Consider the following 50982-nt stretch of genomic DNA (forward strand, 5'->3'; position numbering starts at 1 on the left):
GGCTCCGTAGAGCCCTTTCGAATCCTTCTTTTTGTATGTGGAGAGTTTATTTGTAGAGACCAGATTGTCTTTCATCTCTGGCATCACGCCAACCACCTAACCAATACGACCGAGCATCAACTTGTTGATATGGGCAAGCCTCTTGAGACCTTCCATTCAACCCAGCTTTGTAGCCTTGAGATTGAGCTCGTTCTAGGCGATCACGCTTTTGTCTCTTCATAGTTAATTCCTCATACAGGTCCATTTACTAACGTACAGCTGTTATTGTGAAACTTTGATGGAGTTTTTATGACTCCACTTATAAGAATCGATCAAAGTAGGCAATTTCTCAAGGCATAAAAAAAGCAGAGACTCAAATGTGTGAGCCTCTGCTTGATTTAAAAATTACTGACGATTTTTAACTATTTTCTACGGAACCCAAACAATCCAAGCATGGTCAAAGCTAACCAACCAAGGCCTGCACCTTGACGCTCTGTCGTCGTTGAGTCAATGCTTCGAGATACGATGTCGTCCTTAGTTGCGTCAGCAATAGGTACTAGTTTGACTGCTACAATTTGCTCTTCAGAGCTACATGTCGCATTGTTTGCTGTTGTGCTATAACCACCTACACATTTCATAGCAGTACCAGAGATCACACCTGCATCATTGATATCAGTTGCGTCGATAATACGGAACTGATTGTTTTGTTCAGAGTAATCACCGCCATTAGTCAAACTGTCTAGGAACCAAGCTTTTCCATTGAATAATGTTGCAGCACGTTCACTAGTCTCGCCACCTACGCTATATGGATAGATAAAACCGCGCTTACGACGTGGCTTGCCATCGTCTTCACGAGTCGTTTCCGCATCAAGTTGCCCGACGATTTCATTGTAAGAGTTGATACCGCCCATCTTACCGCCCGCACCGCTAAAGAAAATGCCAGTAGTTGGGTAAAAAGCGCTAATAGAATCCTTACGAACATCATCTACGATAAAGAGACGATTCGGAGCAGAGCCCGTTGGCATTAAGTATCCGCCCGAACGTTTCGCTTCACCAATAGCAACAAAATTAGAGTTAACGTCGGTTAATCGTGAGTTTGTATGAACCGTATCATCACCTTCGCGCTGTCTAGCTCCTACAACAACTTTATTTTTCCAAGTTGCGTTTTCAACGCTACCTTCGGCTTCTAGAGTTCCGACAAAAACAGTCGCATTCAGGTAGTTATCATCACTGTAAGTGTTGTAACCTACGCCATAGACCGTAGTTCCATCAGTGACAAGGTCACGCATGCTCCCTTGAGCTAACCTTTCTCCATCTTTAGATGTGCCACTTGGCCAAGCCAATTCACTGACGGTTCCGCTTTGATCCCAAATCGCTGCTTTTGATGTATGGTGAGATCCATTGGTATTGCTTGCTGTTCGAGAAACACTGCCAACAGTAAAAATGCCGTCTGTGCTCCAAGCATGGCTTTGCACAACACTTGCGTCACTATCGCCAGTAAGAATATTTGGCTCTACTGGTGCAACTACGGTATTTCGTGTTTCTAATGTAGAAGCATTTTCTGTGCTAACTTTACTCTGATTACCGACAGCTGCACCATCCTCGGTAAGCTGGTTGATAACATTGTTATATTCATTTTTATAAGCAGCAGAATCTTCTTCTATGAACGCTAACGCATTAGAAGTAAAGTCTTTACTACGTTCTTTATTCCACGGCGTCCAGTTTACTGAGGCCCAAGAGTCACAGGTGGAATAGCGAAGCTGGTTGTAACAGTAACGCTCAAAGTCTTTGAGTTCTTGGATGTAATAAAAGCCAGCGTCTAATCCGAATGGGATTTCTTCACGATAGCTGTTCCCATCCACGGCTTGTGTCGCTGAAATCGGTGTAGTGCGAGTTTCCATTGCAAGTTTAAACTGCTCTGGCGTGCAGTTTGCTGCTGCATCAAAGCAGCCTAAAGCGAAAGGTGAACCTGTTGAAGGATCTGTACCTGCATCGCCCTGTTGAATTGCAACCCCGTAAGCCGTTTGGTAGTCACCGTTTGAACCATGATCCTGAGGTGAAACCTCAACAACTTGATACAATGCCGCCTGTGCGTTCATTGTGGTACCAACCATCATTGCAATGGCGGTCAATTTGAATTTATTACTACAATTCATTGAATTCTTAACTATCCTGTTGCATTGCTTCGAGTTCTTCCCATCTCTCGAATGCGATTTCCAACTCCTGCTCTAGTGCAGCAAGCTGTTCCAATACCGGCTGAGTTTGCTCTACAGGTTTAGCAAAGAACTCTGGATCGTTCACTTGCTCCTGAAGGCTCTCGATATCCGACTCTAATTGTTCAAGTTTAGCTGGTAGAGCCTCTAATTCTCTTTGCAGCTTATACGATAACTTCTTCGAATTGTTCTTAGGTTGCGTAGTTTTGGGAGTTTCCTCAACCACTTTCTCTTTCTTCGTTGGTTTTTCAACCTGACTGCGCGAAGCAAGAACTTGGTCACGCTGTTGTTTAGCATCATGATAACCACCAACGAACTCTTCGATTATACCGTTACCCTCAAAAATCCAGCTTGTTGTTACTGTGTTGTCTACGAACTCACGGTCGTGACTCACTAACAATAATGTACCCTGATAATTGGCAAGCATTTCTTCTAAAAGTTCCAACGTTTCGATATCCAAATCGTTAGTTGGTTCATCAAGAATAAGTAAGTTGTTTGGTTTCAACAAGATACGGGCTAGCAATAATCGGTTTTTCTCACCACCAGAAAGTGCCTTAACCGGGGTTCTGGCGCGCTTAGGTGCAAATAAGAAGTCTTGAAGATAACTCAGCGCATGACGCTGACGTCCCCCAACCATTACTTCTTGTTTCCCATCCGCTAAGTTATCGATCACTGTCTTTTCTGGATCCAAAATCTCTCGGTACTGATCAAAGTACGCGACTTCTAATTTTGTTCCGCAGTGTAAACGACCAGACTGCGCTTCCAATTGCCCCAATAGCAATTTAAGTACCGTACTCTTACCGCAGCCATTTGGTCCGATAAGTGCAATACGGTCACCACGCATGATGTTAAAGCTAAAGTCGTCGACAATTGTCTTGCCTTCGTAAGCAAAAGATACATTTTCTGCTTCAAATACAATCTTACCAGAACGAGAAGCATCATCGATGTTTAGGTTAACTTTACCTTGAACTTCACGACGGTCACGACGCTCTTCACGAAGTTTTTTAAGGGCTCGAACACGGCCTTCATTACGAGTACGACGTGCTTTAATGCCTTGACGAATCCACACTTCTTCCTGAGCTAGTTTCTTATCGAACTCAGCATTCTGCATTTCTTCGACGCGAAGCATTTCTTCTTTGTCATTCAAATACTGTTCGTAATTACCAGGGAAAGAAGCTAATTGACCGCGATCTAAGTCGACGATGCGTGTCGCCATCGACTTGATGAATGCACGGTCGTGAGAAATAAAGATGATCGAGCCTTTGAAGTCTTTTAAGAAGTTCTCTAACCATTCGATCGTTGTCACATCGAGATGGTTTGTTGGTTCATCAAGAAGCAATACATCAGGATCACAAACCAGCGCACGAGCTAAAGCAGCTTTACGTTGCCAGCCACCGGATAGATCGGTCAGTTTGGTTTCAGGGCTTAGTTTTAAAGCGCCAAGTACGTTCTTAACACGGTCATCAAAGCGCCAAGCATTAGAATGATCAAGCTGCTCTTGAACTTTCGCCAAACGGTTAATGTTCTTCTCACTTGGGTCTTGAGCAACAAGATCGAGAAGATCGTGATAAATCTTCAATTGTTCGCCGATTTCAGCCAAACCGCCAGATACGTATTCGTAAACCGTACCCTCTTGATTGCGCGGTGGATCTTGTTCAAGCCGAGAAACTACTACGTCTTGAGTTATTTGAATCTTGCCATCATCCAACAAAATGTCGCCGGCAAGCACTTTCATTAACGTGGACTTACCTGCTCCGTTACGACCAACTAAACAAACGCGTTCGTTTTCTTGAAGAGCGAACTCCGCTTTGTCTAGCAATGGGTGGTCACCAAATGCAAGTTGTGCGTTATGAATGGTAAGTAATGCCATTATTATCCAACCAATGTGTGAGTTGTTCTAAGTCAAACGGCCAGTTCAACTCAGAATCTTGATATTTTAAGACGGGTATTGTGACGCCGTAACGAGAAAATAGTACATCATCGAACGCAATATCAATGATATCTGTTTGCTCGGCCAAACCGACTTGGTCTACTAGAGCAAATGCCATCTCACAAAGATGGCATCCCTCCGTGCTATACAATATCAGCACGTATTAATCCTTTTGTTTATACTACGCGTGCGTTACTAGCCAACAGTTATGAATCTGTTTATTACGCGCAAAATCTAATGGTAACGTTTGAGAAGAAATATTCTGAGCCTTCAAACCCAATTCAGCGAGTGATTCTTCATCCATCTTGAAGTGACGTTTGTTATTTGAAAATACGATTGTGCCTTCACTTCTCAGTAAACGTTTGAGGTTCTTCATTAGCTTAATGTGGTCACGTTGTACATCGAATGATGTTTCCATACGCTTAGAGTTAGAGAACGTAGGTGGGTCAATAAAGATCAAGTCGTACTCACCTTTTGCGTTTTCTAGCCATTGCAAACAGTCCGCTTGTTCATATTTATGTTGGCGCCCTACACAGCCATTAAGCTGCATATTGTCTTTCGCCCAGTTCAAGTAGGTGTTTGACATATCGACAGTTGTAGTGGAACGCGCACCACCAACTGCAGCGTGCACTGTTGCACTACCAGTGTAAGCAAACAAGTTAAGGAAATCTTTACCCTGTGCCATTTCACCAAGACGACGACGAGTGATCTTATGATCCAAGAACAGGCCTGTGTCTAGGTAGTCATGAAGGTTCACGATCAGCTTCACACCGTACTCGTTTACTTCGAGCGTCTCTGATACCTGACCTAATTTTTGGTACTGGCTTCGACCTTTCTGCTTCTCACGAACTTTCAGTACAACTTTGTTCGCTTCGACACCGGTCACCTGAATCGTCGCACGGATAATGTCCGTTAGACGACGCTTGGCTTTTTCTTCAGGGATGTTCTTAGGTGCTGCGTACTCTTGAATCACAATTTGATCGCCGTACACGTCGATCGCTACGTTGTATTCTGGAAGGTCTGCATCGTAGATACGATAGCAGTCTAGTTTCTCTTTACGAGCCCACTTGCCAATCTTGCCAATGTTTTTCTTCAAACGGTTTGAGAAGTCTGGTGCGATTTGAACGTTAGTATCTGCACCTTTAACTTCATCAGCGCTGCGCTCGGCAATGCTATAGTTCTTTTGGTGACACGGTAACGCACCATTGTTCAATTTAAACTGTTTATCAGCGCGCATACGAAGGCAACTCAAGAGCTCGTCTGAGCTAGAGAAGATAGATGCTTTACATCCGCCAAACTCAGATTTTAGCTGTCCACCGAATGCGGTATAGAGCGCAATCAGCCCCGGCTCAGTTCCTAGACGCTCACCGTAAGGTGGGTTTGAAACGATAACACCGTGTTCAAATCCTGCGGGACGAGTAATAGTTGCAGCATCACCTTGCGCAAACTCAATCAACTCTTCAACACCTGCTCTGCGGGCGTTTTCTTGAGCGACTTTTAATACTTTGGGGTCGTTATCGAATCCAAAAAACTTAGCGTCAACTTTCTTGACACCCCGTCTAGCTTGAACATTAGCCTCTGATTTAATCTCAGCCCAGGTCTCCGGTTCAAAGTCTTCCAAAACTTCGAAGCCCCATTGTTTGCGCTTAACGCCAGGTGCCATGTTGGCTGCCATCATTGCCGCTTCAATAAGCAAAGTACCAGAACCACACATTGGATCGAGTAATGGTTGATGCCCATCCCAGCCACAACGCATGATAATCGCAGAAGCAAGCGTTTCACGTAATGGCGCACGACCCGATTCTGGTCGATAACCACGCTGATGAAGACCACTACCTACCATGTCTACCCCAAGCAACGCTTTATCTTTATGCAAACGAACGTGAATACGAATATCTGGGCGTTCTTTGCTGATATTAGGACGTGGCAAGCCTTTATTCTCAAAGCAATCTACGATGCCATCTTTGACCTTCATAGCTCCGTATTGGCTATTTCTAATCTCACGGTTTGTGCCGTTAAAGTCCACAACAAAGCGTTTAGAGCTATGAAATTGGTTAACCCAGTTAATAGTGGAAGTGGATAGATACAAGTCCATGTCGTTGTTACACGTGAACTCAGATAAAACACGTACAAATCGAGACGCTAAACGGCTCCACAAACAACAGCGATAAACCTGTTCGTTTGTCGCTTTAAATTTTACGCCTGCCTGTACTGGTTTCGCATTTTCAATGCCTAGTTTAGTCAGTTCTTCAACAAGCAAATTTTCCATGCCATTTGAAGTTACCGCGAGATATTGATTCATAGTGTTCTTTCGCTGATAAAAAATGGCTTCAATTATACCTGACTTTACGATCAATGCCTCGTTTTTAAAGGTATTTTCCCACCCGTTAGTTCAAATCATCACCACTCAAATGATCTAAAACTTTCAACATCTTTAGTTTGAATGTTTTTCATTCATGAACGTATTTTGTTTCCTTTAGAAGAAGTGAATACTTATTTACATGCATTTTGGTATATACCAGTCGGGATTGGTTGATGTAAATTACTTACAAATACCCTTTATAGGGGAATAAATAGGGTTGTTTTAGGCGCTAGGTTGCCTAATTAAAGGAGTAATCAAATTGAAATAAGTAAAATAAAAGTGACCAGCTTCATGTTTGCATGCATAGAAAACAAACAGTTTCATGGTCTTTCGGATTGGAGTGTCAGAGGAAAGGACAAAAAAAATCGACCCAATAAGGTCGATTAAGGCAAACAAAGGAACGAAATAAAGAAAAATTAAACAGCTTCAACCCACCATTGCCATAGGGGTCATTGCAAAGAGGTGGTTTGCACAAGCCATGCGATCATGCATTACTTTAATCGGCTGCCCAAATTGAAGCGCCTTATTGCCATCAAGAACAAAGGCTTCTTGGTTAACATAAGCACATAAGCTCGATGTTTCGCCTGGTTCTAGAACGATGAACATACCATCAGAATATTGATTTGTGAGAAAGACCATGTCCCCTTCTTGAGGTTCATAATCAGAGGACTGTGCATCGAAGAACCAGCTCTTAGGCTGTACAGGTTTATGAAAACGCTTTGCAGCAACACAATACAGTGTTAATTCAGCTTGGCGATATTCACTGATATCGAGACAGCGAATGCGCTCATTAAACGTTTGAAATGCGCTGGCGTCATCAACGGTAAATTCACTGTTTGAGAAGGCACAGTTAACCAACAATTTTCGGGATAGATTGGTTTGGAAAATCATTTCCTCCCCCAGATCCAGCATTAAGCAAGCTTTTTGCTCGTCAAAATACCAATTCCATTTGTCGCTGGGTTTAAGCATTATTCCGTTCTCTCTTGACTAGTTAAATCAGTGGTAAAGAGGTAAGACGCTTAATTACCTACTCGTGATTTTTAAATTCTACAAACGAACGGATAAAAAAAAAGAGGAAACAAAGTCCTCTTTTTTATGTAACAGGTACTGATTTTTCAGTAGTTTTTGATGTATGTGTTAAAGATTCTTAACAATATCACGTACGAGACCTGGGCCGTGGTAAATAAAGCCAGTGTAGACTTGAACAAGTTTAGCGCCTGCCATGATCTTTTCTTTGGCTGCAACATAGGAATCTACACCACCAACACCGATAATTGGAAGTTTGTCTCCAAGCTCTTCATGAAGCTTACGTACGACCTCCGTAGAGCGTGATTGCACAGGGCGACCACTCAAGCCACCTGCCTCATTGGCGTGTCTCATCCCTTCTACGATCGTGCGATCCAAAGTTGTGTTAGTCGCGATCACACCATCTATATTGTTTTTCAATAAAGAATCGCAGATTTGGCAGATTTCATCGTCACTTAAATCTGGCGCAATCTTTAATGCTAACGGGACATACTTGTTGTACTTCTCTGATAACTCCGCTTGTTTCGCTTTTAATTCGGAAAGCAGTTCATCAAGCGCTTCACCATATTGAAGTGAACGAAGACCTGGAGTGTTTGGCGATGAGATGTTTACTGCAATATAGCCAGCATACTCATACACTTTTTCCATACAAATCAGGTAGTCCTCTGCCCCTTTCTCAATTGGCGTATCTTTATTTTTACCGATATTAATTCCGAGAACACAATTGAATTTTGCTCGTTTAACATTCTCGATCAAATTATCAACGCCTAGGTTATTAAAGCCCATGCGGTTGATGATCCCTTCTGCTTCCACTAAACGGAATAAGCGTGGTTTATCATTACCTGGTTGTGGTCGTGGCGTTACAGTGCCGACTTCGACAAAGCCAAAGCCCATGGCATCAAATGCTTCAATACATTCGCCGTTTTTATCTAAACCAGCCGCAAGACCAACAGGGTTACGGAATGTTAGACCCATACACTCAACTGGACGAGTTGGTAACTGTTGGCGGTAAAAGAGATCAAGTGGTGTGCCGTTAAAGCGTTGGAAGTTCTTGATTGCAAGATCATGTGCCTTCTCGGCATCGAGTTGGAAAAAGCCAGTTCTGGCTAGACGGTAAAGCATTGTGCCTCCGAAAGAAAAAAGCCCCGTATAAACGGGACAATATTATTTACCGTTTTTCATCGTAATTCAATGAAAATGAACGTAATAAGTAAAAACCTATATCTTTATAAGATTTTCAAATATAAAACAAACAATTACAATCAAGTTTCTGCGATAAAAATCGTAACTAACCGCTTAAAAGCAATCGATTTCACTCTGTTTTAATTTCAACTCAATGTGACAATGTAACTATTTTCGTTCCAAATGTGAATAATAGATAATAAAAAGCCCCGTTAAATAACGAGGCTTTTACTTATGACTTGATTATTCCACTACTCTTTCGATGAGCAGTTGAGGTTTAAAAGTACTAGCTCTCGAAGTGCTACAGAGAACTTAGCAAATTCGTGTACTGAGCCAACTTTGAACTCGTTTAAGATACTCTCCCAGCGGTGCAACGATTGCTCGTTAGTTTCAATCCAATCTTCTAACGCAGCCATCACGTCAAGCTCTTCGGTTGAGCAGCCACAAGTCAGTACCTGAGCGGTAAGTTGACGTTGTTGCCAGTCCAGATCTTCACGGAATGCCGCTCTAGCAAGTGCTTGCCAGTTGTTATCAACGGCTTGGCTATTAATTTGCTTCAAGAACCAATGCAACGATAAACGGTCACCCAAGTTAAAGTAGAGTTTCGATGCTTGCTCAACCGTTTTACCTGTTTCACTTGCTACTGATGAAATATCCAGTGCAGATTGTAAGCTTGATAAGCGGGCAACTTGGTGAGCGAGTTTCTCTTCAACCCCTTTCTCTATCCAACCTTGAGCCAAGTCATTGTGTTCTTCAACTTCAGACTCAACTAACATAGTGTCTAGGGTTTCAGTGATAACATTGACATCTTGCTTGTAGATAGCAATCAACTCACCGACCGTGCATTTGCCGCTACGGTTACGAAGCAACCAGCGTGCAATTCGACGCAGTGCTCGGCGCACGTAAAACATAATTTCGTATTGAGCTTGCGCTGTCGCAACGTTATCAAGTTTGCGAGTTTGCATGAGGATTGCTTCTAAATCAAAGATTTCTCTAGCCGCACTGTAAGCGTTGGCAATATCGACAACACTTGCACCAGTTTCTTCTTGCAAACGAGTAACGAAGTTACAGCCCATTTCATTAACCATCTGGTTAGCCAATGCTGTAGCGATAATTTCAGCTCGCAGTGGGTGATTAACCATTTGATCTTTATAGTTACGTCGTAACGCACTTGGGAAATATTCAACAAGTTGTTTTGCATGGAATTCATCATTTGCGATTTCATCCGTAACAAGTTGCTGTTTAAGTACCATTTTACCGTAGGCAACTAACACTGATAGCTCAGGGCGAGTCAGACCTAGTCCCTGTTTTTCACGCTCGATTAGCGTTTCATCATCAGGAATGTATTCGAGAGCACGGTCCAAGTACCCTGCTTTCTCCATAGTGTGGATGAATCGAATTTGCTCCTTAACAATGCCAACACCTTGCTGTTCAGTAACAGAGATCGACTCCGACTGACGGTAAGCATCATCCAAGACAATTTCACCCACTTCGTCTTCCATAGACTCTAGAATTTGGTTACGTTGCTTAACCGTAAGATCGCCATTTGAAACCAGTCCATTGAGGAAGATCTTGATGTTGACTTCATTATCCGAACAGTCAACGCCACCTACGTTATCAACGAAGTCCGTGTTCACTCGACCGCCAGTTAGTGCGTATTCGATACGACCAAGCTGAGTCATACCCAAGTTACCACCTTCGCCAACCACTTTGGCTCTTAAGTCACGGCCGTCAATGCGCAGCATGTCGTTAGCACGGTCACCAACATCTGTATGAGTTTCTGTCGATGATTTAACGTAAGTGCCGATACCACCGTTCCAAAGAAGATCGACTTTCATTTTCAAGATCATCTTTATCAGATCGTTAGGCGCTAAAGATGCTTTCTTCGTACCTAACATTTTCTGAATTTCTGGCGTCAACTGGATCGATTTTGATCGACGAGAGAAGATGCCACCACCTTGAGAGATCAAGTCTTTGTTGTAATCTTCCCAGCTTGATCTTGGCAAATTAAACAAGCGGTTACGCTCTTCCCAGCTGCTGGCTGAATCTGGATTTGGATCAATAAAGATGTGCATGTGGTTAAACGCAGCTTGCAATCGAATATGCTTCGATAACAGCATACCGTTACCGAACACGTCACCTGCCATATCACCTACACCGATTGCAGTAAAATCAGTGGTCTGACAGTTGATGCCCATTTCACGGAAGTGACGTTTAACAGATTCCCAACCACCTTTTGCGGTGATTCCCATTGCTTTGTGATCGTAACCGTTTGAACCACCTGAAGCGAATGCGTCACCTAGCCAGAAGTTGTATTCTGCAGAAACAGAGTTTGCCAAATCTGAGAAGGTTGCTGTGCCTTTATCGGCAGCCACTACTAAATATGGGTCATCTTCATCGTGACGAACAACGTTTTGTGGTGGTACCACCTCTCCTTCAATGATGTTATCTGACACATCTAGCAGTGCACGGATAAAGCGTTTGTAACAACGCTGACCTTCCGCAAAAATTTCATCACGAGTGGTGAGAGATGGCTGGCGTTTACAAACGAAGCCGCCTTTTGCACCCACTGGTACAATTACAGTGTTCTTAACCTGTTGCGCTTTTACTAAGCCAAGAATCTCCGTACGGAAGTCTTCTTGACGATCTGACCAACGCAAACCACCACGAGCCACTTTTCCACCACGAAGGTGAACACCTTCAATATCTGGTGCGTAAACAAAGATCTCGAATGCAGGTACAGGCTGCGGAATCTCAGGAATATCGCTTGGCTTCATTTTCAAAGATAACCAAGGCTTAGGCTGCTTATTCTCGTCTACTTGGTAGTAGTTGGTACGAAGCGTCGCCATGATCATTTCAATATAACGACGAATAATACGATCATCATCCAAGCTCTCTACACGATCCAACTGCTCTGTTAGCTTTTTAATTAGATCGTTTTGGCCTTTCTCGCTGCCTTTGTGTTTCGGATCAAATCGCTTGGTGAACAGCTTGACTAGACCTGTCGCTAAGTCTGGGTAGTGGCTTAGCGTGTCTTCGATGTACTGCTGACTGAATGGGAAGCCTACTTGGCGCATGTATCGTGCGTAAGCACGAAGAATGGAAATCTCACGGCCAGATAACGACGCACCTAATAACAATCGGTTGAAACCATCACTTTCAAGATTACCCGCCCAAATGGCAGCAAATGCTTGTTGGAAACGATCACGAGCTTCACGAAGGTCAACGGTTTTCTCGCTCTTATGCAGCATAGAGAAGTCAAGGATCCAGAAAGTCTGCCCGTTGTTTTTCTCGATCTCATATGGCGATTCGCCAATCACACGCAAACCAAGGTTTTCCAACATCGGCATTACGTCAGAAAGGTGAATTGGTTCATCGCGATGATATAACTTTAAGCGGACAGCTTTGGAATCTGCTCCCTCTTCTTGAGGTCGGTAGAACAACATACCAAGTTTATTATCATCACTTAACGCTTCTAAGCGCTCGATATCTGCAACCGCAGAACCTGGCATCATGTCCTCTTTGTATGAGCGAGGGAACGCACTCATATATTCTTTTGAAAGAGGAAGGCCTTTACTTTCACCAAAGTTAGCAATGATGGATTCTTTTAGTCTGTCATCCCAAGAGGTAGAAACTTCCATTAGATTTTGCTCGATCTTTTTCACGTCTACGTCAATGTTGTTATTGTCTACACGAACAATGTAATGTGTTCTCGCTAGTGGGCTTTCTGAGAAGTACGTTGTAAATTCAACCTCTTGCTCGCAACCAAAGTACTGCTTAAGAATGCGTTGAGTTTGACGACGCAATTCTGTGTTGTAACGATCTTTAGTGACATAAACCATGCAACTGAAGAAACGACCAAATGGGTCTTTACGAACAAACAAACGCAGCAAGTCACGATCTTGCATTTGTACAACACCCATTCCCACCTCAAGCAGCTCTTCTTCATTAGCTTGAAGCAACTCGTCGCGTGGGTAGTTTTCTAAGATATTGTGCAATGCTTTGTATGAGTATGATCCGTGACGGTATCCACTTGCTTCAAGGATACGGTCAACTTTTTCACGGATCAAAGGAATACTTTGTACCGCTTGGTTGTAAACGGCGGAGGTATATAAACCAGTAAAGCGATGCTCACCTATTACTTTACCGTTTTCATCAAACTTCTTAATACCGATGTAATCAGTATAAGCTGGACGGTGGATACGAGATGCTTTGTTACCTTTGGTGATGATCAGAGCGTATGGTTTTTTCGCTTCTAATCGCGCTGAATCTGATAATTCAGAGAGCTTGACGCTACGCACGCGCTTGTCATCAGCAAACAGACCTAGTCCTTTTTCTTTAGCAGGAACAAGTTCGGTATCACCATTGACCTCTTTTAAGTCATAATCTTTATAACCCATAAAGGTAAAGTTATGATCTTCTAGCCAACGAAGAAATGCGATCGTTTCATCCATACGATCAGTTTGGATAGAAACACGATCTTTATTTTTCTCAAGTTCATCAGTAACAAACTTAAGCTTATCAACCATCTGCTTCCAGTCATCAACGACTAAGCGAGTATCAGATAGAATTCTTAACAGCTCTTCTTTAAGCGCTTGCATCTCGTCTTTACTAGTGAGGCGGTCTACCTCTATGTGGAAAAGTGATTGAAGAACACCACCCTCACCGTTTACGTCTGTAACTTGGCCTTTTTTATCACGCTGAATCTGTGTTGGGTTATTCAACATTAGGTGACAAACAAGATCCAAACGTGCTAAAGCCATTTTGACTGAGTCCACTAAGAATGGACTATCTGGAACAACAATTTCTACGATTGTGTGTGTGGATTGCCAGCCTTGACGACTTACGGTCGGGTTAAATACTCGAACCGAAATCTCTTCTGGTTTTTTTTCATTGATATGGTGCCAAAGGCTAACGACAGCACCATAAAGGTCGGATTCGTTTCGCTGAATTAGATCATCATCAGCAATGTTACTGAATAAGTGTTGAGCAAGTTTAGTTACAAGCGTTTGGTGAGAAAGCTCGAGTTTGTCTTGAATCAGTTGGTAAACCTTTTCAAGCAGAACCGGCACTACATTTTCACGCGCGGTCATATTCACACTCCACATTAGAATTGTTGTTTTGTAGGGGGACTTAGTAGCTAGGTTGTTACCTTAGAAACTAAGCATAGGTAATGCATGTGCCCATTGTAAAAGCATAATTACAAATGTTTAACAACTAATCGTAGTGGTAAGAGGTGAAATGTCCGATTCTGTGACTAAGATTCCTATTTAACTCTCTGCAAATACAATACATCACAGAGTTTCTAACTTAAGAAACTTATTATTTTGGTCAGTTGTTAGTCTAAACTGGCCTCTAACGCCCAATTGACTGAGAAATGGTCTAAATCTCGCGGCGGGTAACTGCAAACGCAAACCGTTGTGTGTGACAACTTGAACAACACTTGCCGCACCAGAATAATGAGATAAAAACGTTTGATATGAAATGTTGAGATTGAAGTAGTAATAGTTCATGAAGTGAAAACTAAGTGACATAAACAAATAAGGTGGTCTAAATGACCACCCTATTGTTTTGTTTACTATTCGTCTAGTGCTTTAGTCACTTTTTCGAATAGATCTTTAGCAAGATTATCCATTGCTTTGAGCTTTTCAAGTTCTGCACGAATCATTGCTTGGCGAGCTTCATCGTATTTACGGAACTTAAGCAAAGGATCAATCATTCGAGAAGCTACTTGTGGGTTCGAATCATTTAGTTGGCGAAGAATTTCACCGGCAAACTGGTAACCTACACCGGATTTATCATGGAAACGTACAGGGTTCGCACTTAAGAACGAGCCAATTAAGCTGCGCGTACGGTTAGGATTTTTCAAACTAAATGCTTCGTGGTTCATGGTTGCTTTTACTTTTTCAAGAGCATCCTCTGCAGGATTGCTACCTTGCAGTGCAAACCACTTATCCATAACCAAACCATCGTGCTTCCATTTATCGCTGTAATCTGCCATAAGTGCTTCACGACACTCGAGCTGAGCGTTATTTGCAGCACTCATCGCAGCAATCGTATCTGTCATGTTATTTGCAGATGCGTACTGCGCGTTGACTAAATCATTACCTTTTTCCGTATGTGCTAGGTACTGAAGGCAACGGTTACGTAAAGCACGCTTGCCAATAGCAGCATGGTCGATCGTATACTCTGCTTGCTTAAGCGTGTGATAAGTCGCACTTAGCTCATCTTCTAACTCTTTAGAAAGTGACACTGTAATGATGTTTAGTACTTTGTCTACGGAATCGATATCAATTTGTTGGTACCAACCAGTAATCTCATTGATTGAAGGCATAGAGAAAACTTGAGCAATGAAAGCTGGCTCAAGCGTTTCATCCAACAGCACACCGCGGAAAGCATCTATCACACCTTCAGAAAGCGATACTTCTTGTCCCGCTTGAACGTTTTTCACATTCTGACGAATATATTTAGCCAATAGCATTTGGCTAGCGTCCCATCGAGCAAAATCGTTCGTTGCGTGCTTCATCAAGAAGACTAACTCGTCATCGCTGTAATCGTATTCTAATTTGACTGGTGCCGAGAATTCACGCAACAAAGATGGCACTGGCTGTTCTTCGACATTTTCAAATACGAACGTTTGCTTATCTTGTTTAATATCCAGCACGTTATGAACAAATTCACCGTTACTCATCAGTGGGATAACTTGACCTTTCGAATCATACAACTCGATATCGAACGGGATATGCAGCGCTTGTTTTTCTGCTTGGTCTTGCGTCGGCTCCGTAAATTGCTCTACCGTTAGTGCGTAAGTTTTTGCATCAGCGTTGTATTCGCTATTTACGCGTAGCGTTGGTGTACCCGATTGGCTGTACCACAAACGGAACTGTTTTAAATCAACACCGGTGGCATCTTCCATTGCAGAAACAAAGTCTTCACACGTCGCGGCGGTACCATCGTGACGTTCAAAATAAAGTTTCATTCCTTTTTGGAAGCCCTCTTCGCCAAGGAGTGTATGGTACATGCGAATAACTTCGCTGCCCTTTTCATACACCGTTAGCGTGTAGAAGTTATTCATCTCAATGACTTTGTCAGGACGAATCGGGTGAGACATTGGGCTTGCATCTTCCGCAAATTGAGGACCACGAATAATACGTACGTTATCAATACGGTTATCAGCACGAGAGCCTAAGTCAGAGGAGAATTCTTGGTCACGGAATACGGTTAAGCCCTCTTTTAGACTTAGTTGGAACCAATCACGACAAGTGACACGGTTGCCAGTCCAGTTGTGGAAGTACTCATGACCTATCACAGCTTCGATGCCTAAATAATCACGATCTGTCGCAGTTTGATCGTTCGCCAGAACATATTTTGAGTTAAAAATGTTCAAGCCTTTGTTTTCCATTGCACCCATGTTGAAGAAATCAACAGCAACGATCATGTAAATATCCAGATCGTATTCCAGGCCAAAGCGTTCCTCATCCCACTTCATCGAGTTGATCAGCGATGTCATCGCATGACCTGCACGATCTAAGTTACCTTTATCAACAAAGATTTCTAAATCAACACTGCGACCTGACATCGTTGTATATTTGTCACGCAATACATCAAAGTCGCCTGCAACAAGGGCGAACAAGTAAGCTGGTTTTGGATGCGGATCCTGCCATTGAACCCAGTGACGACCGTTCTCTGCATCGCCTTCTGCAATTCGGTTACCATTGCTCAGCAAATATGGGTAAGCCGCTTTATCTGCGATCACTTTTGTTGTGTATTTTGCTAGAACATCCGGACGGTCTAGATAGTACGTGATACGGCGAAAGCCCTCAGCCTCACACTGAGTACAAAATGCGCCGCCTGATTTGTACAAACCTTCGAGTGCTGTATTCGCTTCAGGATCAATTTTGGTGACGATTTCAAGTTCAAACTCGGATGGAAGATCGGTCAGTACCAGCGATGACTCCTTCACCTCGTGATGAGCCCAATCCTCACCATTTACTTTTACAGCGCGTAGCTCAAGCCCTTCGCCATCGAGTTCTAGCGTTGTTGTATCGCCTTTTTGAGCAACTTTTGATACCGCCGTAACGATTGTGTCATTGTCATATAGATCAAAAGTAAGATCGATATCAGTAATCGCATGAGATGGCTCTTTATAATCTTTACGATATTTGGCCTGGGGAGCTTGAGACATGAGCATAAATCCTTGTATGTCGAACAACAAAAATACCAGACTGCATGATCAAAAATGCAGTTCTGGTATCACTATATAAGCTATTTGTAGGGGTTGTGGTATCAGAATACAAGTCTTTCTATCAAAAAACGGAGCTTTTAGTGCTCTAGCTCCGTTTTTTGATTAACATTTAAACAACATTAATGACTTACCGTACGCACGCGTAATTTGGCGCATGTTAAAGGCATCATGGCGTAACTCTATTGAGTACGGCGTACATATCACCATTGGAATCTTCGATCGTTAGCTCATTCTTGTTGAGCTTATACGTGGTTCCATGCTCGCCATTTTCATACAACAGAACCAAAAACTCATCTTCTGTGTAAAACACACCTTGTTTGATGGACTCATCCCCTTCTTCGTTCGAAACCCTAAACATGAACACGAAATCAGGTTGAAGTATCAAATCCATCTGATTAATGTTGTTGGCCACTAGACCGTCGCCAGATACGTGAGAGCTAGACCAAATACCTGCAAGTGAATTGGATAATCCCTTAGTGAATGTTACACCATTAAGATCAAGCGTATTATGGTTGTTGCGATAGGCATAAATTTGAGGCTCGTCGGTGTTTAAACCAAGAACGATGGTGTCTTCATTTGCGTTATACAGCCCTTCCCAATGGTCAACGGAATAGTCTTTCTTTTGAATATCAATAGAAAAGCTGTAGTCAGAACCTAATGAGAGTTTGATCGCACGAAAGTTTTCAGCTGACTCTTCGGGGTTTGGGTTCATTAAATACCAGTCTCCGATGAGAAACGGCGTGTCAAAGTGACTTAATTCATCTTCTCTGGTGTTTTCTCCACCAAACACACTAAAGCAGCAAAAGCTAAGTAAAATAAAGAACCACTTCATATCGGCATCCTTATTGTTTTCTTTTAGCTTAGCCAGTAGTCCTCACTTTCGCGAAATTTTAGATGTAGATCACGTAAATTATTGGGGGAAAATAAGCGAATATCTTGCTCGATATCGAGACAGCGGAAGACAAAAAGGCATAAAAAAAGAGTGAATCTGAAAGACTCACTCTTTTTATTCTAAATTGCCAGTTATTATGACTGATTTTCCTGCTTAAGTAGATCGACCATAATCGCGACAGACTCATCTAAATAAACATCAGGAGCCTCGTAGTCTTTTGGTATATCATCCAATGTTTTGAATGCTTTTTTACCCAAAGCAGCTTGACGTTCATTTATGCGTTGTAATCGAAGTGCTTCCGCTTTATCCGATTCAGCTTTACGAACTTTTTCGTTCAAAGACAAAGTATTATCGTCTTTTTCTTTACGATATTTCTCGATGTCTTCATTGATAAAGCGGAACTCCATCTCATCAGAAATACGCTTGTTATGAAGAGCAGTAAGTTTTTCAACTAAGGCGTCGTTACTTGGAAACGTTTGATATTGTGCTTTATCAATCTGATCCCAAGGTAAAGCATTGTCTTCAACACTTTCACCTGTTTCAGAAGCCTCGATTGGCGTTGGGTACGAAATATCTGGTGCAACACCACGATTTTGCGTACTTCCACCGTCAATACGATAAAACTTCTGAATCGTGTACTGAACATAACCTAGCTCTTTATCGAAAAGATCGTAAATATGATTCAGTGAACGATGTTGCTGAACTGTACCTTTACCGAAAGAGTTTTCACCTAAGATGATTGCACGATTATAATCTTGCATTGCCGCTGCAAAAATTTCAGATGCTGAAGCACTGTAGCGGTTAATCAATACCGTCAATGGGCCATCATAACTCACTTTTCCATCGGTATCGGCATTCACCTTGATGCGGCCATAGCTGTCACGAACTTGAACTACAGGACCTTCTTTAATGAATAAACCTGTCAATGCCGTCGCTTCTGTTAGCGCACCACCACCATTGTTACGTAGATCAACGATTACGCCGTCAACGTTTTTGGTTTTCAACTCAGCTAGTAATTTATCGGTGTCTTTCGATAAGCCGACGTAGAAACTTGGTACTTCTAAAATACCAATCTTCTTACCGTCTTTTTCGATGATTTCTGACTTAACCGCACGATCTTCTAAGCGAACTTTGTCACGAACAATTGTGACAATGTAACTCTTCGCATCGTTACCTTCTGGCAAGATCTGTAGATTAACCTTTGTGCCTTTCGGGCCTTTGATTAACTGAACAACATCATCCAGACGCCAACCGATCACGTCGACAATTTCTTCACCGTCTTGTCCAACACCAGTGATTCGGTCCCCTTCACCAAGTTGCTTACTCTTCGAAGCCGGACCGCCAACAACAAGTGAACGAATTACTGTGTAATCGTCTGTCATTTGCAAAACGGCACCGATGCCTTCTAGAGAAAGGTTCATTTCCGATTGGAATTGCTCGGCATTACGTGGAGAAAGGTAGCTTGTATGAGGGTCAACCTGTCGCGCGAAGGCATTCATATACAACTGAAATGCGTCTTCATTGTTGGTCTGTGTGATGCGCTTCATCGCGTTGTTATAACGCTTCTCTAAAACTTCTTTAATCTCTGGCCACTCTTTGCCAGTCAGTTTCAGATTTAACGCGTCATATTTCACACGCTTGCGCCACAACTCGTTGAGCTCTGCTTCGTCTTTTGGCCATGCGGCCTCAGAGCGGTCTAACTCTATCTCGTCATCGGTATCAAACTTGATCTCTTCATCGAGTAGAGTTAACGCATAAGCAAAACGATCGAAACGCTTCTGCATTGAGAGGTTGTAAACATCAAAAGCAATTTGGTTGTTGCCCGATTTAAGCTGATCATCAAGCTCGACTGACCAGTTTTTAAATGAGTCGATGTCTGCTTGAGTGAAAATATTTCTATTGTAATCAAGCAACTCTACATAGCGTTCAAAGATCGCTTTAGAGAAATCATCATTGAGGCTGAAGTGCTTATAATGAGAGCGGGTAAATCGCGAGGTGACTCGTTTGCTAGCTGTTTCATGCTGAACTTCAGGAGAAAGAACCGGCAGGTCATCTTTATGTAGTTTGGCTTCAAGAGCCTGAGCTGATGCTGCTAGCCATAAGCTAGCAGCAATCAGGGTCACTTTTGAACGGCAATTCATGCGTAGGAGTATCTCCTTTATGCGCGCAAGTGCTCCGCTTTCACAACCATTTGTAGGCCGTTAGCAAGTTGAACACGTACATCATCCTTATTGATTTCAACAATGGTCGCTGCCATGTTTCCTTTGCCCATGTTCACGTTAACTGCGTTACCTACTGTGATTTCATCAGCATTTAGAGCGCGCGTTTCTACAGGCTTAGTTGGTTTTTGTACTTTTGGTTTATTAGTACGACGAGGCTGTTGAGGCTTTTTAGCCGCAGGTTTCGCTTTCGCCTTACCCTCTTCACGAGCTTTTTGTGCTTGTTCTTTACGACGAGCCTGAACTTTCGCCTTGCTTTCTGCAAGTGTCGCTTTCGCGTGTTCAACGTGCTCTTCTTCTAGCTCACCACAAGGGTTGCCATCTAGGTCTACACGTACTGCACCTGGTTTTACACCGTGTAGGTAACGCCATGATGAAGTGTACTGTCTTAACGCTGCACGAAGCTGTGTTTTGCTTACTTTTTCGTCTTCATTTAGACGTTCCGCAAGATCTTGAAAAATACCAATTTTCAGAGGTTTTGCTTCACCTTCTAAAGTAAAGCACTTAGGGAAACATTCAGCAATATATGCAATAACTTCTTTGCTGTTTTTTAACTTTTCAGTCATGAGGGGTCCTGATTTGAGCGGATTTCCGCGAGCATTAAGAAAAAATATTCTCGTATTATAGTGACATGCCAAGGAAAAACCACACTCGAAGGCTAATTTATGCGTCGTTCGCGTGTGAATTAAGCAGCTTTTCTACTTCAACCATGAAATGAGTGAGACCTTCTTCGTCTGTTTCATTAAATCGGCCAATACTTGGACTATCAATATCAAGTACACCAACCACCTTTCCATTAATAGAAAATGGAATCACAATTTCTGAATTGCTCGCTGCATCGCACGCAATATGCCCCTCAAATTCGTGAACGTCGTATACTCTTTGTATAGTATTAGTTTGTGCAGCAGTACCGCAGACGCCTCGACCCATTGGGATACGAACACAAGCTGGTTTTCCTTGGAACGGACCAAGAACAAGCTCTTCACCTTTTGTTAGGTAAAAGCCTGCCCAGTTAAGATCGTCAAGTTCCATGAAAAGCAATGAGCTCAAGTTTGCTAGGTTCGCAATAAAGTCTGGTTCAGACTCAATTAGAGCAACAGCTTGTTTGGTTAGTCTTTGGTATTGTTCTAAGTTCATATTAACTTCCTACTTACTATAAAAGCTTCCATTCTCAATGTATGGCGCTAAAATGCAGCCCTACTTTATAATAGGACTTATTCTCAATTACAATGCTTCTGAAAAATGACACTATTAGCCGTTCTTGGTTGATAACACAAGTAAAAAAGCACAAGTCCAAGCTGATCATAGCGAACTTGATAGCGGTGCTTGCAACCTTGATTAGTGTTCCAATTCCCCTCCTCATGCCTTTGATGGTTGATGAGGTCTTATTGGACCAACCTGCAAAAGGCTTAGACGCCATGAATGCCATTCTCCCTGAAGCGTGGCACACTCCGACAGGCTATATTTTCTTCACCCTGTTCTTGGTTGTTCTTATGCGAGCTGCGAGCCAAGGATTAAATATCCTTCAAAGCCGACAATTTACGCTTGTTTCAAAAACCATCACGTTTGAGATGCGCAGTAAAATGATCGACAAACTCGGCCGTATCAGCATCCGACAATACGAAACCAAAGGTAGCGGAGGAATCAACGCACACCTTATCACTGACATTGAGACCATTGATAAATTTATTGGTTCTACGTTAGCAAAATTCGTTATCAGTTTTCTGACTGTTATTGGTACTGCTATCGTTCTACTTTGGCTCGATTGGCGACTTGGTCTGTTTATCCTGTTAGTTAACCCTATTGTCATTTACTTCTCACGTAAACTAGGCAGTATGGTTAAACATCTGAAACGGAAGGAAAATCATTCTTTTGAAATTTTCCAAAACCGTTTGGTTGAAACATTAGATGGAATCTACCAACTACGCGCAGCCAATAAAGAGCGAGAATTCCTCCAACAACTCAAAGACAGTGCGAACCAAGTTCGCGTTGATGCAGACAAGTATGCTTGGCAATCTGAAGCGGCTGGTCGCGTTTCTTTTCTTCTCTTTTTGATCGGCTTTGAATTATTCAGAGCTGTCGCAATGTTAATGGTCATGTTCAGTGACCTTACTATTGGCCAAATATTTGCCGTTTTTGGTTACCTATGGTTCATGCTTTCTCCTGTTCAAGAGTTGCTTGGGATTCAGTTTTCTTGGTACAGCGCTAAAGCCGCATTAAAACGCATCAACGACTTATTAGAGTTAGAAGAAGAGCAGAGACCGGTTCCTAAGGTAAATCCTTTCAAAGAAGGTAGAGAAGTTGACGTTAAAGTAGAAAACATTAATTTCTCTTACAATAATGAAAACAAAGTCCTAGATAATCTTTCTTTACATATGCCGGCAGGAAAGAAAGTGGCGTTAGTTGGCGCAAGCGGCGGTGGTAAGTCAACCTTGATACAATTACTTATTGGGGTTTACCGTCAAAACTCCGGTAGCATTCGCTTTAATGATGAATTAACAGAAGATATTGGTTTTGAAGTAATTCGCGACAAAATTGCCGTGGTATTACAGCAACCTATACTATTTAACGACACCTTGAGGCATAATCTAACGCTTGGTGGGGATTTTGACGAAATGTCACTTTGGCGTGCGCTTGAAGTGGCTCAGCTGCAAGATGTTATTTCTCAACTGAACCACGGCTTGGATACTCAAGTTGGTCGTAATGGCATTCGTTTGTCAGGAGGTCAACGACAACGGCTTGCCATTGCTAGAATGGTGCTGAGTAATCCTCAATTTGTTATTTTAGACGAAGCCACGTCTGCGTTAGATACCGCTACTGAAGCGGCTTTACACAAAGCACTGACCGAGTTCTTACGTGGTAGAACAACATTAATCGTTGCGCATCGACTATCCGCTGTTAAACAAGCCGATTTGATCTACGTGCTTGAAGATGGGAAAGTGACGCAAACAGGCACTCATGGTGAGTTAGTTGAGCAAGAAGGCTTATATCAAACCTTATATGGGGGCATACAGTCCCACGCTTAAATCGTTCAAGCTAGAGAGGTCGTTATGACCTCTCTGTCTAAGCACGCCATGCAACCCAATAACGTACGTTTGTGCCAAGGTTGTGAATTGCCTGTCGACATCGTCGACTTACCCCATGGCAAAAATGCACACTGCCCTCGTTGTGGTACACAATTATATCGCGGAGGTAGCCCTAGCCTCTCTGGTAATCTAGCCGTCGCGATAACCTGTATCCTACTATTTATTCCATCGCACTTTTTTAACTTTATTAGCATCCGACTCTTTGGTGTGATGATTCCGGCAACCCTACCTTCAGGGATGATCACATTGATGGAAGAAGGATTTGTTCTTCTTTCATTGCTCATTCTATTTTGTAGCTCTCTTGCGCCACTGACGGTTTGTGTTTCAGTGGTAACGGCGCATATTTCTTTACATCAACGATGGTTCCGTGGGCTTCGTATCTCACTGTGGCTAATTCAACATTTGAAGCATTGGGTTATGTTAGATGTGTTCTTAGTTAGCATCGCCATTTCCTGTTTTAAACTCCAAGATTATTCCGACATTTTCGTCGGTCCAGGGTTAATTGGTCTGGTTCTTTTGCAGATATTTACCGTTTTGTTAGTTTCAAGAATCAGCGTGCGTCGTTATTGGGAAGCTTGGAAACCAGAAAGTTTATATGCTTTTGAGCATAAAGATGTGCATTGCCATGAATGCCACTTGTCCCAACCTGAAGGTGACCATTGCCAGCGTTGTCATCACGAGTTATATCATCGCAAGCCAAACTCCATTCAGAAAACATGGGCTTACCTCATCGCAGCAACGGTCGCCATCTTCCCTGCTAACCTGATCCCTATTTCCATCTTGCTTACCAATGGTAAGCGTTTGGAGGACACTATTTTTTCAGGCGTGGCTGGTTTGGTAAAAAGCGGCATGTATGGAATCGCTGCGATCATTTTTGTTGCCAGTATCGTTGTCCCGGTTATTAAAATACTTGGGCTCGCCTACATCATGCTTTGCATCCAATTCAAACGTTCGGTGTTTAAGAGACAACGAATGATGGTTTACTTTGTTGTTAAATGGATCGGTAAATGGTCTGTGATGGATTTGTTTGTTATTTCTATCATGATGACGTTAGTCGATCGTGGTCAGATACTGGATTTCACACCAGGATATGGCGCGGTAGCATTTGGTGTTGTCGTTGTATTGACCATGCTTGCAGCAGAAAGTATTGATCCAAGGCTAATCTGGGACCAAACAAGCCCAAAACAATCAGAAAAAGAGTCAATGAATGAGTGATCAGAACAGTTCTCAAACGTCATACGTACCAGATGTAAAGCGGAGTAAAGGCATATCTCCTCTTTGGCTGTTGCCAATTTTGACCATGGTCTTAGCTGGCTGGCTTGTGGTGAAGTCGATACACGATGCAGGACAACGAGTGCAAATCTATTTTTCTGATGCCGCTGGTCTGGTCGCCGGCCGAACCACTATCCGTTACCAAGGATTAGAAGTCGGCATGGTAAGAGACATTAACCTCACCGAAGATCTCGGCAGTATTTATGTCGATGCTGATATCTATCCTGAAGCTGCAAAGTTACTGAACGATAAAACACGCTTTTGGTTAGTAAAACCAACAGCTAGCCTAACGGGAGTTTCCGGACTGGATGCGCTCGTCTCAGGTAACTACATCTCGATTCAACCCGGAGATGGTCAAGAGTTTGAGACAACATTCCATGCGTTAGACTCTGCCCCAACAGATTTACGCGTTTCTCAAGGTTTGAATATTAAGCTCAAAAGCCGTGATTTAGGTGGTGTATCGGTTGGCTCTCAAATTGTTTATAGGAAAATCCCAATCGGTGAAGTGTACAGTTACCAGCTAGATGAAGATGCAAAATCTATCACTATTCAAGCCAACATTCAGGATCAATACCGACATATCATTAACAACCGCAGTCGATTCTGGAACGTCAGTGGAATTGGTGCCAGCATCGGTTTTGAAGGTGTCGATGTAAGACTAGAAAGCATGAGTGCCTTACTAGGTGGCGCCATCGCCGTCGACTCTCCGGATGATGGTGAGCCTGTAGAAGAGAACACCGAGTTCCGTTTGTATAAAGATTTGAAAACTGCTGGTCGAGGCATCGCGGTTAAAATCGTCCTACCTGATGACAGCAAGATCAGCGGAGAAGGCGCTCCAATTATGTATCGCGGAATCGAAATTGGCCAAGTTACGGACTTGAGCCTTTCCGAAGGCCGAGAAGTGATATTGGCGTCAGCGGCAATTCAACCCGCTTTTAGTGACATGCTGACGACAGGTACTCGATTTGTCTTAGAAGAAGCAAAAGTGTCCCTTTCTGGTGTTGAAAACATTGCTAATTTAGTACGAGGAAACTTCTTAACGATCGTGCCGGGCGCGGGTGAACGCTCTCGCCGCTTTACTGCCATTCGTAAAAACGTGTTTAACCAACAGCAAGAAAAGTCCATCGCGATTCGGTTGGTATCCGACAATTCGTTTGGCCTAGATAGCGGTGCCAATGTACTTTATAAAGGCATCGTTGTTGGTTCAATCATCAAAGTGGGCCTAGTCAAGGAAGATAAAAAATCACAACACGAAGTATTTATGGATGTATTGATTGACCATGAATACAAGCATCTGATCAAATCAAACAATCGTTTTTATGTAACCGGCAGTGCGTCAGCAGAGTTAACTGAATCGGGGCTCAGCGTTACCGTTCCTCCAGCAAAGCAGTTGTTAACCGGGTCAATTAGTTTTGTGAGCGAAGGCAAGCAGGATATTCAAAAAGAGTATCAACTGTTCCAAAATGAATCATTGGCTGAATTGGCGCAGTACAATCAAAGTGGCTCTAGGGCGCTAACACTATTTGCTTCTGAATTGCCGCCGATTTCCAAAGGCAGCCCTCTACTCTATCGTAATCTTCCAGTTGGTAACGTCTCCGATTTCCAACTAGTTGATGGCGGAGTACTAATTAAGGCTACTATCGAAAACCGCTTCGCTTATCTTGTAACGCCACAAACCGTTTTTTGGAATCGTTCAGGGATTGAGATAGATGCATCATTAGCTGGCGTCAGTGTGAAAGCACACCCTTTGAAATCGTTAATAGAAGGTGGCATCGCTTTTGACTCCGTGCCAGGCGTTGAAAACAAAATCGGAGAAAACTGGAAGCTGTATTCTGATCAAAAAACCGCTCGCAAGTTTGGGCGCGTCATTGCTTTAGAAACCGACGGTTCGCAAGAGATTGCTAAAGGAATGCCGATTGAATATCAAGGTGTTAAAGTTGGTGAAATCACTCTGGTTGTACCGAATTTTCGTCGTAACATGGTTGAAGTCACTGCAAGGATCCTACCTGAATACGTAGAAAACATTGCGGTTGAAGGCTCACATTTTTGGCTAACTGAACCAGAAATTGGTTTAGGTGGCGTTAAAAACCTCGGGGCGTTGGTTTCGAAATCCATCAGTGTTGAACCAGGTAAAGGTAAAGCTAAATTTGATTTTCAATTAGAAAATAGTTCAGAACGCGTGCATGGAATCATGTTTACGTTACAAAGTGAACAAAGAGGCTCAGTACAAGTCGGTACCCCTATTCTTTACCGCCAGATGGAAGTTGGCCAAGTGACCGACGTAAGCCTAGGAGAATTTGCTGATCGCATCGTCACGACTATCAAAATACAGCCTGAATATGCTTACCTCGTTCGTCAAAACAGTGTGTTCTGGAATGTTTCAGGAGTAGATGTTTCCATCGGGCTTACTGGCGCTAACATCAAAGCGGGAACCTTTGATAGTTTAGTTCGCGGAGGAATTGCGTTTTCAACGCCAGAGCAATCGACTATTCCACCAGCGGCAAAGAGTGGGCAATCTTTCTTTTTGTATCCACAAGCTGAAGAAGGTTGGACTCAATGGCGTACAGCGATTCCTAAGCCGTAGAATAAAGCTCAATTCACGTACAATTGAAGTTTGATCACTTTAAAAGAGCAGCAATCGCTGCTCTTTTTTAATGCTCGGCCCTTGTCACTATTCGTTTCTGCTTCGCTTTCGTATATTATTTGCCACAAATTCTGCAAACGAGATCCCACATTGCATCCTAATGTTTACATCCCAGACGCGTTTCTGGAAAAAATCCAAACGATCCTTCCTGCTCACCTCAACATGGAAGACTTTATCGCGTCTTGCCAAAAGCCACTGCGCAAAAGTATTCGAGTTAATACGTTGAAGATCAGCGTTGAAGCGTTTTTAGAACGAGCAGAAACAAAAGGCTGGAAGCTTTCTCCTGTGCCTTGGTGTGACTCGGGGTTTTGGATTGAAGCGGATGAGTCAGTTGTACCATTAGGCAACACAGCAGAACACATGTCTGGCTTATTCTACATTCAAGAAGCCAGTTCCATGATGCCGGTATCTGCTCTGTTTATGAATGATGAATCTTACGATGCCGTGTTAGATACCGCAGCCGCTCCAGGCTCAAAAACCACTCAAATTGCAGCTTTAATGAACAACGAAGGTGTACTTGTGGCCAATGAATACGCCGCAAGTCGTGTAAAAGTACTGCACGCTAATGTGGAACGTTGTGGGGTACGTAACGCCGCACTAAGTAACTTCGATGGACGCGTTTTTGGCGGTTGGCTACCAGAACAATTTGATGCGGTTTTGCTCGACGCGCCTTGCTCTGGAGAAGGCACCGTTCGCAAAGACGAAGATGCGATGAAAAACTGGACGCAAGCTTCCGTACTCGACATCGCTGACACGCAGAAAGATCTTATTGAAAGCGCCTTCCATGCATTAAAGCCCGGTGGTGTGATGGTTTACTCAACATGTACGCTCAGTACAGAAGAAAACCAACAAGTTTGTCATCACTTGAAAGAAACCTTTGGGGATGCTGTAGAGTTTGAAAGCCTTGAGAACTTGTTTGAAAACGCAGAGGCAGCTCTAACTGAAGAAGGCTTTTTGCATATTTTCCCGCAGGTCTACGACTGTGAAGGGTTCTTTGTTGCAAGAATTCGCAAACTGGCTGCTGTTGAGGCGCCAGAAGTCAAAAAGCGCATGGGGAAATTCCCCTTTGCTAAAACTTCAAAAAAAGAATCGACAGAAATTGCTCAACAACTCCAAAGCGCGTTAGGTATTAAACTTCCAAATGACAGTTCTGTATGGCTTCGCGATAAAGATGTCTGGCTGTTCCCTAATGCTTTAGAAGCGATGATCGGCGAATTACGCTTCTCCCGTATGGGTATAAAGATCGCGGAAGCCCATAAAAATGGCTACCGTTGGCAACACCAAGTCGCGACTGCCCTGGCGACAGGTTCTGAAAGCAACGCCATTGAACTCAGTATTGAAGAAGCGCGCGAATGGTACATGGGGCGTGATGTTCGCCCACAAACCATTCCTGAGGGAATGAAAACAGGTAAAGGCGAAGTGCTTGTCACCTATCAAGGCGCAGTTATTGGCCTTGGCAAGTGGGTAAGCAACCGAATAAAGAATGGTCTCCCTCGCGAATTAGTACGAGATAAGAACTTATTTTAAAAGACGTAACGAACCATAAATAAATGAAAAGCCATCGTATTTGCGATGGCTTTTTAATTCGTAAGTATGAAAGCAAGTGGGCTCGCTAGCGATCCGGACACGCTGTACTAAACTAGTTGTATCAAAGTAATGCTTTGATGTGGCATTTCTCTCTATGTTCACCAACAAAATTATTGTTGGACAAGTTTAGCGCAGGCTCTGCGGAGCCGTTTCCCCTAGGCCCAAAAAAAGGAAAAGTTTGGGCCGTTTTTTTGGCTGCAGATCCGCTATACGTGAGTTTGGACTACGCTAGACGAATACCGTCTTTCTCAATGACAATTTTACCCTGCTTGTATAAGCCACCGATGGTCTTTTTATAAGTCCCTTTACTTGTGCGGAAAGCATCAAAAATCGCTTCAGGAAACGACTTGTCATTCAAAGGCAAAAATCCGCCTTTCTTCTCTAGCAGGTCAAGGATCTTACTAGAAAGATCGTCCATTTTCGCCACACCGACTTTTTGTAGAGCAAGGTCGATTTTGCCATCTTCACGAATGTGCTTAATAAAGCCTTTCAGCTTTTTACCGATGTAAAGCTTACCAAAAACATCCGATGGGAAAATCATGCCCCAATGCTTACCGTTAACGATAGCTTTATAACCAAGTTGACTACGCTCTGCGATGATCAAATCAACTTGCTCGTTAACTTCATAATTCGCTGGAGTTTTATCTAACCATTTATTGAACTTAGTCGTACCAACAATGCGACCTGACGCTTTGTCGGTATAAACATACACTAAAATGGTTTGTCCGGCAGAGAAGCGAGTGCGTTGCTCACTAAAAGGAATCAGTAAGTCCTTTTCTTTGATGCCCCAATTTACAAAAGCACCTGTCGCATTCACACCCTCAATCTTCATTAAACCCCACTCACCCACTTGGGCAATTGGTCTTTCAATGGTCGCAGCAAGTTGGCTTTCTGAATCGAAGTACAGAAATACGTCTACATACTCACCAATTTCAGTACCCTCTGGTACATACTTACTAGGTAGTAGAACAGAACCGTAATCATCGCCATCCAGAAATACGCCAAAATCAGCCTTTTTAATGACTTCTAAGCTGTTAATTTGACCAATTTTAATCATTGATTTTGTCTCTTTTTAAATTTACGTGGAATTATACCTAAACTAACAAGAAAATCAGAGAGAAAAGCATAGTGCTCTGTTATGCTGTTGTCGTTCAGCTATATGCCCCAGTCACTCTTTTAGCACTCTTATACTTACCTGCTCAACGGAACGCATAAGTTAAGAATGCTTTAGCAAAGTCAGGAGCTTTCTTTGGTCACCGTCGATAAACAAGACTCAATAACATTAAAAATCAGTCATGCACTCGCAAAGAGCAAAAGTGTCGACCTAGATATTTACTTTTTTATACCTGGTGAGCTTGGTTTAAACGCCGATATCATCAGTGAATCCGAATTTTATTACACCTCAATCACACAGCAACGATCTTATTACAGTACTGAAATCCTTCTTCCGCTAGTACACAGTCGACTTGCCAAACGTGGACGCCTGTCGAATCAGCAATACCGAGTAAGTTTGAGTTTGTTCGCTTACCAATACGTTATCGCGCTAGACAAAGCGGTAGCAAGTTTAAACAAGCATGAGAACAACTCCGTAACGGAAGATGAAGTGGACGAAGTTATCGAGCTCACGCTTGAGATCTTAAAGCGCTTGCGGCGTTCTATTCCTTATGAAGAGAACTTAAAACGCTACTACGTTAACATCGATAACTATCTGTCTTGGTATACCGAGCAAAAGTTCCTGTCACTGGTGGCCCATCTACCACGTGAAGGCGACTATGGCACGATCAAAAAGCGTCTGATCACGCTATGTGAGAAAGAGCAAGCCCATCGTAAACTCAACAAATACAACTCATCAAGAGTCGTTGAAGACGTTACTCGCCTATCTAACAAAATGCGCTTGCTAAGGCGATTGATTGAACACCCTATCGTGCTTCGTGAAGAAACCATATCGATGGGTAACAACATTAAGCGCGCTATCAAAGGTATTGCAACCGGTTTAGTGATGGTTGTCGTGACCTCGACCGTGATTCTCGCTCGCGATTATCTGGGGGAAATTTCTGCCTCATTCATTATCGCGATGTCTTTTATTTACGCTTTACGAGAAATCTTTAAAGATGATTTACGCGATGCCATGTGGCGATGGATCCGTAAAGGCAAACCAAAATGGCGTAAGAAGTACGTTGATCCAACGACGAAAAAAGTGGTTGGCAAAAAATTGGAGTGGCTCGATTATCGTACCTTAAGTAGCTTGCCGGATAAGATTCAAAGAATACGTAAAAAACGCGTCGTTCAACGTGAAGAGCAGATTCTTCATTATCACGAGAAAACCGAAATGGCGACCTCTCTTTTCTTGAGTGGTTACGAACAAACGAGAGAAACATTGAACATCAGTTTGCGCCCTATCATCCGCTTGATGGATAAAAGCTCAAACCGAGTTTACCGTTTAAATGAAGGTCAAGTAACCAAAGAGTCAGTAGAGAAACGTCATTTGCTCAATGTGATTGTCAAAGAGGACAACCACACCGATGAGCCTGTTTATTACCGCTGGAAAGTGGTCTTAAATCGCTCCAAAATCGTCTCTATCGAGAAGATTGAACTCAATTAAGCCAACGCCTTTAAACAAACGAGCCACAAACCACTAGGCAGCCTCTTTTCTTTGTTGGGCTGCTTTTTTTATCGAAAGAGTAAGCGAAAATTCAGCCATTGGCTCGTCACCATGTAAGTTAGGACACAGCGCGACAATTTTTACGTCACGATTTACTCGTTCACCCGTTGCCAAGGTGTGCTCGAGCATCTCATCAATGACATGACCATCGTTACAAACAAAGTGCACATCGGCTTCCGGGCGCTTTAAAAACTCGGCTTTCACACCTTTAAATGCTAGCGAGATCGCTTCTCCCTTTTCTTGCGCTTTACTCATAGCAAGAAAACCACCAGCAACATCAGCGCCAACGGCTAAAGCGCCGAAATACATGCTATTCAGGTGGTTCTTCGTTCTTCTGCGCAATGGGATACGAACCTCAACATGCTTGCTATCTATCGCAATGATTTTAGGGTGGCAAAGCCAAATCAGCGGCACTTTCGAAAAGCCAAACAGATTTAGATACAAATTCGCACGACGTAGAGCTGATAACATTTTGGTCTCCTTACCAATCTAGTCAGACCAGTTAATCAACGAAAGAAATAGATGTCAAAGAAATGTTAACAAAAGCTCGATCTCACGAGTTATTTAACCCTCATGAAGTGACGGCGTCACCCGTGAGGTATGAAGTTTATCGCAGTTACTTAGATTACCTTACAGCGAGATAGATAAAATGGTTATAAATTCAAATGTATATATATTGATTTAATGATCAAGTTTTGTCATTTATACATAAGTCATTTAAATGAATACCTACACCTTTGTATACAATTCGGTATTTCCTGGCGAAGATTCCCGTGAAACGGTTTATTCCTGCCTGTAATTCCGTTATCTTTACCCCTTCGCAATAGAGAATAAAGCTATAACATGCCTATAAAAACAGATGAATTGAGAACCCAGCCTTTGGGTCCAATGCCTACCCCAGCAGAGCTAGGTAGTGTACATCCTATTACGGATGACGTTGCAGACCGTATCGCTCAATCTCGTCGTCAGATTGAAAACATTTTATCGGGTGAAGACGATCGCCTTCTTGCGATTGTAGGTCCGTGTTCTGTTCACGACACTGAAGCTGCCATTGATTACGCCACTCGCCTGAGTGAAATCCAAGACAAGTACAAAGACGAACTGTTTATCGTGATGCGTACTTACTTTGAAAAGCCTCGTACAGTAGTTGGTTGGAAAGGTTTGATTACGGACCCTAACCTAGATGGTTCTTACGCACTTGAAGCTGGTCTTCATAAAGCTCGTAAACTACTACTGGATATCAACAAGCTTGGTCTTGCGACTGCTACTGAGTTTCTTGATATGATCACTGGCCAATACATCGCGGATTTGATCACTTGGGGCGCGATTGGTGCTCGCACAACGGAATCACAAATTCACCGTGAAATGGCGTCGGCACTATCTTGCCCAGTTGGTTTCAAAAATGGCACAAATGGCAACGTAAAAATTGCAATTGATGCAATTCGCGCATCGAAAGCATCGCATTACTTCTACTCGCCAGATAAGAACGGTCGAATGACGGTTTACCGCACAAGTGGCAACCCTTACGGTCATATTATTCTGCGCGGTGGAGAAAAAGGCCCTAACTTTGATGAAGCATCAGTCAAACAAGCATGTGATGCTTTAGCTGAGTTTGGATTGCCACAACGTTTGGTTGTGGATTTCAGCCATTCAAACTGTCAGAAGCAACACAGAAAACAAATCGACGTAGCTCAGGACATTTGTAACCAAATTAAGTCAGGCAGCACTCGTATTGCGGGTATCATGGCTGAAAGCTTTATTCTTGAAGGCAATCAGCCAATGACTGACATCAATAACCTAACGTATGGTCAGTCTATTACAGATCCATGCCTAGGTTGGGAAGACACTGCTACAATGCTAGATATGCTGGCAAGCGCTGTTAAGTCCCGAAAGTCCCTATAACAAAATAATCAAGGAATCTTCATGCCATCGTTTGATATTGTTTCTGAAATCGATACGGTTGAACTACGTAACGCCGTTGATAACGCTAACCGTGAATTGTCTACTCGTTTCGATTTCCGCAACGTAAATGCGAGCTTTGAGCTAGTAGAAGAAAACGTAAAAATGTCTGCGGAAGGTGACTTCCAACTTAAGCAAATGCGCGACATTTTACGCGGCCACTTAGCGAAGCGTAACATTGACGCGAACGCAATGGATGCACAAGACCCAGACGTTACTGGTAAAAACTGGCACCAAACTCTGCTTTTCCGCCAAGGTATTGATACTCCAACGGCGAAAAAAGTAGTGAAACTTATCAAAGACGCAAAGTTAAAAGTACAAGCTTCTATTCAAGGCGACAAAGTACGTGTTACTGGTAAGAAACGCGACGACCTGCAAGCGACAATGGCAGCGATTCGTGAAGCAGAGATGGGTATCCCATTCCAGTTTAACAACTTCCGTGATTAATCAATCTGAGAAGTAAGTAAAAACGCCAGCGCATAATCCGCTGGCGTTTTTTATTGGCTTTTGTGTAACGAACTACGTATCCACTTTTAGCATTTGGCATTGCTAGATAACCAAGTCCTGCCCTTGCAGCAATACGAATTCGCTCGTTCCTTGTGGTATGAACACGCAAATTCGAAGCTTTTCAGCTTTAGCCTTGGCCAGCATATCCGAAAGCTCAGCAGCGCTCGAGAAAGCTTCTCTTTCTGCATCTCTGCGTATTAGTTCTAACACATTCGCTTCACATCGAGTTGAGTACAGAGCCAGCTCCGCTTGTTGCATATAGCGTACGGCTTTTATTGGCAACATCTCAACATCTTTCCCAACATGAACCCAAGTACAACTTCCCTTTTCATCTAAAGGTGTTGCCATGGTCGCTTGGTAAATTGCTTCTAACTCACGATTATCTCGCGCGTTTTCCACCTCGGGATTCGAGAAGAATTGCTCCCAAAACTTGCGGCGTAAATCGACACTAGGCAGCGCCTCTTTAATTGAGTTTCGCTTTGAGTTAGCAAAATCCGCCATCAACCCCATGTTTTGTGGCAGTATCGATTCAAGTTTTTCACGGATGTTTCGAATTAAAACTGGCGAAGCTCCACCACTAGAGATAGCGATTTGGATGCGGCCACGATTAATCATAGACGGCGTGATGAAATCACAATAAGGCTTATCATCCACAACGTTAACCAAGATGCCTAGCTCTTTGGCATCTTTGTACACTTGGTGATTTAGCTCAGGATTGTCTGTCGTCGCCCACACTTGAACAAAGCTTTTAGTGACAATGTCACTCGAATAGAAACGTTGTACCCAGCGTAGTTGATGCTCAGAAGCAAGCTTAGACAGAAAATCAACCAACGTCGGAGAAACGATAGTTACATCCGCCCCAGCCTTTAGCAACGCTTCCACCTTTCGGCTTGCCACCTCACCGCCACCCACGACGAGAACGGGTTTATTAATTAAATCTAAGAACAGAGGAAAATATCGCATTTCAATCCATGATTACTCTAATTAGCTGTTGTAGACCATGCTACCAAAAATGGGGCAAGCTCATCACCCTGTTTCGGTATCACAAATAATTTTTGTTTGAATTTTTACTGAACTTCACCTTGCTCAGCTAATGACAGTTTTAATAACAACTTTTTATTCTTTTGTATTGTTCACTCTTCTATTGATTGTTCTGATGCACCAAATTGTCCATGAATTGCACTATTTACAAACAATTAACATTTCGTCATTCTAAATCTCAAGGCACTTTGTAAGTTCTCTCAAAACTTCATTTAAATTATATATTTGAGAATTAACAGATCCTTTCCTACGCTTATAACTGGTTGATCTATCGAATGCCGTTTCTTCGAAAATCAATCACGTAGGACGATAACTCTAACGAATTGGACACGTTATTTCAGGTCACTCCTGATTAAACATGGATCATACAGGAAGGATACAAATGGCAAATAAACTCACAGTTCTTGCTTCCGTCGTAGCGGCTTCTACTGCGATGATGGCAACATCAGCTCAAGCAGCAGACACTACTCTGGACAAAGTCACAAAACAAGGCTTTCTTACTTGTGGCGTAAGTACCGGTCTACCTGGTTTCTCTAACCCTAACTCAAAAGGCGAATGGGAAGGTATCGACGTAGAATATTGCCAAGCACTGGCTGCAGCCGTTCTTGGGGATAAAACGAAAGTTAAATATGTACCCCTAACCGCAAAAGAACGTTTCACTGCGCTTCAATCTGGTGAGATTGATGTGCTTTCCCGTAACACGACCTGGACTCTCCACCGTGACACTGCACTGGGCCTAAACTTCGTAGGTGTGAACTACTACGACGGTCAAGGCTTTATGGTGAAGAAGGAACTTGGTATATCAAGTGCTAAAGAGCTTGATGGTGCGTCGGTATGTGTCCAATCAGGTACAACAACCGAGCTAAACCTTGCAGATTATTTCCGCAACCAAGGCATGGCGTACAAACCAGTGGTATTCGACACAGCGGCGCAAACTTCGAAAGGTTTTGATGCGGGACGCTGTGACGTACTAACAACTGACCAATCTGGCCTTTATGCACTACGTTTGAATTTGAAAGATCCGTCCTCTGCGGCCGTTCTTCCAGAAATCATCTCTAAAGAGCCACTAGGTCCAGTCGTTCGTCAAGGCGATGATCAATGGTTTAACATCGCTAAGTGGACATTGTCTGCGATGATTAACGCTGAAGAATACGGTATTAGTTCGAAGAATGCGGATGAAATGCTGAAATCAACAGATCCAAACATCAAGCGTATCCTCGGTGTTGATGGCCCTAAAGGCAAAGGGTTGGGTATCCGCGACGATTGGGGCTACCAGGTTATCAAACAAGTTGGTAACTATGGTGAAAGCTTCGAACGTACAGTCGGTACTGGTTCGCCGTTAGAAATCTCTCGTGGCGTTAATGCGCTATGGAATGCAGGCGGCTTTATGTACGCGCCACCAATCCGATAGAAAGAGTTAATCAGGGCGGTTCATGCCGCCCTTTTTCTTGATTATATCTCACTGTATGAGTAAGGATCGCTCATTGGATGGCGAAAAGCGCTCGCTTGGTGGAACGGCTTTAAAGGTTCGTATGTCACCAGACATGAGAGCGTTATTCTTTAGCCAGCAAGGACGAAACTTCGTTATACAGGTCGATATCTATAACTAAGGTTTGAGGTTATCGCTGTATGAAACCGACACAAGATGCATCGCCAAGTACGATGTCCAAACCAAGCGGAAGCAAGAGCCTGATTTATAATCCTGCCTTTCGTTCTGCTATTTTCCAGATCATTGCCATTGCTGCACTGGTATTTTTCTTTTACACGATTGTAAACAACGCTCTCAATAACTTAGATGCTCGTGGTATTGCAACGGGCTTCGGTTTTCTGAATCAAGAAGCCGGGTTTGGTATTGGGTTAACATTAATTGAATACGATGAAACGTACTCTTACGGTAGAACATTTATCATCGGCCTTCTTAATACGGCGTTAGTCTCCGTATTAGGTATTATTCTGGCTACTGTGATTGGCTTTACCATGGGGGTTGCCCGCCTTTCTTCTAACTGGTTAGTTAGTCGTTTAGCGGCAGTTTATATCGAAACTTTCCGAAATATCCCCCTTCTTCTGCAAATATTCTTCTGGTATTTCGCTGTTCTTCAAGCATTACCCTCACCACGCCAAAGCTTAAGTCTTGGTGAAGCTATTTTCCTGAACGTTCGTGGCTTATATTTCCCTGCACCGACTATGGAACCTGGCAGTAGCTACGTTATTGCCGCGTTAATCTTCGGGGTAATCGCAAGCTTATTAATTAATGTATGGGCGAATAATAAGCAACGTCTCACCGGGCAACAAACCCCAATGGGAAGAATAGTTTTGGGTTTAGTTGTTGGCCTTCCATTGGTTGTGTACTTCCTTGCTGGTATGCCAATTTCACTGAATTATCCTGAACTAAAAGGGTTTAACTTCCGAGGTGGTATTAGCATTATTCCTGAATTGGCTGCGCTACTTTTGGCATTGAGTGTTTATACAGCTTCTTTCATTGCTGAGATTGTGCGCTCTGGTATTAATGCGGTTAGCCATGGTCAAACCGAAGCAGCGATGTCGTTAGGCTTACCACGCTCGAAAACTTTAAAGCTTGTTGTCATTCCTCAAGCGTTACGAATTATTATTCCACCTTTAACCAGTCAATATCTCAACCTCACCAAAAACTCATCGTTAGCGATGGCGATTGGTTACCCAGATCTTGTCTCTGTGTTTGCTGGTACTACCCTGAACCAAACGGGACAAGCGATTGAGATCATTGCGATGACGATGGGCGTGTACTTGACATTAAGTCTGATTACGTCTGCATTAATGAACTTGTATAACCGTAAAGTCGCGCTGGTGGAGAGATAATATGAGTACTCATCAATTTCAACCGGATCTCCCACCACCCGCCAATACTGTAGGCTTCGTTGGTTGGATGCGGAAAAATCTATTTAATGGCCCTATCAATTCCATTGTTACTGTCATTCTTGCGTATATTGTCGTAACTGCAATATGGTATATCGTGGATTGGGCGTTTATTAACGCAGACTGGATTGGCTCAACGCGTGACGACTGTAGCCGAGATGGTGCTTGCTGGGTATTTATCAGCGTGCGCTGGGAGCAGTTCATGTATGGTTTTTATCCAGAGTCCGAACTATGGCGCCCTCGCCTTTTCTATATCACATTGGCCATATTTACTGTTTTACTCGCGTATGAGAAGACACCGAAACGGATGTGGATTTGGCTTTTCTTCGTAAACATCTACCCATTCATCATCGCTGGGCTGTTATACGGTGGTGTCTTTGGACTAGAAGTGGTCGATACACACAAGTGGGGTGGACTACTCGTTACACTCATTATTGCGCTAGTTGGTATCGTAGTTTCATTGCCAATTGGTGTGGTGCTTGCGCTTGGTAGACGTTCAGAGATGCCGATCATTCGCAGCATTTGTACCGTCTACATTGAAGTTTGGCGTGGCGTTCCGCTGATTACGGTTTTGTTCATGGCTTCGGTTATGCTTCCATTGTTTATGTCTGAAGGTTCAGAGACAGATAAACTGATTCGCGCCCTTATAGGTGTGGTTATGTTTGCCTCCGCTTACATGGCAGAAGTGGTACGCGGTGGTCTACAAGCCATTCCGAAAGGTCAATATGAAGCCGCTGATGCGCTTGGGTTAAGTTACTGGAAAAAGACTGGGCTTATTATCTTGCCACAGGCGCTAAAGATTACTATTCCTTCTATCGTGAACACCTTCATCGGTTTGTTTAAAGACACCAGTTTGGTACTCATCATTGGTATGTTTGACGTACTCGGTATAGGGCAAGCAGCAAACACCGACCCTGAATGGTTAGGCTTTGCTACAGAAAGTTATGTATTTGTCGCGTTAGTGTTTTGGGTATTTTGTTTTGGCATGTCACGCTATTCGATATGGCTTGAAAACAAACTTCATACCGGTCACAAACGATAACTCATCAAGATCAAGGACGTATTATGACGCAACAACAAGATTACATGATCCAATTGAAGGACATGAATAAATGGTATGGTGAGTTTCACGTACTAAAAAATATTAACCTCGACGTTAAGCGCGGCGAGAAAATCGTTATCTGTGGCCCATCTGGGTCGGGAAAATCAACGATGATTCGCTGTATTAACCGCCTTGAAGAGCACCAAGCAGGCAGCATTTACGTCTCTGGTACGGAATTAACTGAAGACTTAAAGAACATTGAAGCAGTACGCCGAGAAGTGGGCATGTGCTTTCAACACTTTAATCTCTTCCCTCATTTAACCGTACTGGAAAACTGTACGCTCGCGCCTATCTGGGTGAAGAAGATGCCAAAAGATGAGGCAGAAGCGGTTGCGATGAAATATCTGGAACGTGTAAAAATTCCAGACCAAGCGGAGAAGTATCCCGGTCAGCTGTCTGGTGGCCAGCAACAACGTGTGGCGATTGCTCGCTCTTTGTGTATGAACCCTAAAGTCATGCTTTTTGATGAGCCAACATCTGCACTCGACCCGGAAATGGTTCGCGAAGTACTGGATGTAATGGTCGAACTCGCCGAGGAAGGCATGACTATGCTATGTGTGACACATGAAATGGGCTTTGCTAAAGAGGTTGCCGATCGCGTGATATTCATGGACGCAGGAGAGATCATCGAAGAAAACAACCCGGTCGACTTCTTTGAGAATCCTCAATCGGATAGGACCCAAAACTTCCTAGCGCAAATCTTACACCACTAAGATTTAGCCGAATCGACATAAAAAAGCACTGGTTTCTATGAAGCCAGTGCTTTTTGTTACTAAATTCAAAAATCTGTGTAAGAATCAACATAGCTATGCTAGGCAGTAATATTGTGTTACAAGTTGCCAAATACATAACATCTTATTTCTATTATTATTTTATCTAAGTTACGTATGGTTAGGGCTTGATTTTTTGAACTTTCAATCCCATAAATGTACTTAAAAGAAAGTCTCTTATCGAGGAAGATTATGAACAGTCCAATGTTTACCCGCACTTCAACTCAAGAAAGTGCTCTACAAACGAACAAAGTATTGCGTAATACTTACGCTCTACTTTCAATGACACTTTTATGGTCGGCAGTCGTTGCTGGCGTTGCAATGGCATTTAACCTTCCACATCCAGGTATCATCCTAATGCTGGTTGGTTTCTACGGCCTATTATTCTTAACAGAAAAAAACCGTAACAACAGTCTTGGCCTTGTGTTTACGTTCCTATTTACTGGCTTCTTAGGTTACACCGTTGGCCCTATTCTAAACATGTACATCGGTGCAGGCATGGGCGATATCGTATTAACCGCACTCGGTGGTACGGCACTATCTTTCATGGCAGCATCGGCATACGCACTAACAACGAAACGTGACCTATCGATGATGGGTGGCTTAATGCTATCACTATTTGTTGTGCTGGTTGTGGGCATGATTGCAAGCTTCTTTATTCAATCAACCCTTTTACACTTGGCGTTGAGCAGCTTGTTTATCATTTTCTCTACTATGGCGATCCTGATGACAACACAAAGCATTATTCGTGGCGGTGAAACAAACTATATCTCTGCGACAGTAACTTTGTATGTATCAATCTACAACATCTTCATCAGCCTACTAAGCATTCTAGGTATTATGAACGACGATTAATCGTTTCTCGTTAAGTAGAATCAAAAAGCCCGAAGGTAATTCCTTCGGGCTTTTTCTTTGTGTGCAATTCAGTGTATTACGCCTGCTCTACTGACAACTCGATAACTTCGTCAGCTTCTGGATTTTCTCTAAAGCGTCTCACTTTGATCGTTTCCTCTCCTAACATGATTTGCTTGGCGATTCGGTGCATACCGTCAAAAACACGATAGTCACTGGTTAAGATTACCGGATACGACAAATCAGCATTGTTGATTCGTTGGCAATGTTTTGCAATTTCACGGCAGGTTGGCTGTGGCCCTTCATGACTAAACCAAGTCACTTCATTTGGGCCTTTGATATCATCAATCGAAATTTCTTCTACAGGTAAGGATTCTGCAAGTTGCCAAATACGCTCGATGGACCAAGTGGATTTTACATTGTCATTAATCTCAATGTAACGTTGTTTCGACATGACTAACTCCTTGTCATCATTGTTGTTTCTAACCTGAATACAGGCTTTTCATCAATCAAAGAGAATATCGGTCTATGAAAACAAACACAACGTTGTCAGCTATTCATTCACCCATAAAATCCCATAATCAGACAAGTAGCCAAGAAAAAACCAAAACAAAAACGAATAAGCCTGGGTATCCATGCAATTTCGTTGGTATTCACCCCGTAAAATTTCTAACAAACTGAATAGTTTCCTATTTATTTGAATAAAAGATCATTTATATCAAAGTGCCTAGCTCAGTCAAAAACACTCACCATTTTGTACGCTTTTGATTCGCTCGATACGACTTCGAGATTCTTTTGTTGAGAACATTCTCGGCTGTCGCTAATCTATAAACATCCATGTTTACTTAACGGATAAAACGTTATGTTCGTTTACAACGGCAAAGAAATTGAAACGGATGCTCAAGGCTACTTATTGGATCATACTCAATGGGAAGAAGGTATGATTGAGCTTTTAGCAAAAGAAGAAGACATCGAGCTTACGGATGCTCATTTGGAAGTTGTGCATTTTGTGCGAGACTTTTATGAAGAGTTTAATACCTCCCCTGCAGTGCGTATGCTTGTGAAAGCGATGGAAAAAGCGCACGGCCCAGAAAAAGGTAACAGTAAGTATCTATTCAAGCTGTTTAAAAAGGGGCCAGCCAAACAAGCAACCAAATTAGCCGGCCTACCAAAGCCAGCTAAATGCTTGTAGATTCATAAAATTTTAAAACCGCGTAACGGCTTATACGACGCAGGTTCCTGCATCACATGCTCTACTGTTGCCGTTCGCGGTCCTTCTTGTAACCATTCCGAAAACGCAACTATTTGCGCGTCTGTTCCACACGCCATCACTTCAACATCACCATTGTTTAGGTTCTTCGCATAACCTGTTAACCCTAGCTTCAATCCTTGATGGGAAGTATGGTAACGAAAGCCCACGCCTTGAACATGACCTTTTACTATAAATCTCTCACACTTTACGTTCATCTTTGTACCGCTTCTTTTTACTGAGTGATATATTCTTTTCGTCTATTCACCCCACTAAGGATAGTGGGTTTTTGCACGGTTATTATAATTATGAAAGAAATTCCATTCCGCTGGATTGATAAGTATCTCATTCACTTAAAGATTCAAGAAAAGTTCTATTTGCTCTTCGTTCTCCCTCTTCTTGCTTTAGTCATTCTCACTCTCGTCCTTAATAGCGCGGCTAATACACTGATCTCAAGTATGTACCAAGAAGAGCTCATGCTTATGAAAGGTCTGATAGAGGCAGGCAACCTTTCTCAATCTCAAGTAGCAAGCCTCATAGCGGGTTCAGAAACCGTTTCTATTGGCTCAGGGCCGCAATCCGTGTCAGTTTTAAATGGTGCGTACAGCTTGGTTGCAAACCATGAACTTTCTTTATGGACTGCCCTATCAACGACTCAAGTGAGCATCATCTGTGTGAGCTTGTTTATTCTCGCTCTTGGCGTTTACTACATCATGACGTTTATTGGCGGCGCGATGTTCACGATGAACAAAGCATTAAACACTCTTGCTGGTGGCGACCTAACTGCGAGAATGAACTTCTTCCCTGTTCGCGACGAGTTTAGTGAAATTGCTATTACGATAGACAAAGTTGCAGAACGAGAGCAACAAATGGTGCTGTCGATTCAAGAGTCTGTGGCTTTAATGCAACAAATTAGCTCAGATCTGAATCAATCGATTCATCACAGTTCAGATATTTCAGCGACTCAGCAGGAACACCTCAACTCTCTTGCGAGTGCAACTGAACAGATGGCATCAACGATTCGAGAAGTCGCGACACTAGCTCACGATTCAAGCACGCAAACCGATGATGCACGTAACGTGGCTCAGTCTGGACAAGTGAAAGTTGAGAATACGCTTCACTCGATTTCGAACCTTTCTAATGAGATTCAATCTGCGTCTCAAGCCGTTGCCGAGTTAGATGCCAATGCAGCACAAATTGATGAAGTAGTGACAACAATCAATGGGATCTCCGAGCAAACCAACCTACTTGCTCTGAACGCGGCTATTGAAGCTGCACGTGCTGGAGAACAAGGTCGTGGATTTGCGGTCGTTGCGGATGAGGTTCGCGCTCTTGCGGGACGCACTCAGCAAGCGACAGTTGAAATCCAAACGATGATTGAATCATTACAGCGTAACAGCCAGTCGCTTACTAAGCTGATGGAAGTGACAGTTAATAATGCAAATGAGGGACAAAACCTCATGACGGAAGTGAATCACGAAATCGGCTCTTTGGCAGATAAAAATCAAACTATCTCCGACAGTAGCATTCAAATTGCAACAGCAGCTGAAGAGCAAGGTGTAGTCGCGGACAATATCGCCTCAAGCGTTGAAGAAATTCGAGTTCAAGCAGATAACGTGTGCAATATGATAAGCACGACTTCACAAAACGTTGATCAACTGCGTAAGCAAAGCGACACAATGGAAGCACTACTTACTGGACTTAAAGCATAGCAACGGAATCTGTTACAGCAAATTCAAATAAAAGGGTCACTTTAGTGACCTTTTTTGTATTTAAAAGTCACTACAATGTACTGGATTGCCGAGGGATATTGCTTTTACCATTCACATCCCGGACAATACGCCCCTTTCAAAATTCAACAAGAGCTAATGAAATGACAGCTGCTATCTATTTGGTTAAAGGTCGTGAGAAATCGGTCAAGCGCAAGCACCCTTGGATCTTCTCTCGAGGCATCAACAAAGTTGAGGGCGAACCTGCTCTTGGCGAAACGGTTGATGTATTCACTCACGACGGTAAATGGCTAGCTAAAGCGGCATATTCGCCAGCTTCACAAATTCGTGCTCGTATTTGGAGTTTTGATAAAGAAGAAATCGACACCGCGTTTTTCGTTAAACGACTTAAAGACGCACAACTTCTTCGTGAAGACATTATCGAACGTGATGGCCTTACGGGTTATCGCCTTATCGCAGCAGAGTCTGACGGCTTACCAGGCGTTACGATTGACCGTTACCAAAATTTCTTTGTGTGCCAACTTCTCAGTGCTGGCGCAGAACACAATAAGCAGGCTATTGTTGACGCTCTGGTTGAGTGCTTCCCTGATTGTAATGTGTACGAGCGCTCTGACGTGGCCGTTCGTAAAAAAGAGGGTTTAAAAGAGATCACGGGCGTCTTGCACGGCGAAGAGCCACCTCAATCGGTCGTCATCGAAGAAAATGGCGTAAAGATTAGTGTAGATATCGTTGGCGGACACAAAACAGGTTTCTACCTAGATCAACGTGATAGTCGCCAGCAAGCGATGAAATATATGAAAGGCAAAGAAGTTCTTAACTGCTTCTCTTACACAGGTGGCTTCGGACTTTACGCTCTAAAAGGTGATGCAAAGCGTGTGATTAACGCTGACGTGTCGCAACCTGCTTTAGATACCGCAAAATTCAACGCAGAGCTAAACGAGTTTGATATTTCGAAGAAGCGTGCCGTGTTCCTAAATGCAGACGTGTTTAAGCTACTTCGTGAGTATCGCGATCAAGGAACTCAGTTCGATGTGGTTATTATGGACCCACCGAAGTTCGCAGAGAGCAAAGCACAACTAAACGGTGCATGTCGTGGTTACAAAGACATCAACATGCTAGCAATGCAAATTCTTAAACCGGGCGGCACGCTACTGACCTACTCGTGCTCTGGCTTGATGGATCAAGTTCTGTTCCAGAAAATCATCGCTGATGCAGCCGTAGACGCTAACCGCCAAGTAAAGTTTGTGGAGCGTTTTGAGCAAGCCGCTGACCACCCAACCGATACAGCATATCCAGAAGGCTTCTACTTAAAAGGTTTTGCATGTAAAGTGCTTTAGGCTACGAATAAGTAAGACAAAGCAGAAGAAAAGGGCCTACTGGCCCTTTTCATTATGGCTCTAAGTTAACCTTAGTTAGTGCGGATAACACATCTCTCTCAAAGTCCGCATTTCCCACGATTAAATCACTAAACTCTGTCGCCCCGTTTTCTATTACGATAGTTTGAATTGAGTTTCCATCGTTATGGGTTATTTCTAGAGATAAGTCATCGCCATCAATGTTCAAGTCAATACTATTAAGAAGTTCTTCTATCGTATTGTGCCCTGCATCTTCAACGACTTCACTCAGATCTAAGGTGTCCAAATCTCTCTCAAAACCTCTAATTAGATCTGTTCCTGTATCCAAGGAGTCGTTGACCCATTTAAAGACATCTGCCTCGTTATCATTACCGATCAAGATGTCATGACTTACGTCTACTTCAGCTTCAATAATATTTGCAGAGCCATTACTTGAAGCATTTACTCCTCCGTTTTCATCAATAACGAATTGCAGGGTGTTCTCACTTTGATCACCATCGTTATCCGTCAATACATAATCGAAGTCTAACGTTTCAACTGTATCACCCACCGCACCATAAAATGCATACGCACCGTCGTTTAAGTCGATTTCCAGAGTATGTTTGCTGTCGATATAGATAGTAAGCTGCATCGTTGTGTCGTCAAATGCATGCGAAATACCATCGTTATTGTCAGTTACTATTAGGTCTGAACCATCAAACGAATAAGTGACACCGTCATGTTCTATTTCGCTAATATAACCACCATCTGCACCAATACCTGTATCTGGAGAAGTGGTATACATCAAGTTCCCCCCAACAGGTTGAATCACTGACTGCAACATAACCGGAGGTAATTGAGTTACGTCAGGAACCACAACACCATCAAGGTCTTGATTCAAAAAGCCATCATATGCTACGCGATCTAATTGCTCCGGCATAAGATTAACGCCCATACCATACGCTAGGGCTGTTATCTGATTATCAGGATCGGTTAGGTGATCAATCCAACTCTGCTCGCGAGCGTCGTTTATAAATGATGACGCAGGGTTTGGCTGACCATCTGACAAGAAGTAACTAACATTCGACGCACTGGTTAACTTACCTACATCATCCCATGACTGTTTTGCTTCATTTAGCGCGTTGTTATAGTTAGTCGCGCCACCCGCAGTTAGCGTCTCAATATACGCTTTGGCCTCCTCGACCGTCAGCCACGTCGCAGCACCTATAGCGTAAGTGGATGCTGTACTGCTATAAGTAATAATTTGAACTCGCGTTTGACCGATAGACTCATATTGATTCAATAACTGAGTTGCCGAATCTTTCATTATCTGCAAGCGATTATCCGTTCGCATAGAACCCGAGACATCCATTATGAGCTGAACGTTGGCACTTTCTTTAGTTTCTGCAACTACATCGTGAATAATAGATGCAGAATCTGGTGAGTCATCTTCCACAATAACGTTGACCGTTGTGGAGTTAGTAAGACCACGAGCATTCGAGACAAGCACAGGCACCTCAATATTTAAGGTGTCTTCTCCAGATGGGTTGGAGTGATCAATCGGACCAAGAAGCTCCGTAGATACCACTCCAGTATCATTGACTGATATTTTGATAACCTCTTCACCGTTCGCTGAACCGATAAGCATTTGGTCGTTATTTGATAACGTCCACGTTACAGAGATACCGTTACTAGTAAGAGCTGTAGATGGTTCACTGAGCGTAACAGAATCAACGGTTTGACCCAGCGTCAATTGTTCTACATCAGTACTCGAGTCAGTTGTGTCATCAAAGCCGTTTAGAGCAGAGTCATCAGCAATGGCGTTGCTTAAGCCTTCCTCAGAAACGTTTAGTGTTACACCTTCTACAATTGGTGGGGCGTAAGGGTTGACAGAAAAGTACCCCGTTTTACTGTCGCCATCATTATCAGTAATAGTGTAGTTAAAATCGATATCCCCATCGCCATAAGGTGAGGTCAAAGGCAAGTATTGGAAGAACTCCCATTTTCCAGTGCTAGGTGTAAGTTGAACTTCGAATGCAAGCTCTCCATCAGCCTCTGCAATCAGTCTATTAGAGTTTTGTGGATCGACGTATATCAACACGTCTTTACCATCTAGAGTCTCTAAACCAGCCTCACCTCCATTTAAGACTATAGAACCAGGGCCATCAGCTCCATATACAGCACCGAGGTTCCCATCCGCACTAGCAATTGGCACGCCAGAGTACGCACCTGTAAAGGTTATTGATTTAACGGTAAAGTCACTGTTGTCTTCAGTATCCGGGCCATTGCCATTACTGGTCGCCTCGAGGATGATTTTATCAAAGCCTCCCTGTTGAACATTGAAATTTGCCGCGTAATCACCACTGCTTGCGTCAGAGCTGAACGATTGCTGAGCAATTAATACACCATCTCTATAAAAAGATGCGATTCCTTTCTCAAGTTCACCACCAAACATTTTCTCAAATTCTATTTCTGCTCCGTAAGCAACTTTATTGCCTAAGTCTATGATTAACTGCTCTGATACACCCTCATTACCCGCGAATCGATAATCGACTTCGTTTTCTAATTGGAAGCCGTTGTTACCAGAACTTTTAACGCCAATCCCTTCTGATGATTGATTGATTTCAGCTGTTCCCAGCATCACAGATTCGTCAGACACAAAACCGTTTGCAGTCACAACAACGTCCCCAAATGTTCGACTGGTTGCATCTGCCTCACTTCCTGCAAAATCTATGCGCCCTGTCAGAACGTTAGGTGCACCAGTAAGCGACACATCGACGGGTTGAACAACAACAGGCACGTATGGGCAATCATCTTCAACGGCCACATTTAAGCTTTGAGATGTTGTTGTTTGTCCATCACTTACAGAAATCTGTAAATCAAAGTTGATGATGTCTTCCACATCATTAACAGGATGATCAAGTGGCTCAAACAGAGTAATAGTATAGTCCCAAGAGCCTTGACCTGAAGCTGAAGGCTCGCTCAGCACAACAGTAGCAACAACGCTCAGGTGAGCAGTTTTCGCAGTCAGCGTTTGAGTACTGTTGTCCCACGTCCACGATATAGGCTCCCCTCCTGATGTTAGGTTGTTAGGGCCTGCCAATACCACTGAAACATTCGCCGTGTCTGGATCGGCAACTGTGAATGTTCCTGAGAAACTTGCGGAGTTAGTGGTGTCTGAAGGTGCTCCTGTATTATCAGGGATACCATTAGCTAAACCTTCTTCCGAAACAACTGCATTCACAACATTTGAAATAGAAGGAGGAGCATCATTATCAATAATCGTTGCCGTACCGGTATCGCTGCCTTGCACTGCACCAATGCCGGTTACTGTCACGCTGAAATCTTCAGGGCCTTCATAAACAGCGTCATCAATGGAAGCAATACGCACATCAAACTCAGTTTGCCCTGCTGGCACCGTCACCACGCCATCGTTTGGCACTGTCACCCAACCACTTCCCGTGTTGTATTCTAGGGTGCCCAAATCTCCAACTTCGGTGTCACCCAAGTTGAGGCCTAGCTCGATTTGAACTGTAGACTCGGAGGCATTCGATAGCGTCACTTTGAAGTTGGCTGTCTCACCCTCATTAATGGTGCCAGCATCTGAAATAGTCACGCTTGGACGGTCATCATCCGGATCGGGACCCGGGCCACTGCCGTCATCCACTATCGTTGCCGTCCCCGTATCGCTGCCTTGCACTGCGCCAATGCCAGTCACCGTCACACTGAAATCTTCTGGACCTTCATAAACAGCATCATCAATGGAAGCAATACGCACATCAAACTCAGTTTGCCCTGCTGGCACCGTTACTACGCCATCGTTTGGCACTGCAACCCAACCGGAGCCTGTGTTGTATTCTAAGGTGCCTAAGTCTCCAACTTCGGTGTCACCTAAGTTCAGGCCTAGCTCGACTTGAACAGTGGACTCAGAGGCGTTCGACAACGTCACTTTGAAGTTGGCTGTATCCCCCTCATTGATGGTGCCAGCGTCTGAAATAGTCACATTCGGGCGGTCATCATCCGGATCAGGGCCTGGACCACTGCCATCATCCACTATCGTTGCCGTTCCCGTATCGCTGCCTTGCACCGCCCCAATGCCAGTTACCGTGACACTGAAATCTTCTGGGCCTTCGTACACCGCATCATCAATGGAAGCGATGCGCACATCAAACTCAGTTTGCCCTGCTGGCACCGTGACTACGCCATCGTTTGGCACTGTCACCCAACCGCTTCCCGTGTTGTATTCTAAGGTACCTAAGTCACCGACTTCGGTATCGCCAAGATTAAGACCCAGTTCCACCTGCGTTTCCGCTTCAGACGCGTTCGATAAGGTGACTTTGAAGTTGGCTGTCTCACCCTCATTGATGGTGCCAGCGTCTGAAATAATCACATTCGGGCGGTCATCATCCGGGTCAGGGCCTGGACCACTGCCATCATCCACTATCGTTGCCGTACCCGTATCGCTGCCTTGCACTGCCCCAATGCCGGTTACTGTCACGCTGAAATCTTCAGGGCCTTCATAAACGGCGTCATCAGTGGAAGCGATGCGCACATCAAACTCAGTTTGCCCCGCTGGCACCGTCACCACGCCATCGTTTGGCACTGCAACCCAACCACTTCCCGTGTTGTATTCCAAGGTACCTAAGTCACCGGCTTCGGTATCGCCGAGATTAAGACCCAACTCCACTTGCGTTTCCGCTTCAGAGGCGTTCGATAAGGTGACTTTGAAGTTCGCCGTATCCCCCTCATTGATGGTGCCAGCATCGGTAATAGTCACGCTTGGACGGTCATCATCCGGATCAGGGCCCGGGCCACTGCCGTCATCCACTATCGTTGCCGTACCGGTATCGCTACCTTGCACTGCGCCAATGCCGGTTACTGTCACGCTGAAATCTTCAGGGCCTTCATAAACAGCGTCATCAATAGAAGCGATACGCACATCAAACTCAGTTTGCCCTGCTGGCACCGTTACTACGCCATCGTTTGGCACTGCAACCCAACCGGAGCCTGTGTTGTATTCTAAGGTACCTAAGTCTCCAACTTCGGTATCGCCAAGATTAAGACCCAATTCCACTTGCGTTTCCGCTTCAGACGCGTTCGACAGCGTCACTTTGAAGTTCGCTGTGTCACCCTCATTGATGGTGCCAGCGTCTGAAATACTCACATTCGGGCGGTCATCATCCGGATCGGGGCCCGGACCACTGCCATCATCCACTATCGTTGCCGTTCCCGTATCGCTGCCTTGCACCGCCCCAATGCCAGTCACCGTGACACTGAAATCTTCTGGGCCTTCATAAACGGCGTCATCAGTGGAAGCAATGCGCACATCAAACTCAGTTTGCCCCGCCGGCACCGTCACCACGCCATCGTTTGGCACTGTCACCCAGCCACTTCCGGTGTTGTATTCTAAGGTACCTAAGTCTCCAACTTCGGTATCACCCAAGTTGAGGCCTAGCTCGACTTGTACTGTAGACTCGGCGGCATTCGACAGCGTCACTTTGAAGTTCGCAGTCTCACCCTCATTAATGGTGCCAGCGTCTGAAATAGTCACGCTTGGACGGTCATCATCCGGATCAGGTCCTGGCCCCGTACCGTCATCCACTATCGTTGCCGTCCCCGTATCGCTGCCTTGCACTGCGCCAATGCCAGTCACCGTCACACTGAAATCTTCTGGACCTTCATAAACAGCATCATCAATGGAAGCAATACGCACATCAAACTCAGTTTGCCCTGCTGGCACCGTTACTACGCCATCGTTTGGCACTGCAACCCAACCGGAGCCTGTGTTGTATTCTAAGGTACCTAAGTCTCCAACTTCGGTATCGCCAAGATTAAGACCCAATTCCACTTGCGTTTCCGCTTCAGACGCGTTCGACAGCGTCACTTTGAAGTTCGCTGTGTCACCCTCATTGATGGTGCCAGCGTCTGAAATACTCACATTCGGGCGGTCATCATCCGGATCGGGGCCTGGCCCCGTGCCGTCATCCACAATCGTTGCCGTTCCCGTATCGCTACCTTGCACCGCCCCAATGCCAGTCACCGTCACGCTGAAATCTTCAGGGCCTTCATAAACGGCGTCATCAGTGGAAGCGATGCGCACATCAAACTCGGTTTGCCCTGCTGGCACCGTCACCACGCCATCGTTTGGCACTGTCACCCAGCCACTTCCAGTGTTGTATTCTAAGGTACCTAAGTCTCCAACTTCGGTATCACCCAAGTTGAGGCCTAGCTCGACTTGTACTGTAGA

Annotated in this window: 36 protein-coding genes; 16 read left to right on the forward strand and 20 right to left on the reverse strand. The window is 43.7% G+C overall.

Annotated features, from left to right (window positions below):
* Window positions 1-46 precede the first annotated feature (46 nt).
* The 14 genes from rmf to R7P80_RS24550 all read right to left on the reverse strand — a co-directional run bounded on the left by rmf (window position 47) and on the right by R7P80_RS24550 (window position 21185).
* On the reverse strand, window positions 47-220 hold the full coding sequence (gene rmf / locus R7P80_RS24485; RefSeq protein WP_005377453.1) for a ribosome modulation factor: 174 nt from the start codon (window positions 218-220) through the stop codon (window positions 47-49).
* A 181-nt stretch (window positions 221-401) separates the two neighbouring features.
* Window positions 402-2135 (reverse strand): DUF3466 family protein, encoded by a 1734-nt coding sequence (locus R7P80_RS24490; protein ID WP_225492018.1) that lies wholly within the window; start codon window positions 2133-2135, stop codon window positions 402-404.
* A 7-nt stretch (window positions 2136-2142) separates the two neighbouring features.
* Complete coding sequence (locus R7P80_RS24495; RefSeq protein WP_005377449.1) at window positions 2143-4062, reverse strand: ABC transporter ATP-binding protein; 1920 nt, start codon at window positions 4060-4062, stop codon at window positions 2143-2145.
* Window positions 4040-4282 (reverse strand): glutaredoxin family protein, encoded by a 243-nt coding sequence (locus R7P80_RS24500; RefSeq protein ID WP_017821808.1) that lies wholly within the window; start codon window positions 4280-4282, stop codon window positions 4040-4042. Before R7P80_RS24500 ends, R7P80_RS24495 begins: the two co-directional genes overlap by 23 nt.
* A 21-nt stretch (window positions 4283-4303) precedes the next feature.
* Window positions 4304-6424, reverse strand: a complete 2121-nt coding sequence (rlmKL, locus tag R7P80_RS24505) for a bifunctional 23S rRNA (guanine(2069)-N(7))-methyltransferase RlmK/23S rRNA (guanine(2445)-N(2))-methyltransferase RlmL (protein WP_053350765.1) — start codon at window positions 6422-6424, stop codon at window positions 4304-4306.
* 486 nt (window positions 6425-6910) lie between these two features.
* On the reverse strand, window positions 6911-7453 hold the full coding sequence (locus tag R7P80_RS24510) for a cell division protein ZapC (protein WP_005377444.1): 543 nt from the start codon (window positions 7451-7453) through the stop codon (window positions 6911-6913).
* Window positions 7454-7621: 168 nt separating this feature from the next.
* Window positions 7622-8632 (reverse strand): quinone-dependent dihydroorotate dehydrogenase, encoded by a 1011-nt coding sequence (pyrD, locus tag R7P80_RS24515; RefSeq protein ID WP_005377443.1) that lies wholly within the window; start codon window positions 8630-8632, stop codon window positions 7622-7624.
* Window positions 8633-8943: 311 nt separating this feature from the next.
* On the reverse strand, window positions 8944-13785 hold the full coding sequence (locus tag R7P80_RS24520; protein WP_149192348.1) for an NAD-glutamate dehydrogenase: 4842 nt from the start codon (window positions 13783-13785) through the stop codon (window positions 8944-8946).
* 201 nt (window positions 13786-13986) lie between these two features.
* Window positions 13987-14205, reverse strand: coding sequence for a DUF2835 domain-containing protein (locus R7P80_RS24525; RefSeq protein WP_005377440.1), 219 nt, complete (start codon window positions 14203-14205; stop codon window positions 13987-13989).
* 65 nt (window positions 14206-14270) lie between these two features.
* Entirely contained in the window at window positions 14271-16877 is a 2607-nt protein-coding gene (gene pepN / locus R7P80_RS24530; RefSeq protein ID WP_225492017.1) for an aminopeptidase N, read from the reverse strand.
* Window positions 16878-17103: 226 nt separating this feature from the next.
* The gene (locus tag R7P80_RS24535) at window positions 17104-17769 is read right to left on the reverse strand and encodes a hypothetical protein (protein ID WP_005377438.1); all 666 of its coding nucleotides are present in this window, start codon (window positions 17767-17769) and stop codon (window positions 17104-17106) included.
* Window positions 17770-17963: 194 nt separating this feature from the next.
* Window positions 17964-19970, reverse strand: a complete 2007-nt coding sequence (prc, locus tag R7P80_RS24540; protein ID WP_033905323.1) for a carboxy terminal-processing peptidase — start codon at window positions 19968-19970, stop codon at window positions 17964-17966.
* A 17-nt stretch (window positions 19971-19987) separates the two neighbouring features.
* Window positions 19988-20614, reverse strand: coding sequence for an RNA chaperone ProQ (proQ, locus tag R7P80_RS24545; protein WP_005377435.1), 627 nt, complete (start codon window positions 20612-20614; stop codon window positions 19988-19990).
* 97 nt (window positions 20615-20711) lie between these two features.
* Window positions 20712-21185 (reverse strand): GAF domain-containing protein, encoded by a 474-nt coding sequence (locus R7P80_RS24550; RefSeq protein ID WP_005377433.1) that lies wholly within the window; start codon window positions 21183-21185, stop codon window positions 20712-20714.
* A gap of 92 nt (window positions 21186-21277) precedes the next feature.
* Between R7P80_RS24550 and R7P80_RS24555 the strand changes: the two genes are divergently transcribed.
* From R7P80_RS24555 to rsmF, 4 genes are all read left to right on the forward strand, one after another.
* Window positions 21278-23074, forward strand: coding sequence for an ABC transporter ATP-binding protein (locus R7P80_RS24555; RefSeq protein WP_021033889.1), 1797 nt, complete (start codon window positions 21278-21280; stop codon window positions 23072-23074).
* Between the two features lie 24 nt (window positions 23075-23098).
* Entirely contained in the window at window positions 23099-24349 is a 1251-nt protein-coding gene (locus tag R7P80_RS24560; protein WP_005377429.1) for a paraquat-inducible protein A, read from the forward strand.
* Window positions 24342-26990 (forward strand): MlaD family protein, encoded by a 2649-nt coding sequence (locus R7P80_RS24565; RefSeq protein WP_130544963.1) that lies wholly within the window; start codon window positions 24342-24344, stop codon window positions 26988-26990. Before R7P80_RS24560 ends, R7P80_RS24565 begins: the two co-directional genes overlap by 8 nt.
* Window positions 26991-27140: 150 nt before the next feature.
* A complete protein-coding gene (gene rsmF / locus R7P80_RS24570) occupies window positions 27141-28577 on the forward strand; it encodes a 16S rRNA (cytosine(1407)-C(5))-methyltransferase RsmF (protein WP_149192330.1) in 1437 nt (478 codons plus the stop codon).
* Window positions 28578-28860: 283 nt separating this feature from the next.
* On the opposite strand, the gene R7P80_RS24575 is transcribed toward rsmF, so the two are convergent.
* Window positions 28861-29694: a S1 RNA-binding domain-containing protein gene (locus R7P80_RS24575; RefSeq protein WP_225492016.1), complete on the reverse strand. Its 834-nt coding sequence runs from the start codon at window positions 29692-29694 to the stop codon at window positions 28861-28863.
* Window positions 29695-29886: 192 nt separating this feature from the next.
* Here R7P80_RS24575 and R7P80_RS24580 point away from each other — a divergent pair, with 192 nt between their 5' ends.
* Entirely contained in the window at window positions 29887-31239 is a 1353-nt protein-coding gene (locus tag R7P80_RS24580; protein ID WP_005377421.1) for a hypothetical protein, read from the forward strand.
* A 33-nt stretch (window positions 31240-31272) separates the two neighbouring features.
* On the opposite strand, the gene R7P80_RS24585 is transcribed toward R7P80_RS24580, so the two are convergent.
* A complete protein-coding gene (locus R7P80_RS24585; protein WP_005377418.1) occupies window positions 31273-31770 on the reverse strand; it encodes a DUF4442 domain-containing protein in 498 nt (165 codons plus the stop codon).
* 372 nt (window positions 31771-32142) lie between these two features.
* Here R7P80_RS24585 and R7P80_RS24590 point away from each other — a divergent pair, with 372 nt between their 5' ends.
* The gene (locus R7P80_RS24590) at window positions 32143-33201 is read left to right on the forward strand and encodes a 3-deoxy-7-phosphoheptulonate synthase (protein ID WP_047102331.1); all 1059 of its coding nucleotides are present in this window, start codon (window positions 32143-32145) and stop codon (window positions 33199-33201) included.
* Window positions 33202-33222: 21 nt separating this feature from the next.
* Complete coding sequence (locus tag R7P80_RS24595; protein ID WP_005377415.1) at window positions 33223-33705, forward strand: YajQ family cyclic di-GMP-binding protein; 483 nt, start codon at window positions 33223-33225, stop codon at window positions 33703-33705.
* 102 nt (window positions 33706-33807) lie between these two features.
* On the opposite strand, the gene R7P80_RS24600 is transcribed toward R7P80_RS24595, so the two are convergent.
* A complete protein-coding gene (locus tag R7P80_RS24600; protein WP_005390199.1) occupies window positions 33808-34728 on the reverse strand; it encodes a bifunctional precorrin-2 dehydrogenase/sirohydrochlorin ferrochelatase in 921 nt (306 codons plus the stop codon).
* A gap of 460 nt (window positions 34729-35188) precedes the next feature.
* Between R7P80_RS24600 and R7P80_RS24605 the strand changes: the two genes are divergently transcribed.
* The 6 genes from R7P80_RS24605 (at window position 35189) to R7P80_RS24630 (ending at window position 40425) form a co-directional block, all read left to right on the forward strand.
* Window positions 35189-36217, forward strand: coding sequence for an amino acid ABC transporter substrate-binding protein (locus tag R7P80_RS24605; RefSeq protein ID WP_005377403.1), 1029 nt, complete (start codon window positions 35189-35191; stop codon window positions 36215-36217).
* 73 nt (window positions 36218-36290) lie between these two features.
* Window positions 36291-36416 carry a hypothetical protein gene (locus R7P80_RS24610; protein ID WP_258490489.1) on the forward strand — a complete coding sequence of 42 codons (126 nt, stop codon included), beginning with the start codon at window positions 36291-36293 and terminating at the stop codon, window positions 36414-36416.
* 19 nt (window positions 36417-36435) lie between these two features.
* Window positions 36436-37641, forward strand: coding sequence for an amino acid ABC transporter permease (locus tag R7P80_RS24615; protein WP_005377402.1), 1206 nt, complete (start codon window positions 36436-36438; stop codon window positions 37639-37641).
* A gap of 1 nt (window position 37642) precedes the next feature.
* Window positions 37643-38740 carry an amino acid ABC transporter permease gene (locus R7P80_RS24620; protein ID WP_005389988.1) on the forward strand — a complete coding sequence of 366 codons (1098 nt, stop codon included), beginning with the start codon at window positions 37643-37645 and terminating at the stop codon, window positions 38738-38740.
* Window positions 38741-38763: 23 nt separating this feature from the next.
* Entirely contained in the window at window positions 38764-39513 is a 750-nt protein-coding gene (locus tag R7P80_RS24625; protein ID WP_005377400.1) for an amino acid ABC transporter ATP-binding protein, read from the forward strand.
* 249 nt (window positions 39514-39762) lie between these two features.
* Window positions 39763-40425, forward strand: coding sequence for a Bax inhibitor-1/YccA family protein (locus tag R7P80_RS24630; protein WP_025766607.1), 663 nt, complete (start codon window positions 39763-39765; stop codon window positions 40423-40425).
* A 76-nt stretch (window positions 40426-40501) separates the two neighbouring features.
* Here the strand turns inward: R7P80_RS24630 and R7P80_RS24635 are convergent, their stop codons facing one another.
* Window positions 40502-40876 (reverse strand): chromosome partitioning protein ParB, encoded by a 375-nt coding sequence (locus R7P80_RS24635; protein WP_005377398.1) that lies wholly within the window; start codon window positions 40874-40876, stop codon window positions 40502-40504.
* 408 nt (window positions 40877-41284) lie between these two features.
* Here R7P80_RS24635 and R7P80_RS24640 point away from each other — a divergent pair, with 408 nt between their 5' ends.
* Complete coding sequence (locus tag R7P80_RS24640; protein WP_005377396.1) at window positions 41285-41614, forward strand: TusE/DsrC/DsvC family sulfur relay protein; 330 nt, start codon at window positions 41285-41287, stop codon at window positions 41612-41614.
* Window positions 41615-41616: 2 nt separating this feature from the next.
* On the opposite strand, the gene yccX is transcribed toward R7P80_RS24640, so the two are convergent.
* A complete protein-coding gene (gene yccX, locus R7P80_RS24645; RefSeq protein ID WP_017634611.1) occupies window positions 41617-41889 on the reverse strand; it encodes an acylphosphatase in 273 nt (90 codons plus the stop codon).
* Window positions 41890-41979: 90 nt separating this feature from the next.
* On the opposite strand from yccX, the gene R7P80_RS24650 reads away from it, so the two are divergent.
* Together R7P80_RS24650 and R7P80_RS24655 are read left to right on the forward strand one after the other, a co-directional pair.
* Window positions 41980-43383, forward strand: coding sequence for a methyl-accepting chemotaxis protein (locus R7P80_RS24650; protein WP_053304484.1), 1404 nt, complete (start codon window positions 41980-41982; stop codon window positions 43381-43383).
* 161 nt (window positions 43384-43544) lie between these two features.
* Window positions 43545-44738, forward strand: coding sequence for a class I SAM-dependent methyltransferase (locus tag R7P80_RS24655; RefSeq protein WP_017821866.1), 1194 nt, complete (start codon window positions 43545-43547; stop codon window positions 44736-44738).
* Between the two features lie 52 nt (window positions 44739-44790).
* Here the strand turns inward: R7P80_RS24655 and R7P80_RS24660 are convergent.
* A partial coding sequence (locus tag R7P80_RS24660; RefSeq protein WP_318096803.1) for a Calx-beta domain-containing protein occupies window positions 44791-50982 on the reverse strand: 6192 nt, incomplete at its 5' end.

Source organism: Vibrio sp. 2092 (genome assembly GCF_033339635.1).
Classification (GTDB): domain Bacteria; phylum Pseudomonadota; class Gammaproteobacteria; order Enterobacterales; family Vibrionaceae; genus Vibrio; species Vibrio alginolyticus.

Coding starts and splice junctions, on each gene's coding strand:
- rmf (WP_005377453.1), bottom strand. CDS start 220: ATGAAGAGACAAAAGCGTGATCGCCTAGAACGAGCTCAATCTCAAGGC.
- R7P80_RS24490 (WP_225492018.1), bottom strand. CDS start 2,135: ATGAATTGTAGTAATAAATTCAAATTGACCGCCATTGCAATGATGGTT.
- R7P80_RS24495 (WP_005377449.1), bottom strand. CDS start 4,062: ATGGCATTACTTACCATTCATAACGCACAACTTGCATTTGGTGACCAC.
- rlmKL (WP_053350765.1), bottom strand. CDS start 6,424: ATGAATCAATATCTCGCGGTAACTTCAAATGGCATGGAAAATTTGCTT.
- R7P80_RS24510 (WP_005377444.1), bottom strand. CDS start 7,453: ATGCTTAAACCCAGCGACAAATGGAATTGGTATTTTGACGAGCAAAAA.
- pyrD (WP_005377443.1), bottom strand. CDS start 8,632: ATGCTTTACCGTCTAGCCAGAACTGGCTTTTTCCAACTCGATGCCGAG.
- R7P80_RS24520 (WP_149192348.1), bottom strand. CDS start 13,785: ATGACCGCGCGTGAAAATGTAGTGCCGGTTCTGCTTGAAAAGGTTTAC.
- R7P80_RS24525 (WP_005377440.1), bottom strand. CDS start 14,205: ATGAACTATTACTACTTCAATCTCAACATTTCATATCAAACGTTTTTA.
- pepN (WP_225492017.1), bottom strand. CDS start 16,877: ATGTCTCAAGCTCCCCAGGCCAAATATCGTAAAGATTATAAAGAGCCA.
- R7P80_RS24535 (WP_005377438.1), bottom strand. CDS start 17,769: ATGAAGTGGTTCTTTATTTTACTTAGCTTTTGCTGCTTTAGTGTGTTT.
- prc (WP_033905323.1), bottom strand. CDS start 19,970: ATGAATTGCCGTTCAAAAGTGACCCTGATTGCTGCTAGCTTATGGCTA.
- proQ (WP_005377435.1), bottom strand. CDS start 20,614: ATGACTGAAAAGTTAAAAAACAGCAAAGAAGTTATTGCATATATTGCT.
- R7P80_RS24550 (WP_005377433.1), bottom strand. CDS start 21,185: ATGAACTTAGAACAATACCAAAGACTAACCAAACAAGCTGTTGCTCTA.
- R7P80_RS24555 (WP_021033889.1), top strand. CDS start 21,278: ATGCTTCTGAAAAATGACACTATTAGCCGTTCTTGGTTGATAACACAA.
- R7P80_RS24560 (WP_005377429.1), top strand. CDS start 23,099: ATGACCTCTCTGTCTAAGCACGCCATGCAACCCAATAACGTACGTTTG.
- R7P80_RS24565 (WP_130544963.1), top strand. CDS start 24,342: ATGAGTGATCAGAACAGTTCTCAAACGTCATACGTACCAGATGTAAAG.
- R7P80_RS24575 (WP_225492016.1), bottom strand. CDS start 29,694: ATGATTAAAATTGGTCAAATTAACAGCTTAGAAGTCATTAAAAAGGCT.
- R7P80_RS24585 (WP_005377418.1), bottom strand. CDS start 31,770: ATGTTATCAGCTCTACGTCGTGCGAATTTGTATCTAAATCTGTTTGGC.
- R7P80_RS24590 (WP_047102331.1), top strand. CDS start 32,143: ATGCCTATAAAAACAGATGAATTGAGAACCCAGCCTTTGGGTCCAATG.
- R7P80_RS24595 (WP_005377415.1), top strand. CDS start 33,223: ATGCCATCGTTTGATATTGTTTCTGAAATCGATACGGTTGAACTACGT.
- R7P80_RS24600 (WP_005390199.1), bottom strand. CDS start 34,728: ATGCGATATTTTCCTCTGTTCTTAGATTTAATTAATAAACCCGTTCTC.
- R7P80_RS24605 (WP_005377403.1), top strand. CDS start 35,189: ATGGCAAATAAACTCACAGTTCTTGCTTCCGTCGTAGCGGCTTCTACT.
- R7P80_RS24615 (WP_005377402.1), top strand. CDS start 36,436: ATGAAACCGACACAAGATGCATCGCCAAGTACGATGTCCAAACCAAGC.
- R7P80_RS24620 (WP_005389988.1), top strand. CDS start 37,643: ATGAGTACTCATCAATTTCAACCGGATCTCCCACCACCCGCCAATACT.
- R7P80_RS24625 (WP_005377400.1), top strand. CDS start 38,764: ATGACGCAACAACAAGATTACATGATCCAATTGAAGGACATGAATAAA.
- R7P80_RS24630 (WP_025766607.1), top strand. CDS start 39,763: ATGAACAGTCCAATGTTTACCCGCACTTCAACTCAAGAAAGTGCTCTA.
- R7P80_RS24635 (WP_005377398.1), bottom strand. CDS start 40,876: ATGTCGAAACAACGTTACATTGAGATTAATGACAATGTAAAATCCACT.
- R7P80_RS24640 (WP_005377396.1), top strand. CDS start 41,285: ATGTTCGTTTACAACGGCAAAGAAATTGAAACGGATGCTCAAGGCTAC.
- yccX (WP_017634611.1), bottom strand. CDS start 41,889: ATGAACGTAAAGTGTGAGAGATTTATAGTAAAAGGTCATGTTCAAGGC.
- R7P80_RS24650 (WP_053304484.1), top strand. CDS start 41,980: ATGAAAGAAATTCCATTCCGCTGGATTGATAAGTATCTCATTCACTTA.
- R7P80_RS24655 (WP_017821866.1), top strand. CDS start 43,545: ATGACAGCTGCTATCTATTTGGTTAAAGGTCGTGAGAAATCGGTCAAG.